The sequence below is a fragment of the Synechococcus sp. BSA11S genome (assembly GCF_014224355.1).
Classification (GTDB): Bacteria; Cyanobacteriota; Cyanobacteriia; order PCC-6307; family Cyanobiaceae; genus Regnicoccus_A.
In genome coordinates this window covers 1-55298 of the sequence record NZ_VNWP01000012.1, presented here as the reverse complement: position 1 = coordinate 55298, position 55298 = coordinate 1, and the positions used below count along the sequence as shown (strand labels likewise).

Here is a 55298-nt window from a genome sequence, read left to right as displayed (position 1 = left end):
GCGTGAGAGCAGGGCCTGAAGGCGTGGATCCAGGGGGGGTGGGGCCGGATCCGTCCGGGCCGTTCCCCCGGCGCTGGAACCCGGAGGGATGGCGAACACCAGCCTGTCGGGGCCGCCCAGGGTCAGGATCCTGCCACCGCCGCTCGGGCGCAGCTGCAGCCCCTCCCGGCTGGAGCTGACCGCAACGCCGAGCGCCTGCAGTTCAGCGCGCTGGTTGGCCGTGCTGCGCAGGCCCAGCAGAACCTGTCCGCCGTCCTGCCGGACCAGGGCCGCCCCATTGAGGTCCAGCACCACCCGGCGATCTGGGCCGGGGGGTGAGGCTCTCACCCGCAGCAGGCCGGGCAGGGGCATCTCCAGGAGCAGGCGGTCTCCGTCCGTCTGGATGCGGACCCCAGCCGCCTGCAGCAAGGGGGCCGCCTCCAGGGCCACCTCATCGTCGAGGCTGCGCTGAGCATTGGTGGGCACCAGCAGCTTCCGCCCGAACCACTCCAGCTCCAGGCTGCCGTCAGTGCGGGTGCTGCTGGCCACGCCCAGCTGGCCCTGCAGCACCTCAAGCGGCAGCCAGACCTGGGCGGGGTTTCCCCCCGCGGATGGGAGCCATTGCCAGTGGGCGCTCTGCTCCCGTCCATTGATCACGATCCGTTGGCCCTCCTGGCGTGGAGGGGCGGGGCTGAGGGCCAGGAGGGCCTGGGCCTGGGCTTCGGCCCTGGCGAGGGCAGTGTCGGCAGCCGGCAGCACGGCCACCAACGCCAGGCCGATCAGGCCGCTTCGAAGGGATCGGCACCGCATCAGGATTGGACCCGCATCCGTTGGTGGTGAACGCTAACGCTGATCGCACTTTCCTAGGATCACAATTCACACCCTTGCGGGAGCCGCCTTGCGTCAGGCTTCTGCGGTTTCCTGACAGGTTGTTGCCGGGCCATGCCTCTTCCTCGCCGCTCTGTTTGGCCCCATTGCGACAGTCCGGCACCTGCGGAGGTTGCGGGCGAGAAAGACGCCTGTGGCGTCGGCTTTCTGGCCCAGCTCAGCGGTGAGCCCAGCCACTGGTTGCTTGAGCAGGCCCTGCGCGGCCTGGGCTGCATGGAGCACCGCGGCGGCTGTGGCGGCGACGGTGATTCCGGCGACGGTGCCGGCGTGCTCTGCGGCATTCCCTGGAGCTACCTGGGCGAGGTCTGGCCCGAATCCTCCCTGGCACCGGCAGAGCGCCGAGGCCTGGCGATGGTCTTCCTGCCCGTGTCGGAGCCGAAACGCCAGGAGGTCAAGCGTTTGTGCGAGCAGGCGGCCGCTCAGGTGGGCCTGCGCAGTCTCGGCTGGCGCGAGGTGCCGGTGGATCCTTCCGTGCTGGGCCCCCTGGCGCTTCAGACCGTTCCACGCATCGAGCAGTGGCTGGTGGAGGGCCCCGAGCCTGGTGATGCGCTCGAATCCCTGCTCTTCCGCTGCCGTCGCCGGGCGGTCGACATGGTGCGGGCCGCCCCGGGGGGTGATCCCAACGACCTCTATTTCGCCTCCTTCAGCGGGCGCACCATCGTCTACAAGGGCATGGTGCGCTCCGAAGTGCTCGCGGGGTTCTACGCCGATCTGCGCGATCCGCGCTTCTCGGTGAGTTTCGCGGTCTATCACCGCCGCTTCAGCACCAACACCCTGCCCCGCTGGCCCCTGGCTCAGCCGATGCGGCTGCTGGGTCACAACGGCGAGATCAACACCCTGCTGGGCAACATCAACTGGGCCCAGGCGGCCGAGTCCCATCTCGATGCGGTCTGGGGCGATGCCGCCTCCGACCTCAAGCCAGTGGTCAACGCCGCCTTCAGTGATTCGGCCAACCTCGACGCCATGCTCGAGCTGATGGTGCGCAGTGGCCGGCCGATCACCGACAGCCTGCTCACGCTGGTGCCGGAAGCGTTTCATCAGCAGCCTGAGCTGGAGTCACGACCCGATGTTCAGGCCTTCTACGAATATTCCGCCTGTCTGCAGGAGCCCTGGGACGGCCCGGCCCTGCTGGTGTTCAGTGATGGCCGCAGCGTCGGCGCCACCCTCGACCGCAACGGACTGCGCCCCGCCCGCTACTGCATCACCAGCGATGGTCTGGTGGTGATGGGTTCGGAAACCGGGGTGGTGGAGATCGAGGAGAGCCGCATCGTCGAGAAGGGCCGCCTCGGCCCCGGCCAGATGCTCGCCGTGGATCTCGAGCAGGGGCGTCTGCTGAAGAACTGGCAGGTGAAGGAGGAAGTGGCCTCCCGCTACCCCTACGCCGCCTGGCTGCAGGAGTACCGCCGCAGCCTGGATCCCCAGCCCTGGCGCACGGAGCAGCAGCTCGGCGATCTCGACCTGCTGCGCCACCAGACCGCCTTCGGGTTCACGTCCGAGGATCTGGATCTGGTGATCGAGGACATGGCCGGCCAGGGCAAGGAACCCACCTACTGCATGGGCGACGACATCCCCCTGGCGGTGCTCTCCAGCAAGCCCCACCTCCTTTACGACTACTTCAAGCAGCGCTTCGCCCAGGTCACGAATCCTCCGATTGACCCGCTCCGCGAGGAGTTGGTGATGAGCCTGGAGATGCACCTGGGACGGCGCGGATCGGCCCTGCGGCCAGAGCCCTCAGCCGCCTCGGTGCTCCACCTCGCCACGCCCGTTCTCAACGAATCCGATCTGGAGGCTCTGCCCCACCAGGGCCTGGTCACCACCACCCTCACCACCCTTTACGGGCTTGATCAGGGACCAGCTGGCCTGGAGGCCGCTGTGCAGCGTCTCTGTCAGGCGGCCGAGCAGGCCGTGAAAAACGGCAGTCAGATCCTGGTGCTCTCCGACCGCACCGCCGAGGGCCTCACGGCCACCACCACCTTCATCCCGGCCCTGCTGGCGGTGGGCGCGGTCCACCAGCACCTGCTCAGGCTGGGGGTGCGCCTGCACTGCTCCCTGGTGATCGACACGGCTCAGTGCTGGAGCACCCACCACCTGGCCTGCCTGATCGGCTTCGGCGCCAGCGCCGTCTGCCCCTGGCTCACCTGGGAAACCACCCGCCACTGGCTGGCCCACCCCAAGACCCGCTCCCTGATGGAGCGGGGCAAGCTGCCGGCGATCGATGCAGCCAAGGCCCAGGCCAACGTGCGCAAGGCCCTGGAGGCCGGTCTGCGCAAGATCCTCTCCAAGATCGGCATCTCGCTGCTTGCCAGTTACCACGGCGCCCAGATCTTCGAGGCGATCGGCATCGGCGCCGATCTGATCGAGCTGGCCTTCCGCGGCACCACCAGCCGGGTGGCGGGCCTCAGCCTCCGTGATCTGGCCAACGAAACCCTGACGTTCCACGCCAAGGCCTTCCCCGAGCTCAACCGCACCAAGCTCGAGTTCATGGGCTTCGTGCAATTCCGCTCCGGCGGCGAGTTCCACCTCAACAGCCCCGAGATGGCCAAGGCCCTGCATGCGGCCGTCGCCGCCGGCCCCGGCTATGACCATTTCGCCACCTACCGCACCCTGCTGGAGCACCGCCCGGTCACGGGCCTGCGCGACCTGCTGGAGCTGCGCCCAGCTCCCACCCCGCTTCCGATCGATCAGGTGGAGAGTGTGGAGAGCATCTGCAGCCGGTTCTGCACCGGTGGCATGAGCCTGGGGGCCCTCTCCCGCGAAGCCCACGAGGTGCTGGCGGTGGCCATGAATCGCCTCGGCGGCAAGAGCAACAGCGGTGAGGGGGGAGAGGATCCTGCCCGTTACCACCCGCTGCCCGACGTCGACGCGGACGGCCGCTCAGCCACCCTGCCCACCCTGAGGGGCCTGGTGCCTGGCGACAGCGCCTGCTCGGCCATCAAGCAGGTGGCCTCGGGGCGTTTCGGCGTGACGCCGGAGTACCTGCGCAGTGGCCAGCAGCTGGAGATCAAGGTGGCCCAGGGGGCCAAGCCCGGTGAAGGAGGCCAGTTGCCAGGCCCCAAGGTGGATGCCTACATCGGCTGGCTGCGCAACAGCAAGCCCGGGGTGGCGCTGATCTCACCCCCGCCCCACCACGACATCTATTCCATTGAGGATCTGGCTCAGCTGATCCACGATCTGCACCAGGTGAATCCCGCCGCCAAGGTGTCCGTGAAGCTGGTGGCCGAGATCGGCATCGGCACCATCGCTGCCGGTGTGGCCAAGGCCAATGCCGATGTGATTCAGATCTCCGGCCACGACGGCGGCACCGGAGCCTCACCCCTGAGCTCGATCAAGCACGCGGGCAGCCCCTGGGAACTGGGCCTCTCCGAGGTCCACCGCAGCCTCCTGGAGAACGGTCTGCGCAGTCGGGTGGTGCTGCGGGCCGATGGCGGCCTCAAAACCGGCTGGGATGTGCTGATGGCGGCCCTGCTCGGCGCCGAGGAATACGGATTCGGCTCGGTGGCCATGATCGCCGAGGGCTGCATCATGGCTCGCGTCTGCCACACCAACAATTGTCCGGTGGGGGTGGCCACCCAGAAGGAGGCCCTGCGCAAGCGCTTCACCGGCCTGCCGGAGCACGTGGTCAATTTCTTCCTCTACGTGGCTGAGGAAGTGCGCCAGTTGCTGAGTGTGCTCGGGGTGGCCCGGCTGGAAGACCTGATCGGTCGGGTGGAGCTTCTTCACCCCCGGCATGTGGCCCTGGCCAAGACCAGCGCCCTTGATCTCACCTGCCTGTTGGCCCCGCTGCCCGGCTCCGACGACCGCAGCTGGCTGCACCATGACAGCCAGGCCCATGGCAATGGAGTGATCCTCGAGGATCAGCTCCTGGCTGATTCCGAGGTGCTCGCGGCCATCGAGCAGCACGGGCAGGTGACCCGCCGACTGCCGATCGTCAACACCGACCGCAGTGTGGGAGCCCGCCTCGCTGGCGAGGTGGCTGCCCGCCATGGCAACAAAGGCTTCAATGGGTGGCTCGATCTCTGCTTCGAGGGTGCCGCCGGCCAGAGTTTCGGCGCCTTCACGCTGCAGGGCATGAACCTGCGCCTTGAGGGGGATGCCAACGACTACGTCGGCAAGGGAATCAACGGCGGCCGCATCACGGTTGTGCCTTCCGCTGACACCCAGGATCCCGGCAACCAGGTCATCATGGGCAACACCTGCCTCTACGGCGCCACCGGTGGCGAGCTGTTCGCCCTCGGCCGTGCCGGTGAGCGCTTTGCTGTGCGCAACAGCGGCGCCCGCACTGTGGTGGAAGGTTGCGGCGACCACGGCTGCGAGTACATGACCGGTGGTGTGGTCGTGGTGCTCGGCAGCACCGGCCGCAACGTGGCCGCCGGCATGACCGGCGGTGTGGCCTTCCTCCTCGATGAGGAGGACGCGCTGGGAGGTCTTCTCAACCCCGAGATCGTGTCGGTCCATCCCCTGCAGACCCCTGAGCAGGAACAGCTGATCAAGCCGCTGCTGGAGGCACATCTGGAGGTCACCGGCAGCCGCAAGGCGGCTGAGATCCTGGCGAACTGGCCCCAGTGGCGCCCACGCTTCAAGGTGCTGGTGCCCCCCAGCGAGTTGGCCACGGTGGGCCTGCTGGAGCGGGAGAAGCTGGCCATGGCCACCTGAGCCAGCCCAGGATTCGATTCAGCTGTGTTGGAGGCCTCGACTCAGCTGCGCTCGAATTCGATCAGGCGAGAGAAATAGAAGGGCGCCTGGTTGAGGCTGCGCCGTTTGGGCCTGAAGCCAGCCTCGGCGGCGGCGGCCACGATCCCTTCCTCCCGCAGGGTGTAGGCCCGGGTGGTCCTGCTCGGACCCGGGAACAACTGCCCGATTGACTTGAGCAGGGCCAGCAGGGGGGTGTAGGGGGCAAAACTGACGATCAGGCGCCGTTCGGCAAGCCCGCCCAGGTGCTGCACCATCTCCTCGGCCGCAGCCTGGGGGTAGTGGATGAACACGTCCAGGCAGATCACCGTGTCGTAGCGACCCTGAAGGCTCTCGAGGTCGGAGGCGGTGAACTCCACCCGCTCGCAGGCGAGCCCGCTGGCCTCCAGACGCCGCCTGGCCTCCTCCACCATGGCTTCGGAGAGATCACTGGCGGCGATGCTGCCCGCCCCGAGCTGGGCCAGGGGCAGGCTGAGGCTGCCCACACCGCAGCCGGCATCACAGAAGCTGCGCTGCGGCAGGTCGCCCTCCTCCTGCAGCCACTCGAGCACCTGATCCACGGTCTTCTGGTGGCCCAGGCGAATGTTGCGCTGCACCTTGTTGACGTCGTCGCTGTCGCTGTAGATCCGCTTCCAGCGCTCGAAGCCCGTGCTGTTGAAGTAGTCGCGCACCTCGGCTTTCTCGGCCAGCTTGGCGCCGGTGTGGGGCGCTGGAGAGGTGGCCATGGTGGCGGTGGTAGGGGTGGGCGGATCTTAAGGAGCCGCTTCGGGCCAACGACGCCAGCGCAGGTCTCCGTCCGCCCCCACAGACCAGCGCAGGGTCTCGGCCAGGGGGCGTCCCCGCAGCAGCTGCGGCAGCGTGCGCCGCTCCCCGAGCACCCGCCGGGGCACCAGGGTGGCCGCTGCGATCGCTCGCCCCGGTTCGCCGCTCCAGCGGGCCAGCCGCGTCACCCCCTCCAGCAGGGGCAGGGTCACGCCCGCCAGGGTGCCGTCCTCCAGCCGGCAACTGCCGTCCTCCACCAGCAGTACCCGCTCATCCCAGCTGTGGCGACCCTCCTTGAGGCCGTAGGGCCCAAGCGCATCGCTCACCAGCAGCACCTGCTCGGGGGCCAGCCGTTGCAGCAGCACCGTCATCGACGGTGCCACATGGACCCCATCGGCGATCAGCCCCAGGGCCACATCACCGCGCAGCACCGCCGCCGCCACCGGACCCGGGGCTCGACGGTGCAGGTCGGCCATGGCATTGAAGGCATGGGTGAGCATGCCGACCCCCTTGGAGAAGGCCCACTCGGCCTGGGCCTCCGTTGCAGCGCTGTGACCCAGGCTCACCACGATTCCCTGTTGCCGCAAGGCGTCGATCACCGCCTCAGCCCCCTCCAGTTCGGGGGCCAGGGTCACCAGGGCGATCTCCGCTTCGAAACCCTTGATTCGCTCGTTCAGGGCCTCGAGGCTGGGGGCCGCCAGGTGGTGGGCTGGATGGGCACCGCGCCGCGCGGCGGCCAGGAACGGGCCCTCCAGGTGGGCACCCAGCAGCTGGCAGCGCCCGGGCCTGTGCTCCAGCCGGGCCTGTTGCAGGACGGCAAGGGCCTGGCGCAGGGGCTCCACGCCGCAGGTCACCAGGGTGGGGCTGATCGCCTCCACACCATCGGCCCAGAGCAGATCAAGCAGCTCCAGCAGCCGTGGCAGGTCGGCAGGCCCCAGCTCAGGAAAGGCCAGCCCCAGACCTCCATTGATCTGCAGGTCCACGCCGGCGGGGCTGAGCCAGTCTCCGCCCCAGTCGTCGCCGGCGGCGCAGCTGCCCCGCTCCAGCGGCAGCACCCGCGTGATCAGGCCCTGCGCGTCCACCCCCAGGCGCCAGCGCCGCCCGGATCCGTGACTGCAGCGCGACGTGTGGGGCAGACGGACGTTGCTGATCCAGCGCACGGGCATCGGCTCCGGGTGCGAACGGGCGAAGAGGATGCCATCCTCGCCGCATGGCCACCGGCGCTCCCTGAATTGACCCGCGAACCCATCCCCCATGCCGTTGCTGACGCCTCCCCGGCTGCGGGACCTCCCGCCGGGGGAGGGCGCGTGGCGGTGGTGATGGGCAGTGATTCCGACCTGCCCACGATGCAGCCCGCGGTGGACGTGCTCGAGGGCTTCGGGGTGAGCGTGGAGGTGCGGGTGCTCTCGGCCCACCGCACTCCCAAGGAAATGGTGGAGTTCGCCGAATCGGCCGCCAGCCGTGGGCTCAAGGTGATCGTGGCGGGGGCTGGCGGTGCCGCCCATCTCCCCGGGATGGTGGCAGCGCTCACCATCCTGCCGGTGATCGGGGTGCCGGTGGTGAGCCGGGCTCTCTCGGGGGTGGATTCACTCCATTCGATCGTGCAGATGCCGGCCGGAATCCCCGTGGCCACGGTGGCGATCGGCAATGGCACCAACGCCGGTCTGCTGGCAGCCCAGATCCTGGCCACGGCGGATCCGGCCCTGGCGGAGCGACTCAGGCAGCATCGCCTGGGGCTTCACGACCAGGTTCGCGCCAAGGATGCCCGCCTCCAGGAACTCGGCAGCGCGGCTTACCTGGACGCCATGGAGGTCTGAAGGATGGTGGAGTCAAGTTCGACAGCGGCGCCGTTGGCGCAAAGACGGCCGCCGGCGGCCCCCTGGATCTGGTGGCTGCTGCTGTTTGTCGCCGGAGCCCTGAGCCGCTGGCTCACCCGCACGGAGCTGGTGCAGGCCTGGGATGCGGGCAATTTCGTGCTGGCCCTCACCGACTTTGACCTCGATCGCCACCAACCCCACCTGCCCGGTTGTTTCTGGTGGTTGATCAGTCTAGGACGGCTGAGCCTGCCGCTCACCGGAGGCAACGGGGTGGCGGCCCTGGAGTTGGTGAACGCGCTGGTGTCGGCCGCGGCGCTGCCCTTCGGCTGGATCCTGGCCCGGCGCTGGGCAGGCCAGCGGGCCGCCTGGTGGATGGTGGTGCTGCTGTTCAGCAGCCCCCTGCTCTGGTTCTATGCCAGCCAACCCCTGAGCTACGGGACCGAACTGGGCTGGGTGATGGCGATCGCCTGCTGCGCCTGGTTCGTGGCTGAGGGCGACCGGCGTTTCGTGCTTCCCCTCGCCTTGCTGATGGCCACCGCTGGAGGCATCCGTCCCAACACCCCCCTGTTCCTCCTGCCTCTGGTGCTGGTGTGCTGCCTCAGGGGCTGGCGACGAGGAGGCCTCGAGGCCTGGAGGTTGCAGCTGGGCGTGGCGCTCGGTCTCGGGGTGCTGGTGTGGTGGGGGCAGGCCTTTCTCGAGGAGGCAGGAGGCCTGGAGCTCTACTGGTCGCAGTTGATGGCCTGGAAGCGGGCCCATACCCAGCAGGCTTCCGACCGCGGGGTGCTGGGCAATGGCTGGCTGCTGATCCGCACCGTGGCGCTCACGGCTCCGGCAGGTCTGGGCCTGGCCCTTGGAACCAGCTGGGCCGGACCGGCCGCGAAGAGCCCCGGGCCGCTCCCCCGGGAGGAGCGGCTCTGGCGGCGCTGGTTCATCGCCCTCTGGGTGCTCCCCTCGGCGTTCTATCTGCTGCTGGTGCATTTCACCCGCATGGGTCATGCCACCACGTTCCTGCCGGCGCTGCTGCTGCTGGTGGCGGCCCGCCTGGCCGAACGGGCCGACGGGAGGGGCGCCCTGCGCTGGCCCAGGCCTCTGCTGCTGGTGATGGTGCTCCAATGCGCCCTTTTCCTGCTGGTGCCAGGCGATCGCTTTCTGGAGAATCTGCGCTCCTACGATCACGACTGGGGCCTGGCCGTCCGGGCCGCGAAACGCTTTGATCCCGCCACCACCCTGGTGGTGGTCACCGGCCGCTCCAACCGCCGTCCCTACCGACTGCCCTCGGTGCACCTCCCCGCCTACGACCATGGCGAGGCTGATCTGGTGCTCGATCAGCACAAGGACAGCATTGAGGTGCGTCCACCCCTGCGGCGCGTGGTGATGATCGATCGTGGCCTCTCGGTGCAACCCGGTGATGTGCCCGGTGGGCGGGTCGAGGCCCTGATCCCGGGGTGGCTGCAGTTGATCGAGGTGCCGGTGCCCGACTCCGGCCTGGAGGTGTTCCGCCGGCAGGTGAAGCCCCTGGACCAAGCAGCCCCGAACCCGGCGGGTGAGGCTCCCTCGCCATGATCCGCCCGGCTCCATTCACCCGCTGGCAGCGGCTTGGCCTGGCCTTGCCCCTGCTGGTGCTCAATTTCTGGGTGCTGCGTCAGCTGCTGTTGCCGCTGGCCCCGTTTCCGGCGCTGTTCCTCAGTGCCGCGCTGATCGCATTTCTGCTCGACCTGCCCAGCCGCTGGCTGACGGGCCGTGGTCTGCCCCGGCCGCTGGCCCTTGCGCTGGTGCTTGGCCTCGGCCTGCTGGTGCTTGTGCTGGTGGCCCTCTGGATCATCCCCCTGCTGGTGGAGCAACTGGCTGATCTGATCACGGCGCTGCCGGGTTGGCTGGTGGAGGCGGAAACCCTGCTCAACCAGGCCCAGACCTGGGCGGTGGAGCATGGCCTGCCGGCGGATTTCGGTGATCTGAGCAGTGCCCTGCTCACCCGCTCCACCCAGTTCGCCTCACAGCTGAGCCAGAAGCTGCTGGGGCTGCTCGGAGCCACGCTCACCCTCACGATCAACACCCTGATCGTGATCGTGCTGGCCATTTTCCTGCTCCTCGGCGGCGAGTCGATCAGCCGGGGGCTGGCCCGCTGGTTGCCGGCGAGCTGGAGGGAGATGGTGCTCGGCACCGTGAACCGCACCTTCAGGGGGTATTTCGGCGGTCAGGTGATCCTGGCGCTGATCCTGAGCGCGGCCCAGATCGTTGTCTTCACCCTGCTGGGGATCCCCTATGGCGTGCTGTTCGCGGTGGCGATCGGGTTCACCACCCTGATTCCCTACGCCAGCGCCATCACGATCGTGCTGGTGAGTCTGCTGCTGGGCCTGGAGGATCTCCGCACCGCCCTGGAGGTGCTGGCGGCGGCGATCACCGTGGGTCAGGTGGTGGACCAGGTGATCCAGCCCCGGCTGATGGGTCAGATCGTGGGCCTCCAGCCCGCCTGGCTGTTGCTCAGCCTGCCTGTCGGAGCCAGGGTTGGCAGTCTGCTGGGGTTCGGTGATCTGCTGGGCCTGCTGCTGGCGGTCCCGGTGGCCAGCTGTCTGAAGGCCTTCCTCGATGAGGTGGCCCGTCGCCTGGGCCTGCCGGATCCGGAACCAGCGCCCCTGCTGGGAGCCAGCGCCCCGGCGCTCATCCCGCAGCGATCAGCCCCTGACCCTCCAGGTGGCTGATCACCTGAGCCACGTTCTCCTCAAGGCTGCCGCCGGTATCCACCCGCAGCTCGGGCGACTCAGGCGCTTCATAGGGGCTGGAGATGCCGGTGAACTCCTTGATCACACCGGCGCGGGCCTTGGCGTAGAGCCCCTTGGGATCCCGCTGCTCACAGACCGCCAGCTCGGCGGCGCAGTGGATCTCGATGAAGTCGCCAGGCTCCACCAGGGCCCGGGCCCGTTCGCGATCGGCCCGGAACGGCGACACGAAGGCCGTGAGAGTGATCACGCCGGCATCAAGGAAGAGCTTGGCCACTTCACCGATGCGCCGGATGTTCTCCTCCCTGTCGGCATCGGAGAAGCCCAGGTCCTTGCAGAGCCCGTGGCGCACGTTGTCGCCGTCGAGAACATAGGTGGCGAGACCGCGCTGGAACAGCTGCTCGTTCACGGCATTGGCCAGGGTGCTCTTCCCCGCGCCGGAGAGCCCCGTGAACCAGAGAATGGCGCTGCGGTGGCCCCGCTGGTGGGCGCGGGAGTCTCGGTTCACCGAGGCCTCATGCCAGACGACGTTGGTGGCTTTGTTCTCGGTGGGGGAGCTGGTCATCGACGGAGCGGACACAGGGATGTTGCTGAGGGGATGTTCTCACCCTCCAGCGGCAGGTGGCCTAACCGCCGGCCTGCTTCGGCCGGAAGCCCTCCGCCGTGAGGGTCTCCAGGCAGGGGGCCACCTGATCGCCCTGGAGCTGGATCACCCCATCTTTCAGGGTGCCGCCGCTGCCGGCGGTGGCCTTGAGGCGCTTGAGCAACGCCCGGCCCTCCGCCTCGCTGAGATCCAGACCGGTGATGGCCGTCACGGTCTTGCCGCCCTTGCCCGCCTTGGTGCGCTGCACCCGCACCCGTTGCTGCGGACGCGGGCTGGCCGCTGCCGCCGGGTCCTGCGGCCGGGCGGTGCTCGCCACGCTGCTGAATTCCTGCCAGCCACCCTTGCCCATGGCGCCCGTTGCCGCTACGCCTCCCATCACAGCGCACCCATGAACCAATGGATCTGCCGCCCCTCCGCTTCGAGATGCTGCGCCTGGACCTGAACCCCCGCCCGGAAGCGCCCGCCTGCATTCCGGTGCCGGGTCCCGACGCCCAGTCCCTCAGTTTCTCGATGGTGGAGGCCCCCCCCTGCCGCGATCCTGCAGCGCGTCCGCGCATCGACGAGCCCCAGGGTTGGCCGCCGCTGCCGGCCCGCTCCGCTGAAGGGGACCTCTGGACCCTGCCGCCGCCGCCGGTGCCGCCGCGGCCCGCTTCCTAGGCTGAGGCACCCCGATCGACCACCGGTGACGAGCACCCTCCCCCCGATCCCGCAGGATTCCGCTGCTCCCCCAGGCGCTGCTGCCCTGGAAAAGGAGGCTCGTCCCAATGCGCTCGGTCGATTCGGGCGCTACGGCGGCCAGTACGTGCCCGAAACCCTGATGCCCGCCCTGGCGGAACTGGAGGCGGCGGCGGCTGAGGCCTGGAAGGATCCTGCCTTCACCAGTCGCCTCGATCACCTGCTCAAAACCTATGTGGGTCGCCCCTCCCCGCTCTACGAGGCGGAGCGGCTGAGCGCCCACTACCGCCGCCCCGAAGGGGGTCCCCGCATCTGGCTGAAGCGCGAGGACCTCAACCACACGGGTGCCCACAAGATCAACAACGCGCTCGGGCAGGCCCTGCTGGCCCTGCGCATGGGCAAGCAGCGGATCATCGCCGAAACCGGCGCCGGCCAGCACGGCGTGGCCACCGCCACAGTCTGTGCCCGCTTCGGTCTGGAGTGCGTGATCTACATGGGCGCCGAGGACATGCGCCGTCAGGCCCTGAATGTGTTCCGCATGCGTCTGCTGGGGGCCACGGTGCAACCGGTCACCGCCGGCACCGCCACCCTCAAGGACGCCACCAGTGAGGCGATCCGCGACTGGGTCACCAACGTGGAGACCACCCATTACATCCTGGGGTCGGTGGCCGGACCCCACCCCTACCCGATGCTGGTGCGGGATTTTCACGCGGTGATCGGCGAGGAAACCAAGGTCCAGTGCCAGGCGGCCTTCAACCGCCTTCCCGATGTGCTGCTGGCCTGCGTGGGTGGGGGCTCCAATGCCATGGGGTTGTTCCACCCCTTTGTGAGCGACACTTCCGTCCGCCTGATCGGTGTCGAGGCCGCCGGCGACGGTGTGGCCACGGGCCGTCACGCGGCCACGATCACCGAGGGCCGCCTCGGGGTGCTGCACGGCGCCATGAGCCTGCTGCTGCAGGACGAACAGGGGCAGGTGCAGGAGGCCCACTCGATCAGCGCCGGTCTCGACTACCCGGGAGTGGGGCCCGAACACAGTTACCTGCAGGAGCTGGGCCGGGCCGAGTATGCCGCCGTCACCGACCAGGAGGCCCTCGAGGCCCTGCAACGGCTCAGCCTGCTCGAAGGGATCATCCCGGCCCTGGAGACGGCCCACGCCTTCGCCTGGCTCGAACAGCTCTGTCCCACCCTGGCGCCGGGCACCGAGCTGGTGATCAACCTCTCGGGCCGCGGCGACAAGGATGTGACCACCGTGGCTGAGCGCCTGGGGGATCAGCTGGCCGGCGGTTGATCGTGGGGGCAATTCAGACCACGGGTTCCCTGGCCTGCTCCCAGGGGAAGCGGGGAAGGCTCTGCATCGCCTGGCGCTGGCTCTCGATCCAGATTCGGTTGATCTCAGAGATTTCGCGGGCACCCCGCTCCAGCCTCTGGTGATGCGACACCGCCATGCTGTCGCGGGGGTAGAGCGCCACCTCGAAGGGCGGGCCCACGGTGAGGTTGGAGCGGCGGGTGATCACCTGCGACACCAGGCAGAGCCGTGCCGCGTCCTCCAGCGACATCCGGCAGTGCCCCACGGAATCGAGCGGTGGCTTGCCGTACTTGCTCTCGCCGATCTGCAGGAAAGGTGTTTCCGGCGTGGCCATGATCGCGTTGCCCTGGGGATAGATCAGGTAGAGGGCATGGGGCTGGCCGAGGATCTGGCCGCCGAGGATGAAGCTGGCCTCGCCGCTGGCACCCACCTGGTGCAGGGCCGAGTGGTTCTCGGTCTGCACCTCCACGCTCAGCCGGCCGATGTAGGCGGCCACCTCGAACAGGTAGCTGGCGCTGAGCAGGTCATGGTGCCTGGGGCCCGGGTCAGGGCTAGGTCTCCCCAGTCCCACCGAGGGTCGACGGGCCCGGTTCAGGTCGCGTTGGATCTGGTTGATCACAGCCTGGGTCGTGGCCAGGTTGCCTGCGGCCAGGAGCATGAACAGCCGGTCGGGAGCCGGCTCGAAGATGTGCAGCTTCCGGTAAGACGAGATGTAGTCGACACCGGCGTTGGTCCGGGAGTCGGACGCCATCACCAGGCCGTCCTGAAGCCAGAACCCGACGCAATAGGTCATGACCCAGGGGCCTCAGCTGAGAAGACGCTGCAGGCTAGAGGCCACCGAGCGCACCGCTGAGAGCGCTGTGGCATAGGCCATGCGCATCGGCCCCAGCAGAGCCACCTGGCCTTCACTCCCGTCTCCGGCGCGGTAGCTGGCCCTGACCACGGCGCAGCGGAGCAGGGCGGGATGGGGATGCTCCGCCCCGATCCAGATCCCCTCCGCCTCCTGCTTCCGCGCGGGGCGGAGCAGGCAGAGCGGCTCCTCCTCCACCAGCTGCAGCAGCGGCCTCAGATCGGAGCTGCGGCTGAATTCGGGCTGGGCCAGCAGCCCGCCCATGCCTACCACAACGGTTCCATCCCCATCCACGCCGCGGGCCTGGCGATGGCTGCGCAGGGCCTGACGCAGGAGGCCGCCACTGGTGCGCAGCTGGGAGGGGAGGCACTCCCAGCGGATCAGTCCACCTGGTGACCGTTCCAGTTCCGACTGCAGCCATCCCTCCAGGGCTGGCAGCTCCAGGCTGGCTCCAGGGGGGAGACGCAGGTTGAGGCTGCTGGCCACCAGGGCGTTCTCCACCAGCAGCACCAGCAGCCGCTCACCGTTGGGCACCAGGCGAACCGCCTGCAGGCGGGACTCGGCCCGCTGGGGTCGGCTGATCAGGCTCATCAGGCCGGTGAGATCGGCCAGTCGACGGGCCAGATGCAGCAGCAGATCATCCAGAGCCGCCCACTGCAGGCTCAGACCCAGCAATTCCCGCTGGAGCTGCAGCGCCCCGGCCCCTGGAGGGGGCAACAGAGCATCCACGTAGAGGCGGTAGCCCTGCTGGCTGGGGATGCGTCCGGCTGAGGTGTGGGGCTGCAGCAACAGGCCCCGCTGCTCAAGCGCCCCCATGGTGGAGCGCACGGTGGCGGGGCTGGCCGGCAAGCCGAAGCGACGGATCAAGGTGCTGCTTCCCACTGGCTCCACGGTGTCGACGTAGTGATGCACCGTGGCCTTCAACACCTGCTGCTGGCGGTGGGGCAGGGCGATCACATGCGGGTGTGCAGTGTGTGGAGCCGATGGTAAGGAAGAACCTCCATCGTTCAGTCGGATTGCTCGGGCTCAGCTTCAGTAGCGGGGAACCGAGGGATCCACCTCCACGCTCCAGGCCTCGATGCCCCCCTGCAGGTTGAGCACGTCGGCGTAGCCCTGGGCCTCCATCAACCAGCAGGCGAACTGCCAGCTGCGAATCCCCGCATGGCAGAGCACCACCACGGTGCGGTCCCGCTCGATCAGCTCATCGAGCCGCCCGACCCATTCGCTGGAGCTGCTCAGGGGCAGATGCAGCACCGGGTGCTGCAGGGAAGCCATGGCCAGTTCGGCCGGTTCCCGCACGTCCACCAGCAGCAGCGGTTCGCCGGCGAGCAGCCGTTGCTGCAGGTCGCCGGCACGGATGGTCTTCGGGGTCGGGGGGGGCATGAGACAGATGCTGAAGGAGTCGGGGCCGTGCCGGGGGCCTGGGGCCCTGGGGCTGTGGGGCTGTCATCCGGCGTGGTCATGGATGAAGATGACAGCAACCCCTGCGTCCGGCGCATGAAGGCTCGCCCCTTCCTGGCGGCTGTGCTGACGGCAGCCCTGCTCCTGCTCTCCCTGGGGGGAGGGTTCTGGTGGCTGGCCCTCCGTCAGAGTCCGCTGCGCCTGCAGCAGCACCCGCTCGAGCTGCCCCTGGCGGCCCGCTTCGTGCCGCGCAACGCGCTGCTCAGTCTGCACCTGCTGGTGGAGCCCGACCAGCTGGTGGCCTATGCCAGAGCTGTAGCTCCTCCGCCCCGGCGCCGGGAGGCGGCTGAACTGGTGGCCAACCTGCGGGATGGCGCCTTCGCCACCGCTGGCCTGGAGTACAGCAGCGAACTGGCCGGCTGGCTGGGCCCCGACACCAGCCTGGCGGTGATCGCTCCTGAGGGGAGCGCAGGGCCCACCGGCTGGTTGCTCGCTCTCCGTTGTCGCGAACCGGAGGGCGCCCGTCGCTTCCTGCAGCGCTTCTGGCAGTCCCGCAGCCTGGCGGGCACGGCCCTGCAGATCAGCAGTTACCGCGGCATGGGGCTGATCAGCGGCCGCGGCGCTCTGGTGGGGGAGCCCAGCCAGGCTCTGGCCACCGCCCTGATCGATGACCAGCTGGTGTTGATCGCCTCCGGCCGTGGGGTGCTCGAGCAGGCGCTCGATGTGTCACAGATCGACGAGCTCAACCAGGCTGGGCAGGACTCGCTTCAGGCTGCCGTCGGCCGGCTGGAGGGGGGGGTGGCGCTGCTCACGGCACGCCCTCAGGCCTTCAGCGACTGGCTCGGCCTGCCTTCCACCCTCGCCTCTGCTGATGGGGTTGGAGACCTGGTGGCGGCCCTGGTGCCCGATGGACGGGGCCTCCAGCTCCAGGCGCTGCTCTCCTCCCGTCTGCCCCTCCCTCGTCTGCAGCTGGATCCGATCCCCGACCTGCTCGGTGAGCTGCGCGGCCCGGTGGCGAGCCTGGCGCTGCTGCAGGATCCCGCCTCCCTGCTGGAGGATTCCGGCGACCCGGCCAGCGCTGATCTCTGGAGCTCCCTGTTGGCTCCACAGCTGCGTCGCACCCTCGCTGATCTGAGAGGACCGCTGCCATCGTTGGTGGCGGCCGCCGACCATGGCCCCTTGCTGGGCCTGCGCCGGAGGCAGGGCTGGATGCTCGCCACCGCCGCGACGGCCCTGGACACGGATGGCTTGCGCCCTGCGCTGAACGCCCAGGGCTACAGCCCGGCGCCCCTGAAGCGTGATGGCCAGACCCTGCAGGTCTGGAGCCGCCTGGAAGCCAGGCCCGGAAAAGGCGATCCCGACCGTCTGCAGGCCACGGTGGCCGGTGTCCGTTTCGATCAAGACCAGACGGCCTGGTGGGGGGATGGCCTGGCCGCCCTTGACGATCAGCTCCAAGGTCGACAGGCCCCGAAGGAGCGGATCCAGCAGCTGCAGACCCTCGGAACCAGGGAGGCTCCCCTGCAGGTGGCTCTGGCCGCCGAACCCGCCCAGGATCTGCTGGCCCCCTGGCCCCCCTGGCAGCTGCTCTCCAACCTGGTGGGCCGTCCCCTGGTGGGCGGTATCGACGGCCTGGCCTTCAGCCTGGCGATCGAATCGCCCCTGCTGGAGGATCCACCCCCCCCCTTGAGTCCGTCCTCGCTGCTCGCCCTGCGGGCGCATCTGCAGCTGGAGTGAGCCATGCCCCCCCTGTCTCTGTTGTTGCTGCGCCATGGCCTGGCCGAGGAGCGCCAGGAGCCTGCGCCGCCTGGCCGTCCGGATCGGGAGCGCCCGCTGACGACGCGGGGCCGCCGCCGCACGGCCGCGGTGGTGCGGCGGCTGCTCGAGCTGAATCTGGGCTGTGATCAGCTGCTGAGCAGCCCTCTGTTGCGGGCGTTCCAGACCGCCCTGATCGCCCGGGAAGAGGGCCTCTGCGGGGCGCTGGCGATCGCGGCTGAACTCTCCCCAGATGCCGACCCCTTGCCCCTGCTCGGGCACTGGCTGGCGGCGGATGGTCCTCTGTCTGGCGGTGGTCGCCTCGGGCTGGTGGGCCATGAACCCGACCTCAGCGTCCTGGCCGCCAGGCTCTGCGGTGCTCCCCCCGGGGCCCTGCGCCTGAAGAAAGCCGGCGTGGCTCTGCTCGAGCTGCCCTCCCCCAGCTCGGCTGGCCTGCAGCCACTGCTGGGAGGGGCCAGCCTGCAGCTGTTGCTCACGCCCCGTTCTCTGCTCACGGGCCACTGAGCGGTTGGAGGGGTGTGCCAGGGGCTGTCGGCAGGGCTACGGCAGGGGCCAGGACCTGGCCCTAGCTTCTGAGCTGCTGAACGGACGACGCCGATGGTGATGGATGCAAACCGGGTTGCCGCCCAGGCAGCGCCCGTCTTCCGTCCTGGGCTCGAGGGTGTTCCAGCGACCCAGTCGGCCATCTGCGACATCGACGGCCTCCAGGGCCTGCTCACCTACCGCGGCTATCCCCTCGAGGAACTGGCGGCCCACAGCACATTCCTCGAAACCACCCACCTGCTGATCTGGGGTGAGTTGCCCACCGTCGAGCGGTTGCAGGCCTTCAAGCACGACGTGCAGATGCACCGGCGGGTGAGCTTCCGCATCCGGGACATGATGAAGTGCTTCCCGGCCGATGGGCACCCGATGGACGCCCTGCAGTCGAGCGCAGCCTCCCTGGGATTGTTCTATTCCCGCCGGGCCCTGGATGATCCCGCTTACATCGAGGCGGCGGTGGTGCGTCTGATCGCCAAGATCCCCACCATGGTGGCTGCCTTCCAGCTGATCCGCCTGGGACAGGATCCGATCCAGCCCCGCGACGACCTGCCCTACTCCGCCAACTTCCTGTACATGCTCACCGAGCGGGAGCCCGATCCCCTGGCGGCACGGATCTTCGATGCCTGCCTGATCCTGCACGCCGAGCACAGCCTCAACGCCAGCACCTTCAGCGCCCGGGTCACCGCCAGCACGTTGACCGACCCCTATGCCGTGGTGGCCTCGGCGGTGGGCACCCTCGCCGGCCCCCTGCACGGTGGCGCCAATGAAGACGTGCTGGCCATGCTCGAGCAGATCGGCACCGAGGACCGGGTGGAGCCCTGGCTGGATCGGGCCATCGCCGAGAAGCAGAAGATCATGGGTTTCGGGCACCGGGAATACAAGGTCAAGGATCCCCGGGCCGTGATTCTCCAGGGTCTGGCCGAGCAGTTGTTCGATCGCTTCGGTTACGACGCCATGTACGACGTGGCCAGGCGAGTGGAGGAGGTGGCCGCCGATCGGCTCGGCCCCAAGGGTATCTACCCCAACGTCGATTTCTACTCCGGGCTCGTGTACCGCAAGCTGGGTATCCCGAGGGATCTGTTCACGCCGATCTTCGCGATTGCCCGGGTGGCGGGCTGGTTGGCCCACTGGAAGGAGCAGCTGGGGGCGAACCGCATCTACCGCCCCACGCAGATCTACACCGGGGAAGGGCGCAGGAGTTGGTTGCCTCAGGATGCCCGCAAGGCCCTGCCAGGCGTTTAGGTTGCCCTCACCTCAGCTCGAGATGGAGTTGTCACGGTGTTGATCGACCCGGCACCAGCCCTTCTGACCACCGCCTGGCCTGGCCTGGCCCTGGTGGGCCCAGGCCTTGATCTTCAGTCCAGTTTCACCAGCACCCTCGAGGAGTTCGGCCTGAGCCAGGCCGCAGCCCATCTGCTCTGGCTGCCCCTGCCCATGCTGCTGGTGCTGGTGGCGGCCGTCGTCGGCGTGCTGGTCAATGTCTGGCTGGAACGCAAGATCTCGGCGGCCGTCCAGCAGCGGATCGGACCGGAGTATGCCGGCGCCCTCGGGGTGCTGCAGCCGATGGCCGACGGTCTCAAGCTGCTGTTCAAGGAAGACGTGATTCCCAAGCGGGCCGATGGCCTGCTCTTCACCCTCGGCCCGGTGCTGGTGCTGGTGCCGGTCATCCTTTCCTGGCTGGTGGTGCCCTTCGGCCAGAACCTGCTGATCAGCGATGTGGGCATCGGCGTGTTCCTCTGGATCGCCCTGAGCAGCATCCAGCCGATCGGCCTGCTGATGAGCGGCTACGCCAGCAACAACAAGTATTCCCTGCTCGGGGGGCTCAGGGCTGCGGCACAGTCGATCAGCTACGAGATTCCTCTGGCTCTGGCGGTGCTGGCGGTGGTGATGATGAGCAACTCGCTGAGCACCGTCGACATCGTCAACCAGCAGAGCGGTGCCGGGATTCTCAGCTGGAACATCTGGCGTCAGCCGGTGGGCTTTCTGATCTTCTGGATCTGTGCCCTGGCCGAATGCGAACGCCTCCCCTTCGACCTTCCGGAGGCTGAAGAGGAGCTGGTGGCCGGTTACCAGACCGAGTACGCCGGCATGAAGTTCGCCCTCTTCTACCTGGGCAGCTACATCAACCTGGTGCTCTCGGCCCTGCTGGTGGCGGTGCTCTATCTCGGCGGCTGGGGCTTCCCCCTGCCGGTGGAATGGCTGGCCGGAGCCCTCGGTCAGTCGGTGGATGCACCCCTGGTGCAGGTGATCACCGGCTCCCTCGGCATCGTGATGACTGTGCTGAAGGCCTACCTGCTGGTGTTCATCGCGATCCTGCTGCGCTGGACCCTGCCCCGGGTGCGGATCGACCAGCTCCTGGATTTTGGTTGGAAGTTCCTGCTGCCGATCGCCCTGGTCAATCTGCTGGTCACCGCCGGCCTCAAACTGGCCTTCCCGTCCTTTTTCGGCGGTTGAGCATTCAGACGGTCATCATGGGCCCAGCCAACAGCTCCAGGCCCTTCCTCCAACTCCTGTTTTCGTTCCGTTCCGACTCCCCACACCATGTTCGGATTCCTGCAAAAGGTCGGTGACTACACCAAGGACGCCGTCGGTGCGGCCAATTACATCACCCAGGGCCTCTCGGTCACCTTCGATCACCTGCGCCGCCGGCCGATCACGGTTCAGTATCCCTACGAGAAGCTGATTCCATCGGAGCGTTACCGCGGCAGAATCCACTACGAATTCGACAAGTGCATCTCCTGTGAGGTCTGCGTCCGGGTTTGCCCCATCAATCTGCCCGTGGTTGATTGGGTGATGAACAAGGAGACCAAAAAGAAAGAGCTCCGCAATTACTCCATTGACTTCGGAGTCTGCATCTTCTGTGGCAACTGTGTGGAGTATTGCCCCACCAACTGCCTCTCGATGACCGAAGAGTATGAGCTGGCGGCCTTTGACCGCCATAGCCTCAACTACGACAACGTGGCCCTTGGCCGCCTTCCCACCAGTGTCACCAGCGATCCTGCCGTGGTGCCCATGCGTGAGCTGGGCTACCTGCCCAAGGGTGAGATCGATCCCCACGGCGTTGACCCCACCAGGCCAAGGGCTGGCCAGCTCCCTGAGCAGCTGCAGGCTGAGCTGGCTGCCGCAGCGTCCCAGCCCGAGGAGAACGCCTGATGACGATCGCCTCTGTCACCCAGCTGATCTGCTTCGTCGCCCTCTCCCTCACCCTGGTGCTGGGGGCCCTGGGTGTGGTGCTTCTGCCCAACATCGTCTATTCAGCCTTCCTGCTGGCTGGTGTGTTTCTCTCAGTGGCTGGTCTTTACCTGCTCCTCAATGCCAGCTTCGTCGCCGCGGCCCAGGTGCTCGTCTACGTCGGCGCCGTGAATGTGTTGATCCTGTTTGCGATCATGCTCGTGAACAAGAAGGAAGCGATGGCCGAGATTCCCGGTCTGCTCCTGCGCCGGGTGCTCTCCGGCGCCGTCTGCCTCGGTTTGTTCCTGCTGCTGCTGCGGGTCGACCTCACCACCCCCTGGGCGGTACCAGGCCCCACCCCCCTCGGCGAGGACGCCACCACGTTGATCGGCATTCACCTCTTCAGCGACTACCTGCTGCCGTTCGAGCTGGCTTCGGTGCTGCTGCTGATGGCCATGATCGGAGCGATTGTGCTGGCCCGCCGTGACGTGTACAGCAGCGATGTGATCACCGGCGAAGCCGCCGATCAAGGGCTGATCGAGAAGGAACGCACACCCCTTCTGCTGGAGAGCCCCCCCCGCGACACCACCCTGCTGGAGAAAGTCTGACCATGCCCGCCTCCTCCATCGACATTCCGCTCGAGGCCTACCTGGTGCTGGCGGCCATTCTGTTCTGCACCGGCGTCTGGGGTCTGATCAACAGCCGCAACGCCGTGAGGGTGCTGATGAGCATCGAGCTGATGCTGAATGCCGTCAACATCAACCTGATGGCCTTTTCCAGTTACATCGATGGTCAGCAGATCCGTGGCCAGGTTTTTGCCATTTTCGTGATCACCGTGGCCGCCGCCGAAGCCGCTGTCGGTCTTGCCATTCTGCTCTCCCTCTACCGCAACCGCGAAACCGTCGATATGGAACGCTTCAACCTGTTGCGCTGGTGATCGGGCCTGCTGCTCCGGCCGTTCGGATGTTGCGCCTGATCTGATGCAGCTGCAACGGGTCTGGTTGATTGTGCGCAGCGGCAGTCAGGCTGCCCAGCGCCAGGCCAGGCGCTGCGCTGAAGATCTGCGTTCGCAGGGGGTCCATGTCACGGTGGCCACCTGTGGAGCCACCTCCAATCCTTTTCCGGGGCTGCTGGCCACCGAGCCCTGTCTTCCCGATCTCACCGTGGTCCTCGGTGGAGATGGCACCGTACTGGGGGCGGCCCGTCACCTCGGCCCCCTGGAAGTGCCGATCCTGAGCTTCAACGTGGGTGGTCATCTCGGTTTTCTCACCCATGAGCGCAAGTTGCTGGTGCTCAGCACCACCTCCTCCGAAGACAACCTCTGGCAGCGGTTGCGCGATGACCGCTTTGCGCTCGAGCGTCGAATGATGCTGGAGGCCTTTGTCGATCGCGGCGACGGGGTGCCCGAAGGGGAGGAGGCGGAGGATCCTGGCGGCTCTGGGCCTGGTTCGCTGCATCGGGCTCTCAATGACTTCTATTTCCGTCCCTGCCTCGATGAGTTCTCCCCCACCTGTGTGCTGGAGCTGGAGATCGACGGGGAAGTGGTGGACCAGTTTCGCGGCGACGGCCTGATCATCGCCACCTCCACGGGCTCCACCGGCTATGCCATGGCGGCAGGAGGCCCGATCCTCCATCCCGGAATCGACGCGATCGTGGTCAACCCGATCTGCCCGATGAGTCTCTCCAGCCGCCCGGTGGTGGTGCCGCCCCGCTCCCAGCTGGCGATCTGGCCCCTCGGTGAACCGAGCCGGCGGGTGAAGCTCTGGAAGGATGGAGCCCATGCCACGGTCATGGAGCCGGGGGATCGCTGCGTGGTGCAGCGCTCGGGCCACTGTGCGCTGATGGTGGTGCTCCAGCAGAGCCCCTCCTACTACCGCACCCTCAGCCACAAGCTGCACTGGGCCGGCGATCTCACGGCGGCTGAACCATCGGCCAACTGAGTGCCCTTGGCGCAGGGGTCAGGATGAACCAGTCCGGGTGAGCAGGTTCAGCGGTGGCTCTGGAGATCGAGCGACGTTTTCTGGTGCGGGGTTCCGGCTGGAGGGATCACATCCTCTGGGGGCAGCGTCTGCGCCAGGGGTATCTGCAGGCCTCAGCCGATGGCGTCACCGTGCGGGTTCGCCTGGAGGACGAGCCCATGGAGGCATCGGCCGGGCCGGGGAGCAGGGCCTGGCTGACGCTCAAGGCCGCCGTCACAAGGATCACCCGTGCGGAGTTTGAGTACGCGATTCCCGCTGACGATGCCAGGCAGCTTCTGGCTCTGACGACCGACAACCTGAGCAAGCAGCGCTACGGCCTGGATCTGCCCGGCGGCGACTGGGTCCTCGACGTGTTCGAGGGGGAGAACGCGCCCCTGGTTCTGGCGGAGGTGGAACTGGAGCGGGAGGACCAGCCGTTGACCGTGCCGCCCTGGTGTTTGAAGGAGATCACGGGACGGGGAGATCTCAGCAACGCCGCCTTGGCACGCTGCGCCTGGAGCCACAGGCCCCTGGCCGAACGGCAGGCCTTGCTGGATGGAGGGCTTTGTAACGACGGCGACATCGACTAGGATTTCGTTAAGGATTTCTCCTTAATTCCGTTCAGCCGCAGTTTTGCTCGTGATCGGTCTCTACGACCACCAAGGCGTGCTTCGCTTCGCAGGGCGCGATGCCGATGATTGTCTTGACTACGCCGACCTCTTCGGGCTTGGTCCAGACCGCTACAGCCTCCAATCCCTCACCACCACGGTGGAGAGGCCCAGTTTCCCGAAGACGGCTTCAGCTGCCACGCCTGCCTGATCCGGCCCAGGGGGCATCGCCGCCTGGGGTCAGCCCTCTGGGCTGGGCAGATTGCAGCAGTTGAAGCCGTCACGGCAGATCTTGCCGTTGTCCATCGCCCAGTTCAGCAGGGCCACCCTGTTCTTGGCGCCGGTCTTGGTGAAGATGTTGCTGACGTGGTTGTCCACGGTGCGCTTGCTGATCATCAGCTCCAGGGCGATTTCCTGATTGGTCAGGCCTGTGGCCACGCGCTCGATGATCTCCAGTTCACGTTCCGAAAGACTGGAGCGCAGCTGGACATGATCGTCTCGATCGGACATCCATACCCCAGGCCTCCACACCCCACTGTAAGCAGTGGCCGTTGGCGCATGATGGGGCCTGAGCGATCCCCCGTCCGTTGCTTCTGCGCCAGGCCCTGGAGACCGGTCAGTTCGCCATCACGGCCGAAGTGACCCCACCGCGGGGAGGGAATCCGCAGCGCACCCTGGCGGTGGCCTCCAAGCTGCGTGGGCTGGTCCATGCCGTCAATGTCACCGATGGAAGCAGGGCCGTGATGCGCATGAGCAGCCTGGCCCTCTGCCGGCTGCTGCTGGAGGCCGGGCTCGAGCCGGTGTTGCAGCTGGCCTGTCGCGACCGCAATCGAATTGCTCTCCAGGCCGATCTGCTCGGGGCCCATGCCCTGGGCATCCGCAATGTGCTCTGCCTGACCGGTGATCCCGTGCGTGCCGGAGATCAACCCAGCGCCCGGGCCGTCAACGAGCTGGAGGCGGTGCGCCTGCTTCAGTTGGTGGGCCAGCTCAATGGAGGCCTTGATCCCGTGGAGGGTCTTCTCCCGGATGGTCCCACAGCCCTGTTCCCCGGGGCAGCGGCTGATCCTCAGTCGGCCAGCTGGAGTGGTCTTCGGGCCAGGGTCCGGCGCAAGCACGCGGCTGGTGCCCGCTTTCTGCAGACCCAGATGGTGATGGACAGCGAGGCCCTGCGCCGCTTCTGCGGCGAGATCAGCGAGCCCCTGGGCCTGCCGGTGCTGGCCGGGGTGTTCCTGCTCAAGTCGGCGCGAAACGCGGCCTTCATCAACCGCGTGGTGCCTGGGGCCTCGATCCCCCAGCCGATCATCGACCGCCTGGCCGCTTCATCAGACCCAGCGGCTGAGGGTGTGGCGATCGCCGCTGAACAGGTGCGTGCCTACAGGGGGATTACCCAGGGGGTTCACCTGATGGCCGTGAAGGCCGAGGAGCGCATTCCCTTGATCCTGGCTGAGGCTGGCGTGTCGGCCACACCACGCAACTGCCAGGCCCAACGTCGGCCGCTGCCCCTGGCGGACCGCTGCTGAAGCGGCGGTCCGCCAGGGGCAGATGATCAGCTGTCGCCCCCGCTCAGGGCCAGATCCGTTCCCAGGAGATCGGCCATGGCCTTCTGCTGGGGGGATGGCTGCGCCACGTCCTGGCGGCGCACATCGGTGATCAGCCAATCCAGAGAGGCTTCCTGCAGGTCGAAGTGATCACCGTTGCGATCGACGCAGTAGCGGCCGAACACCAGCTTCTCGACCAGGCGCACGCCCGCACCGATGCGCGAGTATTCGAAGATGATTGAGTTGTCGATCGTGGCGCCTTCACAGATGTGGCAGCTCGGCCCGATCATGGCCGGGCCCACGATGGTCACGCCCGGATCAATGCGGGTCATTCCTCCCACGTAGATGGGACCCTTAACGGTGATCTTGTCCCAGTCGGCGGCGACGTTCAGGCCAGTGAAGATCCCTGGCCGGACTTCCCGGCCCGGTACCTGCACCTGACGTACGTTGCCTTCCAGCACGCTGCGGATCGCCTGCCAGTAATCAGGCACCTTGCCGATGTCGACCCATTCGAAGTCCATCGGCAGGGCGTAGAAGGGGGCTCCTGCAGCCACAAGCCGCGGGAAGAGGTCGGAGCCGATGTCGAAGGGGATGCCCTCGGGGACGTGATCGAGAACCTCCGGCTCGAAGATGTAGATGCCGGTGTTGATCATGTCGCTGGCGGCCTCTTCCAGGGAAGGCTTCTCCTGGAAGCTCAGCACCCGGCTGTCCTGATCGGTGACCACCACCCCGTAGCTGCTCACCTGGTCCCTGGGCACCCGCTTGGTGACCAGGGAGGCCATCGCCTTTTTCTCCTTGTGGCGCCGGACGGCCTCGGTGAGATCGAGATCGATCAGCGCGTCGCCGCAAAGCACCACGAAGGTGTCGTCAAAAAACGGCTGAAACGTCTGAATCTTCTTGATGCCACCGGCGGAACCCAGGGCGGCGCCGATCAGTTCACCATCTTCGATGCGTCCTTCGAAGCTGTAGGCGATCTCCACGCCGAAGCGCTGGCCGTCTCTGAAGTAGTTCTCAATCTCTTCGGCCAGGTGTGAAACATTCACCATGACCTCGGTGAACCCATGCTGACGGAGCAGCTCAAGCAAAAACTCCATGACGGGTTTCTGCAGGATCGGGATCATCGGCTTGGGGATCGTGTGGGTGATTGGCCTCACCCGTGTCCCCCTGCCGGCCGCGAGAATCATGGCCTTCATGGGCACCTGTCCGCTTCTGATCTGAATCTGGGCAGCTTAATGAAGACCCTCAGGCGGCCCGGACTTCCCGAGCCGGAGAGGGAGCTGGCACCAGTCTGTGAGGCAATGCTGACGGCAGCGTGCCCACGCCCTCCTGGCAGCCTTTGAGGTGCAGGGGCCCGAACAGATCGCCGTCCTGCTGCAGGTCGACCCTGCCCTGGGAGCAAAGGAAGAGCAGGGCCCAGAACACCCCCACCCGATCCCGGTCCAGATCCGGTGGGGCGGCCTCGGCCCAGGCGTCCACCAGCACCTCGAAGTTCACCCAGTCGCTGGCGGCTTGCCACTCCAGCAGGAAGTGGCTGAGGGCCGCGGTGGTCTCCGGCAGTTTCTCGCGGTGGGCGAGGGCGGCCACCTGTTCGATGGCGGCCCGCTCGCTGTAGCGACGTCCCCGGGACTTCGCCCGCCCGCTGCCTTCACCCTGCTCCAGCCGCTCGGCGATGTCCTCCAGCTGGCGGATCAGTTCGCCCAGGGTGACGGGACGCTGCAGGGGAGGTGGAGCCACGGCCCGGCGCAGCAGATGCCGCTCGGGCCTGCGCGGCAGCTGAAAGGAGAGCAGCTCGAAGACTTCCCCCGCGTCATCGTCGCCGGCGAAGCCATCCGGTTCCAGCTCCGGTTCGGGGGGCAGGGTCTGCTGCTCGAGGATCTCCGCCTTGAGGCTCACGAGCACCGATGCGGCCAGGAACGCCTCGCTGGTGGCCGCCAGGTCGCTCTCATAACTGCCTCCGTCGCCGGGCCTGCCCACCAGGCGCGGGGCCCCGATCCGCTGGCGCAGCTGGTCGAGGAAGCCATCGACCACGGCAATCACATCGACGTCCCAGGGGTCGATCTCGCCACGCTCGGCGGCATCCTGCAGCAGGCGGATCGCCAGCCTGGCGCCTGCTTCAGCCACGGTGCTTCCACTACTACCGGAAACGTACCCCGCCTGGCGGGCGACGGCCAGCGAAAGCCGGACTGAGCTTCAGGCCTGCTCGGGCTGAGGCTCAGGGGTGGGGGCTGAGCTCTCACCTGCTGCGGGCAGCAGGCTCAGCTGGGCATCGACGGTGGCCCGGTACCGCTGAACGTCTTCCTCCAGTTCGCGGATCCGCACCTGCTGGGCCTCCAGTTCGGTCTGCTCCTGCAGCTGCTCCACCTTCTTGACGACGCCGGTCCAGACGGCGAACACCCAGGCGGCGGTGGCACCGATGCCACCAACCACCAGCATCATGGCGGCGAGGGGCAGGGTGGCACTCACCCCTGGCAGGAAGCGCACCGTGGTGGGCGTGGTGTTCTCCAGGGTGAACATCACGGTGGCCAGGCCGAAGCTGAAGATCAGCAGGAAGTTCAGCTGACGCATGGTTGAGGGCGCTTGGGGCGAGGCGAGTGGGAGAGGCGGTTGTTTGAAACGCTTGGACGTGAGGGAAGTCCCCTCCAAATCCCGACTGGCTGGGAGCGTAGGCATCCCCTTGTGGTGGGGGAGGGTGACTGCTGCAACCGCAGGGTTTCGTAATCCCTTCGCTCAGGGCAACAGTGGGGCGACCAGCAGGGGCCGCTGTGCTTCCAGTCCGGGGCTGATCCAGGCCAGGGGAGGGTTCTGACGAATCAGGCCCTGGCGCCCGGCTGGAATCATCCGGGCCATCGAGGCTTCCTCACGTTGCACCAGGGCCTCGATCGAGGCCCGGTAGCTGTCGGTCATCAGGCGGGGGTAGAGGCCGATGCCGATGATCGGCACCAGCAGGCAGGAGATCACATAGATCTCCCGGGGCTCGGCATCCACCAGCTTGGTGTGGGAGACCAGCTCGGTGTTCTCCTTGCCGAAGAAGATCTCGCGCAGCATCGACAGCAGATAGATCGGCGTGAGGATCACCCCCACAGCCGCCAGGGCCGCCATCACGATGCGGAAGCTGAGTGAATAGGCCTCGCTGGTGACGAAGCCCACGAACACCATCAGCTCCGACACGAAGCCACTCATGCCCGGCAGGGCGAGGGAGGCCAGTGAGCAGACGGTCCAGAGGGCGAACATCTTGCGCATCTTCTGGCCCACACCGCCCATTTCATCGAGCTGGAGTGTGTGGGTGCGGTCGTAGGTGGCACCGACCAGGAAGAAGAGGCTGGCGCCGATCAGGCCATGGCTGACCATCTGAAGCATGGCTCCGCTGGTGCCCAGGGCGCTGAAGCTGCCGATGCCGATCAGCACGAAGCCCATGTGGCTGATCGAGCTGTAGGCGATCTTGCGCTTGAGGTTGCGCTGGGCGAAGGAGGTGAGCGCGGCGTAGATGATGTTCACCACCCCCAGCACCACCAGCAGCGGCGCGAACTGGGCGTGGGCATCGGGCAGCAGCTGCACGTTGAAGCGCAGCAGGGCGTACCCCCCCATCTTCAGCAGGATGCCGGCGAGCAGCATGTGCACCGGTGCCGTGGCTTCGCCGTGGGCGTCGGGCAGCCAGGTGTGAAGCGGCACGATCGGCAGCTTGACGCCGAAGGCGATCAGCAGGCCGGCGTAGGCCAGCAGCTGGAAGCGGGTGCCGAACTCCTTGGCCGCCAGGGTGGTGTATTCAAAGCTGGGGGTGCCCCCGCCTTGAAACCCCATGGCCAGGGCAGCCAGCAGGATGAACACCGAGCCGCCCGCGGTGTAGAGGATGAACTTGGTGGCGGCGTACTGCCGTTTTTTCGCCCCCCAGATCGCCAGCAACAGATACACCGGCAGCAGCTCCAGCTCCCAGGAGAGGAAGAACAGGAGCATGTCCTGCACTGCGAAGACGGCGATCTGACCACCGTCCATGGCCAGGATCAGGAAATAGAACAGGCGCGGCTTGAAGGTGACCGGCCAGGCCGCGAGCACCGCCAGGGCGGTGATGAAGCTGGTGAGCAGAATCAGAGGCATCGAGAGCCCATCGGCCCCCACCGACCAGGCCAGCCCCAGATCGGGCACCCACTCCACCCGCTCGATCAACTGCAGACCGGCCACTGAGGGGTCGTAGCCGTTGAGGTAGGCGCCGGCGGTGACCAGGAAGGTGATCAGGGCCACTCCCAGGGCGTACCAGCGGATCGTCTTGCCATCGCCCTGATCCGGGATGAACGGAATCAGCAGAGCCGCGGCGATCGGCAGCAGGATCGAAACGCTCAGCCAGGGGAACACGGTGGCGGATCCCATGCTCACGGCACCGAGGGCGCCCGTGGCAACAGCAGGGTCGAGCGGCACGGGGCAGGGAGCAGTTCTGGGCGGAGTGTAGAAATACCTGCCGCCCCAACCGCTCCCAGATAAGGGATGACACACACAGTGGCACCGGCTGAAGCCTGGCTCAGAAGCTGCTGAACAGCACCACCAGGGCGATCACCCCGCCGAACACGATCAGGGCATAGAACTGGGCCCGGCCGGTTTCGAAATACTTGAGGCCCTCTCCGCTGCCCAGGGTCAGGAGGCCGGTGAGGTTCACCACCCCGTCCACCACCTTGGCGTCCACCTCAAGCACCTGACGGGCCAGCTTGCGGCTGCCTTTGACGAAAATCCTGTCGTTGAGGTCGTCGAGGTACCACTTGTTGGCCAGGAAGGCGTTGAGGCTGGGGAAACGCGCAGCCACCGCGGTGGCCAGATCCAGTTTGTGGAGCGCGTAGGCCAGCCCTGCGATGGCGATCCCCGTGATCGAGACGGCCACCGAGGCCCCGGCCAGCGGAAGGAATTCAGACCAGCTGAAGTGCTCCGCCATCACGGCGGCTTCCCGGGGGTCGAGCAGGCCGGCGAAACGGCTGTGCCAGGGGGTGCCCAGCAGGCCGATCAAGGCCGACGGCACCGCCAGAACGGCCAGGGGCAGGGCCATCTGCCAGCTGGATTCATGGGGGTGGGCGGCGTGGTGGCCATGGCCGCCGTCGTGGCCTTCGGCCCCCTGAACCGGCTTGCCCGCTTCCTGCAGCAGCTGGGCCTGGAGGGCGGCATCGTTGCCCCGGAAGTCGCCTTCGAAGGTGAGGAAGTAGAGCCGGAACATGTAGAAGGCGGTCATGCCGGCGGTTAGAAAGCCCACCACCCAGAGCAACGGGTAGGTGTTGAAGGCCTGTCCGAGAATTTCGTCCTTGCTCCAGAAGCCCGCAAGGGGGGGAATGCCGCTGATCGCCACACAACCGACCAGAAAGGTGCTGCTCGTGACCGGCATGAATTGGCGAAGGCCGCCCATCAGGCGCATGTCCTGGGCCAGCACCGGCTCATGGCCCACCACGTCCTCCATGGCGTGGATCACCGAGCCGGATCCCAGGAAGAGCATCGCCTTGAAGAAGGCGTGGGTGACCAGGTGGAACATGCCGGCCACCGGAGCGCCGCAGCCCATGGCCAGCATCATGTAACCCAGCTGGCTCACGGTGCTGTACGCCAGACCCTTCTTGAGATCCATCTGGGTGAGGGCGATCGAGGCCCCGAGGAAGCAGGTGATCGTGCCCACGACGGCGATCACCAGCTGCACCTGAGGGAAGGGGGCATAGACCGGCTGCAGCCGGGCCACCAGAAAAACGCCGGCCGCCACCATCGTCGCGGCATGAATCAGGGCGGAGATCGGTGTGGGGCCCTCCATGGCGTCGGGCAGCCACACATGCAGCGGAAACTGGGCTGACTTGGCCATCGGTCCCATGAAGACCAGCAGGCAGAGCAGCACGGCTGCTGCATTGGAAAGGCTGCCGCCGGCCACGGCCTCGCTGAGCCTGGTGCCGATCTCCTCGAAACCGAAACTTCCGGTGGCCCAGAACAGGCCGAGAATGCCCAGCAGCAGGCCGAAATCGCCCACCCGGTTGACCACAAAAGCCTTCTGGGCCGCGTTGGCGGCGCCGTCTCGGTCGTACCAGAAGCCGACCAGCAGGTAGGAGCACATCCCCACCAGCTCCCAGAAGACGTAGATCTCGAGCAGGTTCGGGCTGATCACCAGGCCCAGCATCGAACTGCTGAACAGGGCCAGGTAGGTGAAAAAGCGTACGTAGCCCTTGTCATGGGCCATGTAGCCATCGGAATACACCATCACCAGCAGGGCGATGGTGGTGACCAGCGAGAGCATCACAGCCCCGAGAGCATCCACCCGGAAGCCCATCTGCAGGTTGAAAGTGCCGGCGCTGGCCCAGTTGAACAGCACTTCGATGGTGGGAGCTCCCGCCAGCTGCTCCGCCAGGATGGCAAAACTCAGCACAGCGGCCGCTCCGACGCAGCTGAGCAGCAGGATCGCCACCGGTTTTCGCAACCGGTTGACGGTTCGATTGAAACTGATCAGGCCGAGACCGGTGATGGCCGCTCCCGCCAGGGGCAGGACGGGGATCAACCAGGCAAGTTCGGCAGCCGACGTCATCCAGCTCGGGGTGCGGGCCAACGGAGTGTAAGCAGCCTCCTCCGCCGGGTTCGGGCTGTGTGTTGGACCGCGATCAGCTGCCCCGGTCCAGCGAATGGCGCACGCTCAGCCCAGCCACCGGCCGAGGGGGCCGGCCAGAAACGTGCGGGCCGCCAGCCCCAGGAAGCGATGGCTCCACCAGAACAGACCGATGGCGACGGCGATGCCCAGCTGGGCCGGCCGCAGGAATTCCCCCCAGACCAGGTGCTGGCGGCCATCAAGCACCGCCCGGAAGGGGATCACAGACGTGCTGGCGCGCAGGTCCTCGAACGCCTCCCCGAAGCGGGCCCGTAGCCGCCGGTCGCCATGCCAGACCGCGAACAGGTGGTGGCCGATCAGGCCCGCACAGGTGACCAGCATGAAACTGCTGCCGATCCAGAGCAGATGGGTGGCGCACCACAGCACCTGGCCCACGGCCTGTGGGTGGCGGCTGATGCGGATGATGCCGGTGGCGTAAAGCCGCACCTGGGGTTTCAGCAGCGCCGGGATCTCCAGCAGGTTGTAGGTGGCTGGGTACAGAAAGAAGAAGCTGATGGCTGTGCCCACCCACACGAGGGGAATCAGCCCGGGGGTGCCCTGCAGGTTCCAGAGTCGTAGCCCCTCGTAGCGGTGGGCGATGAAATAGCCCACCACCACAACGGCTGCCGGGATGCTCACTGAGGCGAACAGCAGCCGCCACACCCTGGCTCCGACGCGCTGCTCAGCCGAGACGCGCAGCGCCGCACCTCCACTGTGCAGCAGCGCGAACCCCAGCAGCAGGGCGAGCATCACCAGGCTGGAGCGGTGCTCCGGCGGGAAGGCGCCAAGGCCGGGGAGGAGGGCGAAGCAGGGCGGTGATGGGGCCAAGAAGCCGCAGCGGAAGAGGCGATTCTGGCGGAGGTGTCATTCCATCCCGGCCCGGGACCGCAGGCCCGGGTGTTCAAGGGTTTCCCCTTTAGAGTTCAACCTTCCAGCCGGAGCCAGGCCCAGAGCCCATCCCATGGCTGACCTGCCCTTCACCCTTGATCAGCTGCGCATCCTGCGCGCCATCGCCAGCGAGGGCAGCTTCAAGAAGGCTGCCGACAGCCTCTACGTCACCCAGCCAGCGGTGAGTCTGCAGATTCAGAACCTGGAGAAGCAGCTGGATGTCTCGCTGTTCGACCGGGGGGGGCGCAAGGCCCAGCTCACCGAAGCCGGCCACCTGCTGCTCAGCTACTGCGACCGGATCCTGAGCCAGTGTCAGGAGGCCTGCCGTGCCCTCGACGATCTCCACAATCTGCGCGGCGGCTCCCTGATCGTGGGGGCCAGCCAGACCACCGGCACCTATCTGATGCCCCGGATGATCGGGTTGTTCCGCCAGAAGTATCCCGACGTCTCGGTGCAGCTCCAGGTGCACAGCACGCGCCGCACCAGCTGGAGTGTGGCCAACGGTCAGATCGATCTGGCGATCATCGGCGGAGAGCTGCCCAGCGAGCTGGCCGATCTGCTCCAGGTGGTGCCCTACGCCAACGATGAACTGGCGCTTGTCCTGCCGGTGAAACACCCGCTGGCGCGCCTGCCTGAGCTGCACAAAGACGACCTCTACCGTCTGGGGTTCGTCTGCCTTGATGCCCAGTCGACCACGCGCAAGATGGTGGATCAGCTTCTGGCCCGCTCCGGTCTCGAGGTCCAGCGTCTCAAGATCGAAATGGAGCTCAATTCCTTCGAGGCGATCAAGAACGCTGTGCAGTCGGGGCTTGGGGCCGCCTTCCTGCCGGTGGTCTCGATCGAGCGCGAACTGGCCAGCGGCAGCCTGCACCGCCCGGTGGTCTCTGATCTGCTGGTGCGCCGCCAGCTCAAGCTGATCACCCACCCAGCCCGCTACTGCTCGCGGGCCTCCGAAGCCTTTCGGCGCGAGGTCCTGCCGGTGTTCGCCAGCCCCGACAGCCCGCTGCGCCAGCCCCTGGCTCGCCCTGCGGTTCCTCCCCAGGAGGTGGTGGCCCAGGCGGCGGCCTCCTGAGGGCCAGACCCGATCAGAACTGGTTGGCTTCGGGGGTGATTCCCACGGAGTCGTCGGCAGCACCGGCGATGCCCCTGGTCTGGAACTTGTTGCCGCTGATGTCGGTCTGGTAAACGCAGCGGACGATGGGTTTGTCGCGAATCGAGCCGATGTAGGCGAACGTGTTCATGCGCTGCTTGCATTGGCGCATCTGCTCGGACGTCACCGCGCCCTCCTTCTGCAGCACGCTCCAGTTCTCCCTTCTGATCACGCAGCCGGGTTGCAGGGTGGGCTGAGTCACGAAGCTGCTGCTGGGGTTCATGGTGGTGTAGAGCTCCACGTCCATCACGAAGGCGCTGGCCCCCCATTGCTTGCAGAACTCGGGATCGGGCACCGCCAGATCCAGCTGCTGGCTGCTGGCGATGTTGCCCTGGTCCCCTGGGGTGTTCGTCGAGAGGGCCGTGCCGATGCCGATGCCAACGACCAGCACACCGGCGAGCACGGCGATCGTGCCCACATTCAGCTGAATCGGACTGCCTCCAGAACCGCCGCCAGGGCTGCTCGCGCCGCCCTTGGGCCTGCCGGCGGCGGTGTAGGGATCGGGGCCACCGCGATCCATCGTTCTCCGTCCCCGGCTGGATCGCTCGTAGCTCTCGTAGGGATCACGGCCCTCAGGAGCAGGCATGCCACGGCCGTTGCCGCCACGGCCATTGCCGCTCGAACCCGCACGGCCGCGCGGGGACTCTCCACGGTCGTAGCGGGAGCGGGTCAAGACGCCTCCGGCGTTTGGGGCAGGCCCATGGAGTAGTTGAGGACCCGGGCCTCGGGGTTGTAGCGCAGCTCGCCGGCCTGGAGCAGCTGGCGGATGAAGCCCTCGAGATCGGACCCGATCCGGCGCAGGTTGTATTCGCTCAGGTCGTGGCCGGCACTGGCGGCGACCAGCTCGCGGAAGCGCTGCTGGACCTTCTCGAGAACTGGCACCTCCCAGAGGAATTCATTGTCGGGATCGAGATCCAGAGTCAGCTGGCTGGGATCAGCGATCAACTGACCGTCCTCCACACGGGCCGTGAACACCCTCACGTGGCGGGTGGTGGACTTGAGCAGGCTGGCATCGACCATGGCTGGGGATCGTGGGCAGACGGGACGCCTCACGGTCGTCGACTTTAGGAACCCTGGCGACCCCTCAGCTGCTCCCGGGGGCTCGTTGCCAGCAGCAGCCCTTTTATGGTTGCCGTTGACTTCTCAAATCCCCATGCGCGTCGCCATCGCCGGAGCAGGCCTTGCCGGTCTCTCCTGCGCCAAATACCTCAGCGATGCGGGACACACGCCCGTGGTCGTGGAGGCGCGCGACGTGCTCGGCGGCAAGGTGGCCGCCTGGCAGGACGAGGACGGTGACTGGTACGAAACCGGTCTGCACATCTTCTTCGGGGCTTATCCGAACATGCTGCAGCTCTTCGCCGAGCTGGGCATCGAAGATCGTCTGCAGTGGAAAGATCACGCGATGATCTTCAATCAGAAGGAGTCGCCAGGGAACTACAGCCGCTTCGATTTTCCCGACCTTCCCGCCCCACTCAATGGTGTGGTGGCGATCCTGGGCAACAACGACATGCTGAGCTGGCCGGAGAAGATCCGCTTCGGCCTTGGGCTTGTGCCGGCGATGCTGCGAGGCCAAGACTACGTCGAGGAGTGCGACAAGTATTCGTGGTCGGAGTGGCTTGAGCTTCATCAGATTCCCAAGCGTGTGAATGATGAAGTGTTCATTGCCATGAGTAAGGCCTTGAACTTCATCAATCCTGATGAAATCTCCAGCACGGTGATCCTCACGGCTTTGAACAGGTTCCTGCAGGAGAAGAACGGCTCCAAGATGGCGTTCCTCGACGGCAATCCACCCCAGCGGCTGTGCGAGCCGATCGTGGCCTGGATCAAGGAGCGTGGTGGTGAGGTGCATCTCAACAGTCCCCTGCGCCAGATCGAGCTGGCTGATGACGGCACCGTCTCCGGTTTCCGTCTGGCCGGCGTCCAGGGCCAGGAGCCCCGCCTTCTGCAGGCCGACGCCTATGTGAGCGCCCTGCCGGTGGATCCGTTCAAGCTGCTGCTGCCCGAGCCCTGGAAGCAGCTGCCCTTCTTCCAGAAACTGGATGGGCTGAGGGGGGTGCCCGTGATCAACATCCACCTCTGGTTCGACCGCAAGCTGACCGCGATCGATCACCTGCTGTTCAGCCGCTCCGATCTGCTCAGCGTCTATGCCGACATGAGCAACACCTGCCGGGAGTACGCCGATCCCGAGCGCTCGATGCTGGAGCTGGTCTTTGCGCCGGCCGCCGAGTGGATCGGGCGCAGCGACGAGGCGATCGTGGAGGCCACCATGGGGGAACTCCAGCGGTTGTTCCCTGAGCACTTCAGCGGCGAGGACCAGGCTCAGCTGCGCAAGGCACGGGTTGTGAAGACACCGCTCTCCGTCTACAAGACGGTGCCAGGCTGCCAGCAACTGCGACCGACGCAGGACACGCCGATCGCCAATTTCTTCATGGCCGGTGACTACACCATGCAGCGCTACCTCGCTTCGATGGAGGGGGCTGTGCTGAGCGGCAAGCTCTGCGCTGAGGCCGTGAGCCACAGCCGGGCCAAGGCTCCCCTGGCGGTGTGACGGTGCTGGCCGCCTCCCCCACGGTGCCCCGACCTTCCCTGCCGACGCTGGAGGAGGCTTACGAGGCCTGCCGCCAGGAAACCGCCCAGTGGGCCAAAACCTTCTATCTCGGCACCCTGCTGATGCCGCCGGCAAAGCGGCGGGCGATCTGGGCCATCTACGTCTGGTGCCGCCGCACCGACGAGCTGATGGACAGTCCCCAGGCCCAGGCCCTGCCGGTCGATCGTCTGGCCGAACGACTCGATCGCTGGGAGGGGCGCACCCGGGCCCTGTTCGGTGGAGAGGTGCGCGACGCACTGGATCTGGTGATGGCCGACACCCTCAGGCGCTACCCCCAGCCCCTGCAGCCCTACCTCGACATGATCGAGGGTCAGCGCATGGACCTGCAGCGGCACCGCTACGCCCGCTTCGAGGATCTGCAGCTCTATTGCTATCGGGTGGCGGGCACGGTGGGCCTGATGACCCAGGAGGTGATGGGGCTGGATCCGGCCTACACCTCAGCCCCCTGGAGCGAGCCTCCGGACACCTCCAGTGCGGCGGTGGCCCTGGGCATCGCCAATCAGCTCACCAACATCCTTCGGGATGTGGGTGAAGACCGCGGCCGCGGGCGGATCTATCTGCCCCAGGAGGATCTCAGGCGCTTCGGTTACTCCGAGGCCGATCTGCTCGCCGGCACTCTCAACGACAACTGGCGCGCCCTGATGGCCTTTCAGCTGCGGCGGGCTCGCCAGTGGTTCGCCCGCTCAGAGGCGGGGGTTCGCTGGCTCTCGGCCGATGCCCGCTGGCCGGTCTGGGCCTCCCTGAGGCTCTACCGGGGAATCCTCGATGTGATTGAGCAGCTCGACTACGACGTGTTCAGTCAACGGGCCTTTGTCCCCCGCCCCCTCAAACTGCTTGATCTCCCCTGTTCCTATGTGATGGCCCAGTCGCGCTGAGCCAGTCGATCAGAATCGGATTCACCAGCTCCGGGGCTTCGTCGTGGGGGCAATGCCCCAGCCCCGGCAGCACCCGCAGCTCACGGATGCAGGCGAACCGGTCGGACCATTGCCGGGCTTCGGCAGGGTTCTCCCAGGGGTCCAGCTCGCCCCAGATCATGCGCACCGGCAGGCTGCCAAGGCGGGGGAGGATGTCCGGTGCCAGGTGATCGTCGAACAGGTTGACGAACCCTCTGAAGCTCTCCGGGGCCCCGGGATCAGTGCTGGGCCGGAAGAGCAGCTCAACCAGGGCGTCATCCACGTTGGCGCCACTGGGGTAGGCCATGGCCAGCACCCGTCGGATGAAGCCGGGCCGGGCCAGGGTGCGGAACAACGGGGCGATCAGCCAGCGCTGGCGCACCAGCTGCTTGATCAGCGGACGGCTGGCGCGCTGGGGCCACGGCAGCAGCGCCAGCCGTTTCTCGTCGAGGGTGCGCTGGGCGCAATCGATCAGGATCACCTGGCGGGGTGCCAGGCCGCGGGCACACAGCAATTCACTGGCCCGCAGGGCCACCACACCACCGATCGAGTTGCCCACCAACTGCAGGCTGGGGGCCGGGGTCGTCGGGTCTGCGCTGGCACTGGCCAGAACCCAGGCCGCGAAGTCGGCCACCTGCTCCGCCCAGAGATCAAAGCCATAGCCGACAGCCCCGCCGGATTCGGCTTCCCCCTTCAACAGGGATCGGGGCTTGTCGCTGCAGCCGAAACCGAGCAGGTCAATGGCGAAGGTGGAGAAGTGCTCCCCGAGGGCCGGCAGGTTGTGCCGCCAATGCGCGCTGGAGGCACCGAAGCCATGGATCAGCAGCACCACTGAACCTGAATTCGAGCCGCCCAGTTCGGGGCCCTGGGCTCTGAAACCGATCGAGCGACCCTGCCAGCACCAGTGCTGGATGCCGCTGGGATCCATGCCGGTGGATTCAGCCACGCACCAGACCAGTGGGGGAGCGGACGGTGAGATCCGGGTCAGCAGGTTCGATCAGACAGCAGCCGTCTGGTTGGCCAGCAGAGACTTGAGCTTGGCCAGTTCGCCGGCCCAGCGGGGGTCGGGAGCGCCTTCGCTGATGGTGTCGCTGTGGACCACCTTGTTGACGGCCTTGCGGGACACGGTGGCGGTGGAGGCACCGGGGCGGCGGTCGGTGGAGGCACCGGCGCGGGAATCGCGACGCTCGGAGCGCTCGATGCGCAGGCTGTTGCCTCCGAAATCACGCCCGTTGAGCTGCTCGATCACCAGATCAGCGAGCTTCTCGTCGTCGACGTTGGCGAAGCCGAAGCCACGGCAGGCGCCGGTTTCCCGGTCCTGAACGGTCTTGAAGCGCACGCCTTCGCCCACGGAGGTGAACAGGGCGGTGAGCTCCTTGTCATCGAAGCTCTGCGGCAGGTTACCGACGTAAAGACGAACGCTCATGAAACGAGGGGAGGAAAGGAAGGTTTTGGACCGATGGCGGTGTGTTGATCGATGAGCAGGTTGGTCTGGAGAGCCAGTGGCTCGGAAATCCCTGGACAAAACCTCTGACGATCAGCCGATGCTTTCGGGCGGGGTCAGGCTGTGGATGGATGCCTTTTCATCTTTAAGTAAATCACGCCATGGTCCTCGTCAGCCAGAGACGTGCCTGACGGAGGGCTTCATCCCGGCCCCGCAGGCGGCCGCAGGCAGCCTCCAGGGTCAGGTGGGCCAGCAGTTCTCCCAGCTGCGGAGACGGACTCAGGCCAAGGCTGACCTGGAGCGTGTGGCCATCGATCGGGGCGCGGGGATGGAACAACGGATCCTGGGGATTGCGCCATCGCGCTAACCATTCAGCCGCCAGGTTGCCGGGAAAAAACAGCAGCAGGGCTGGTAGATCTGTCTCCAGTTGCTGGTGCAGCGTCAACCGCTGGGCTTCACTCAGATTCTCCAGTCCTACGGGGATGTCCCCAGTGCTGCCGAGCAGGCGCAGCAGCCACTGGCGCAGGCGCCCGCAGCGTTGCTGCAACTGGCGGCTGCTGCGCAGCCGCTCCAGAGCTGGCGCATCGAGCAGCCAGGCCAGCCGCGCCAGGGGCAGGGCCCGTGCGGCTTCCGTCGGGCTCAGACCCAGCTCTCGGGCCTGGGGATGGTCAAGGTTCCGGGCCCCGGCACCCGGATTCACCCCTGGTCCCCAGAGCGGCCCAGGGACGATCGGCCGCCACGGATCGAGCAGGCCAAGGGCCAGGGCCTCCTCCAGACCCGCTCCCCCGCCGGGGGCGTCGGCCAGTCGTTCCAGTTCCTGCAGGACACGCTCCGGAGCCACCTGGCTGATGCGGTCGTGGTGACAGGCGATCCAGGCTTGGGTACGTGGTTCCAGCCGAAAGCCGAGCTCGGCGGCCAGGCGCACCCCCCGCAGCATCCGCAGTGGATCGTCGAGCAGATTCGCTTCCCGCACCGCCACCAGCTCCCCCTGTATCAGATCCTCCAGGCCGCCGGTGGGATCGAGCAGCTCAGCCCCTGGCTCGAGCGGCAGGGCCAGGGCATTCAGCCTGAAATCCCGTCGCCACAGATCGCACTCCAGGCTCTCCCCCACCCGGCGGGCCAGGTCAAGGCTCCAGCCGCGGAGCACCAGCCTGGCGATGGAGCGCTCTGCATCCAGGACCACGACAGTGCCACCGTGGCGGCGGCCCAGGACCCGGCAGAGGGCGATCGCGTCCTCGGGCACCACCAGATCCAGGTCCGGCTTTGGACCGAGCCGCCCCAGCAGACCATCGCGCACGGCCCCCCCCACCAGAGCGGTGCCGCTGGGGAAGGCTTTCGGCGGCAAGGGCCAGTCTTCAACAGCCAGGGCCCGGTGCAGCACCCCACTGGCTGCGGCTTTCCGTCCCAGCCTGGAGCAGGCCCACTCCAGAATGGGGGAAGTCGAGGGCTCCGGCGGCATGTGCATCTGCGTCGACTGCCACTGGGTGGAGCGCTGTCAGGCCTATCACGCGGTGGAGCGGCAGCACGGTGTGGAGCACCTCAGCATGGAGCCGGATCTGACCCCCAAGGCCCCCCGCATTCATGTCCAGGTGATCAGCCTCGCGGGTGATCAGGTGGGGGTGGAGTGGGACGTGCGGGCCTGCGCAAGCTTCCAGTCCGACCCCGGCCGCTGGAGTCGCCTGCGCCCGGGGGAGGTGGTGCCGGCATGAGCGTTGCCGCGCCCCTGCTCCTGGCGCTGCACAGTTCCAGCGATGTCCTTGGGCTGGGGCTGGCCTCCCTGGCGACTCCCGATCCCCTCTCGCCCCAGCAGCCCCCCCGCATCACCAGCCATCCCCTGGGCCGCAGGCTCTCCAACGACCTGCTCGGCTGCGTTGAGCAACTGCTGCCGGCCCGCCGCTGGCGGGAGCTGGGGCGCCTGGCCGTGGCCACCGGCCCTGGGGGATTCACCGGCACCCGCCTGACCGTGGTCTTCGCCCGCACCCTGGCGCAGCAGCTGGCGCTGCCCCTGGATGGATTCAGCAGCTTTCTGCTGATGGCCCACCGTCTGAGTCAGCGCGGTGAGGTGGGGGAGGAACCCTTCTGGCTGTTGCAGGAGCTTCCCCGTCGCGGCATCGTGGCGGGTCGCTATGGCATGGACGCGTGGGCACTGGGGGGGATGGCCGAGAGGGAGGCCCCACGCCTGTACGGGCAGCTGGGCGATCTGCCGCCCGGCGGCGATCGGTTGGAAGTCCTGGTGGATCCAGAGGCCGACGTGGCCCAGCTGCTCCGCCTGAGTGGCCTGGCGGCGGCGGCGGGAGCGGCGGCTCCCTGGGCCTCCGTCCTGCCCATCTATCCCACCGGTCCGGTGGCGGCGGGGCCACGCTGATGCGACGGCTGTTGCTGCTCGCACTTCTGGGCGGCGGGCTGCTGCTGGTGGCCCGGGGCCTGCTGGCACCCAGTCTTGTCCGGCCCCAGTTGATCCTTGTCCTGGGGGGCGACATCGACAGGGAGAAGCTGGCCGGTCGGCTCGCCCATCGCGACGGGCTCCCTCTGCTGGTGAGCGGCGGCAGCAATCCGGAATACGCCCAGTGGCTGTTCAGCCAGGAGGGTCTCGACCGCCGCCAGTTCCGTCTGGATTACCGCGCCCGCGACACCCTCGGCAACTTCACCACGGTGGTCGATGACCTCAGGCGCCGCGGCATTCGCCATGTGCTGCTGGTCACCAGCAGCGATCACATGGACCGGGCCCTGCTGGTGGGCCGGATCGTGGCCGGCAGTCGCGGCATCCGGCTCACGCCGGTGCCGGTCTCCTGCGGGGATCGCTGCCTTCCGGAAGGGCGCCGCAAGGTCTGGGGCGATGGCCTGAGGGCCGCCGCCTGGGTGGTCACCGGTCGTGATCTGCGCGCGTGGGCGGCAGAGCAGATGGGGCCTTCCCCGGGGACAGCAGGCCCTGATCGAGGAGCCCGTTGATCTGCTCCTGGCAGGCGGCCGTGGTGGCCTGCAGGTCGATGCGGCGACGGGAGGCGGGCGGCGGGATGATCCGGCCGATGCGGATGTGGATCGGCACCAGCCGCGGCTTGCCCTGGCGCGTGCCCAGCGCCCGGTGGCTGTTGATGATGGCCACGGGCAGGAGGGGAACTCCCGCCCGCGCCGCCAGCAGCGCCGCCCCGGGCTGTGGCTGGTTGACGCGCCCGTCCGCCTGCCGGGTGCCGTCGATGAACACTCCGGTGGCCCAGCCCTCGAGCAGGCGATCGGTGGCGATGCGGATGGCCTCCCGGTCGCTGGCACCACGGGAGACGGGATAGGCGCCGCAGGCCCGGATGATGGGCCCCAGCAGGGGCACACGGAACAGTTCCGCCTTGGCCATGAAGGCCACCGGACGGCCCAGGGCATGCCCCAGCAGGGGCGGATCGAGATGGGAGCCGTGGTTGGCGACCACCACCAGGGCCCCCTCCATGGGCACATGGCCATTGCCGGTGGTGCGTCCCCGGAACAGCAGCCTGAACACCGGAAACACCAGCAGGTAGCTGATCAGCCGGTAGGTGAGGCTCGGCCTTGGGGTGAGCAGGGCCGGGGGCTCGGTGGAGCGCCTGCGACGGCGCAGACCACGGCGACGGGGGGGGATCGGTCCGCTGGCGGGGAGATCCTTGTCGGTATCACTCACAGGCCCAGGTCGGCAGCATCGCTGATCTGGGCGGTGCTCACCCCCGGCAGGCTGCGCTTGATCAGGCCGCTGAGCACGTTGCCCGGACCAATCTCCACCACGGTGTCGATCCCCTGGGCCGTCAGCTGGTCCATGGTTTCGCGCCAGCGCACGCCGCTGACCATCTGGCGGCGCAGCCGCTCCTTGAGTTCGCTCCCGCGGCTGGTGGGGGTCGGATCGGTGTTGCTCAGCACCGGGATGCTGGCGTCGGCGAACGGTACGTCTTCCAGCAGGGCGGCAAAGGCGGCAGCGGCGTCGGCCATGAACGGGGAGTGGAAGGCCCCCGAAACCGCCAGGGGGATGGCCCGCTTGCAGCGGAGCTGACCGGCCACGGCGGCCACCGCCTCCGGCGTCCCCGAGATCACCACCTGGGCCGAGCTGTTGTCGTTGGCGATCACCACACCCGCGTTGGCTTCCACCAGGGCGTCGAGTTCGCCGCGCTCGAAGCCGATCAGCGCGGTCATCGTCCCGCCACCCGCCGCGGCCATCAGTTCGCTGCGCCGGTGCATCAGTTCAAGACCCGTGCTGAAGTCGAAGACATCGGAGGCGTAGAGGGCCACCAGTTCTCCGAGGCTGTGGCCCGCCACCAGATCGGCCTGGCGGCCCTGGGCCTTGAGGCCGTCGACCAGCAGACTCTCGAGCACGAACAGGGCAGGCTGGGTGTTGCGGGTGTCGCCCAGATCAGCAGGCTCCGCCCGGGCCTCGGCCCCTTCGCCGGCACAGATCGCCAGCAGATCGCGCCCCAGCAGCGCGGAGGCTGCGGCGAATCGCTCGCGGGCACCTGGGAGCTCGAGCACACCTGTGGCCATACCGGCTTTCTGCGAGCCCTGACCGGGAAACACCCAGGCAATTCCCATGGCGACATGCACTCCAACCGGCTGGAGATTACGGCGGTGCCGTTCAGCCGGGATTCAAGGGCGTCTGGCCGCCGTCGGGGCCACCCCAGCGCAGCAGGGCGGCCCCCCAGCTGAGGCCTGCTCCGAAGCCGCTGCTGGCGATCAGATCCCCCGGGAGCACCCGTCCATCGCGCACGGCCTCATCGAGCATCAGGGGAATGGTGGCGGCGGAGGTGTTGCCGTAGTGGGCCAGGTTGCTCAGCACCCGTTCATGCGGGATGGCGAAGCGGTCAGCCACCCCATCGAGGATGCGCTGGTTGGCCTGGTGCAGCAGCAGCCAGTCGAGTTGATCAGCCGCCGTGCCGGTGCTCTCCAGCAGCTCCTGCAGCACCGCCGGCACCTCCCGCACGGCGAACTTGTAGACCTCCTGGCCATTCATGTGAATCGTCTCGAAACCGCCCTTCTGGGCCGAGTGGCCCTCCAGCAGGGGCATGTGCTCGTCCCGTTGGCGCAGGGAGAGGCAGTCGGCCCGGCGACCATCGGAATGCATCTTGAAGCCCAGCAGGCCATTGCACGACTCCTCGCAGGCTTCCACAGCCACGGCGGCGGCACCGTCACCGAAGAGCACGCAGGTGCTGCGGTCGTCCCAGTCGATCCAGCGGCTGAGCTGGTCGGCGCCGATCACCAGGGCCCGCCTCACCGTTCCTCCCCGGATGTACTGACCGGCGGTGATCAGCGCGAAGAGAAAACCGCTGCAGGCGGCGGTGAGATCAAAGGCCGCCGCCGCGCTGGCACCGATGGCCCCCTGCACTCTCGGGGCGGTGCCGAACAGATCATCCGGGCTTGAGGTGGCCAGCAGAATCAGGTCGAGGTCTTCGGGGCCCCAGCCGGCATGCTCGAGGGCGGCCTGGGCGGCGGCGGTGGCCAGGCTGGTGAGGGTTTCTCCGGGACCGGCCACCCGGCGGGCCTCGATGCCGGTCCGGCTGCGGATCCAGGCGTCGTTGGTGTCGACCCGACGACTCAGCTGTTCATTGCTGACACTGAACTTGGGAAGGGCGCTGCCGCTACCCACCAGGGCCATCCCTGCGCCCATCCGGCCGAGCGACACCGTGTCAGTCCTCAGTTGGGCTCAGTCAACCACAGGCCGTGACGGTCTCCTCCTGCGCGCTGAGCCGGTGCAGGTCGTCCATCACGCCGTGGCTGGCGGCCAGGTGGGCCAGGCGCAGGGCGCTGACCACCGAGAGCGCCTTGCTGCTGCCGTGGCCGATCACGCAGACGCCGTTCACTCCCAGCAGCAGGGCGCCGCCGTGCTCGGCGTGGTCGAGCCGTTTCTTGATCCGGACCAGGTTGCTGCGCAGGAAGGCCGAGCCGACCTTGCCACGACGACCTCGGGGCAACTCCGCCCGCAACACGTCGAGCAGCACGCTGCCCACCGATTCAAGGAACTTGAGCAGCACGTTGCCGGTGTAGCCATCGCAGACGACCACGTCGAAGGTGCCTGAGAGCACGTCGCGGCCTTCGCAGTTGCCCTTGAAGCGGATCCTGGGTTCAGCCGCCAGCAGTGGGAAGGCCCTGAGGGTGAGTTCATTGCCTTTGCATTCCTCCTCACCGATGTTCAGCAGGCCGACGCTCGGTTCGGACACGCCGAGCACATCGCGGCTGTAGATGCTCCCCAGGAGGGCGAACTGGTGCAGGTAACCCGGCTTGCAATCCATGTTGGCCCCCACGTCCAGCACCAGCACCTGCTGGGACGGATCCTTGGTGGGGAAGAGGGCTCCGATCGCTGGCCTGTCGATGCCCTTGAGGCGCCCCAGGCGAAAGATGGCGGAGGCCATCACCGCCCCGGAGTTGCCGGCTGAATAGATGGCGGTGGCTTCACCCCGCTTCACCAGGTCCATGGCCAGGTTGATGCTGGCATCGCGCTTGCGCCGCACCACCGTGGCCTCGTCGTCCATGCCCACGGAGGGGCCACTGGGCACGAGCTCGATCAGGCCCTGCTGGACGGCCTCCTGCAGCACGTCGCTCAGGCCCAGCTCAGCCAGCACCGACTCCACGGCCGCGGTTTCAGCCACGAAGCGGATGCGCACCGGCAGGATCTGCACCGCCTTGAGGCATCCTTCGAGGATCGGTCCCGGGGCGTGGTCGCCTCCCATTCCGTCAACGGCCACCCAGAGCCGATCTCCCCGCTTGATGGCGGCCAGCTCCTCCCCGCCGCTCTGCTGCAGCCTGCGCAGCGGATCGATCACCAGAGGGTTGAGGACCGACCCGGCCGTGGAGGCCATGCTGCCGGCCACTGATCCGGCGGCGGAGGCCATGCTGCCGGCCACGGACCCGGCCACCGAACCCGCTGCAGAGGCCGCCGAACTGGCCGAGGAGGAGGCCGTGCCCACGATTGTGGTGACCGCCGCGTTGCGGCGGTACCAGATCACCAGCCGCCGGATGGCCCGGCTGGGCCTGGCACGCCTGCCGGGGCGAATCTCGAACTCAGGTTCCTTCGGAGGCAACGGCTTCCACGATGCGCTGGAACAGATATCCCGTGCCGCGGGCCGTGAGGATCAGCTCGGGATTGGCAGGATCATCCTCCAATTTGGAGCGCAACCGGGAGATGTGGACATCCACCACACGGGTGTCCACATGGCGCTCGGGGGTATAGCCCCAGACCTCCTTGAGAATCTCCCCACGGCTGAAGGGCTCACCCGAACGGCTCACCAGCAGCTCCAGCAGGCTGAATTCCATGCCTGTGAGGCGAATGCGCTCCTCACCCCTGTACACCTGGCGCTTGTTGGTGTCGATGCGCAGCTCCCCCACCTGGATGACCCCGGAGTTCGGGATCCCCACGACCTGATCCTTCTCCACCCTCCGAAGCACGCAGCGGATGCGGGCCTCGAGTTCCTTCGGGCTGAAGGGCTTGACGACGTAGTCGTCGGCCCCCAGTTCAAGGCCTGTGATGCGGTCAGCCACATCACCCAGGGCCGTGAGCATCACGATCGGCACGTCCGATTCCTTGCGCAGCTCCTGGCAGACCCCATACCCATCGAGCTTGGGCATCATCACGTCGAGCACCACCAGATCTGGACTGGACTGATGGAACGCCTCGAGGGCCTCGACCCCATCGGCAGCCGTGACCACCTGGTAGCCGATCATCGACAGGCGAGTGTCGAGGATGCGCCTGATGCTGGCTTCGTCGTCGACGACCAGGATGGTCTCCTTCGCTGAGCTGGAAACCGTCATCGCGTCGCCGGCACGGTTGCAAAATCTCCGCCTACTGAAAAGGGGCGAGCACCCGCCAGTTCACCCAAAGCCACCATTCTTCACAAACCTCCTTGGGACGTTCCACCCCTTTCTACGCCTGTCAGAGCTGTGGAGCCCAGTCCCGTCAGTTTTTCGGCCGCTGTCCGGGTTGTGGCAGCTGGAACAGCCTGGTGGAGCAGAGCAACCCCGCGGCTGACGGTCGCCGTCGTCGCGCCGTACCCGTTCCCGCCGTCGGGGATCACTCCGGTCCACGGGCCCGGCGGTCCGAGCCGATCCAGTCCGTTGGCGAGCGCCCGTTGCAGCGGCTCTCCAGCGGCTTCCCTGAGCTGGATCGCGTTCTGGGCGGCGGACTCGTGCCCGGATCGCTCGTGCTTGTGGGGGGAGATCCGGGCATCGGAAAGTCGACACTGCTCCTGCAGAGCGCGCGGGCCCTCGCCGCCGACTGCTCGGTGCTCTACGTGAGTGCGGAGGAATCGGCCCAGCAGGTGAAGCTGCGCTGGCGCCGCCTGCAGCAGCCGGCGGAGGGAGGACCAGGCGAAGAAGGCCTGCAGCTTCTGGCTGAGACCGATCTGGAGCTGGTGTTGCAGGAGCTGGAAGCCCTCCGCCCGGCCGTGGCGATCATCGACAGCATCCAGGCCCTTCACGACGCCGAGCTGAACAGCGCCCCGGGCTCGGTCTCCCAGGTCCGGGAGTGCGCGGCGGCGCTGCAGCGGCTGGCCAAGCGCCAGGACATGGCCCTGCTGCTGGTGGGCCACGTCACCAAGGAGGGAATGCTGGCAGGGCCGAAGGTGCTCGAACACCTGGTGGATGCGGTGCTCACCTTCGAGGGCGATCGTTTCGCCAGCCACCGCCTGCTGCGGGCGGTCAAGAATCGCTTCGGCGCCACCCACGAGCTGGGGGTGTTCGAGATGCGTGATCGGGGCCTGGCGGAGGTGACCAATCCCAGTGAGCTTTTCCTGGGGGGGGAAGGTCCCTGCGCCGGAACCGCCACGATCGTGGCCTGCGAGGGCACCCGCCCTCTTCTGGTCGACCTGCAGGCCCTGGTCAGCACCACCAGCTATGCCAGCCCCCGGCGAACCGCCACCGGGATCGGCATCAACCGCCTCCACCAGATCCTGGCCGTGCTGGAGAAGCACATGGGCCTTCCCCTCTCCCGCTTCGACTGCTACCTGGCCGTGGCCGGTGGGCTGGAGGTGGAGGAGCCCGCCGCCGATCTGGGGGTGGCCGCCGCCGTGGTGGCCAGCTACCGCGACCTGATCCTGCCGGCCGGAACGGTGCTGGTGGGGGAACTGGGGCTGGGGGGGCAGATTCGCTCGGTGGCCCAGCTGGAGTTGCGGTTGCAGGAGGCCGCCCGGCTTGGATTCCGCCGGGCCGTTGTGCCCCGCAGCAGCGGCCTGGCTCCGGTGGCCGCGGCCCTGGGCCTCGAGCTGCTGGAGGCCGGTGGTGTGGCCGAGGCCCTGGTGGCGGCCCTGGGGGTGGATCCCTCCGCCGACTGAGACTCAGGGCCTGATCGGTTCGGGTCCCGCGCTCAGAAGTACACGTCGACAGAACCACGGCCGCTGGTCTTCAGCCAGTTCTGGGCTTCGATGTAATTGTTGGGGGCCATCCGGATCGCCTTGGTCCAGTAGTCGGCCGCCTGATCGAAGCGTCGGTCGGATTCGTCGGTATCGCCCCGCTCCTCAGCCAGGCAACCCAGATGGTGGTGGATCACGGCCATGTTGTTGAGGGCCTGGGGCATCTTGCTGTTGAGCTCCAGCACCTGCTCGTAGGTTTCGATCGCGCGCTGGTGATCACCATTGCTGGTGTACACGAGGGCCATGTTGTAGAGGATGAACGCGCGATCCAGGGGGTCGTCCTCGAGTTTGAGGGCCTCGTCATAGTTCTCGAGCGCCTCGGCGTATTCCCCATCACCCTGGGCGCTCATGCCATCGCGGTAGTAGGCGAAGGCCTCCTTCGCCCGGCGGTTGGTGGGCAGCACCTTCAGGATCAGGTCGGCCATCACCGTGAAACTCTTGTCGATGAAGTTGTCGTTGCGTTGGCTGCGGGGCACGGCGCGGCTGGCGTGATCAGTGCTCCCATCCTGACGGGTCTCCGACAGGCCAGGGACCCGGCGCCACACTCCCTACCCTTGGGGACGGAGCATCCGCCGTGACACTGACGCCTCCCCCTGCAGCGCCCAGCTCATCCGTCGAGCCCCTGCTCCTGGATGTGGAGGGCATGAAGTGCGGCGGCTGCGTGCGCGCGGTGGAGCGGCGACTGCTGGAGCAACCAGGCGTCGATCAGGCGAGCGTCAATCTGGTGACCCGCACGGCCTGGATCGGTCTGGATCCCGCCCGGGTCGGGGCGACGGAGGATCCGGCACCGGCACTGATCGCCAGCCTGCAGGCCCTGGGCTTTGAGGCCCAACGGCGCGATCAGGTGGTCGGCGACCCCAGCCAGGCCGAGCGGGACCGGCAGCGCCGCTGGCGTCAGGAATGGCGCCAGCTGATCGTGGCTCTCTGCCTGATGCTGGTGTCGGTGCTCGGCCACCTGGCCGAAGGGGGCCACCTGCCGGCCGCCCTGATGGCCCTGCCCGGTTTCCACCGGCTGGGGGATCTCGGCTTTCACGCCCTCGTGGCCAGCCTCGCCCTGCTGGGGCCGGGGCGCTCCATCCTGATCCGGGGTGTCCGCGACGCCTGGCTGCGGTCTCCCAGCATGGACACGCTGGTGGGGCTGGGCATGGGCAGCGCCTACCTGGCCAGCCTGGTGGCCTACCTGAGACCCGCTTCAGGCTGGCCCTGCTTCTTCAACGAGCCCGTGATGCTGCTGGGCTTCGTGCTGCTGGGGCGCTTCCTCGAGGAGCGTGCCCGCAACCGCACGGGCCAGGCGCTCGAGCAGCTGGTGCGCCTGCAACCCGACACCGCCCTGCTGCTGCTGGGCGAAGGACCCCCGCGGACTGTGCCCGTTGCTGGCCTGCGTCCCGGCGATCGTGTGCGCCTCCTCCCCGGCGATCGTGTTCCGGTCGATGGCGAGGTAGTGGAGGGACACTCGGCGGTGGATGTGTCCAGTCTCACGGGCGAACCCCTTCCCCTGGAGGCCGGCCCCGGCAGTGAGCTGATGGCCGGGATGCTCAACCTGCAGGCTCCCCTGGCCCTGGAGGTGCGGCGCACGGGCCCTGAATCCACCCTGGCCCGGATCATCGCCCTTGTGGAACAGGCCCAGGCCCGCAAGGCTCCGATCCAGAGCCTCGCCGATCGGGTGGCCGGCCGCTTCACCGTGGCGGTGCTGCTGCTGGCCCTGGCCACATTTCTGTTCTGGTGGCAATGGGGCACCAGGCTCTGGCCCCATGTGCTGATGGGCGTGGCCCAGCAAGCACCCCATGGTGGCCACGGAGTGCTTGGAACGTCGGCCACCAGTCCCTTCTCCCTGGCCCTGCAGCTGGCTATCGCTGTGCTGGTTGTGGCCTGCCCCTGTGCCCTCGGGCTGGCCACGCCCACGGCGATCACGGTGGGATCGGGCCAGGCGGCCCGCTCCGGCCTGTTGTTCCGAGGTGGCGACGCAATCGAGATGGCGGCACGCCTGCACAGCGTGCTCTTCGACAAGACCGGAACCCTCACCCTCGGGCGCCCCCTGGTGGTGGCTGTGCTCCCGGCAGGAGCCGGCGACCCTTCCGGGGCGGCCGGGGATGCCCTGATCCAGCTCGCGGCCAGCCTCGAGCAGCACACGCGTCACCCCCTGGCTCATGCCCTGCTGCAGGAGGCCCAGTGCCGCGGGCTGGCCCTGAAAACAGTGAGTCACAGCCGCACGGAAGTCGGATCCGGTGTGGAAGGCCGGGTCGGCGGCCAGGAGGGACTGGCGCGGGTCGGCCGCCCTGGCTGGTTGAGCCAGCAGGGTCTCGCCCTGGACTCTGATCTTGAGCAACACCTGAGCCAGCTGGAATCCGCAGGCACCACGGTGCTGGCGGTGGCCTCCCCTGGCGCCATCCTCGGGCTGGTGGCGGTGCAGGACCAGCCCCGCAACGATGCCTCCCAGGCCCTGGCGGAGCTTGCTGGCATGGGCTTGCAACTTGGGGTGCTCAGCGGTGATCGCCGCGAGCCCGTCTTGCAGCTGGGCGATCGCCTTGGACTCTCCAGCTCCGGCCTGGCCTGGGAACTGGACCCCCAGCAGAAGCTGGAGCACATCCTGCGCTGGCGTCAGCAGGGGCCTGTGGCGATGGTGGGTGACGGCATCAACGACGCCCCGGCCCTGGCGGCCGCTGATCTGGGGATCGCCGTGGGCACCGGCACCCAGATCGCCCAGGACACTGCCGGTCTGGTGATCCTCGGCGACCGGCTGGAGTCGCTGGTGGAGGCCCTGCGCCTGGCTCGCCGCACCCTGGCCAAGGTCAGGCAGAACCTGTTCTGGGCCTTCGGTTACAACCTGATCGTGCTGCCGGTCGCCGCGGGGGCGCTGCTGCCGGGCTTCGGTGTGCTGCTCTCGCCCCCGCTGGCCGCCCTGCTGATGGCCCTCAGTTCGATCACCGTTGTCGTCAACGCGTTGCTGCTCCATGGCCGTCCCTGAGCGACGAGGCCGCTTTCTGGTGCTGGAGGGCATCGATGGCTCGGGGAAATCGAGTCAGCTGGAACGACTGCGTGCCTGGCTTCCCAGCAGCGGCCTGATGCCGGCGGGCGCCCAGCTGGTGACCACCCGGGAGCCCGGTGGCACCCCCCTCGGTCAGGGCCTCAGGGAGCTGCTGCTGCACCCCCCTGAGGAGGCGGCTCCGGTGGCCACCGCCGAGCTTCTGCTCTACGCCGCCGATCGCGCTCAGCACGTGCAGAGCCTGATCCAGCCGGCCCTGGCGGCCGGACACTGGGTGCTCAGTGATCGCTTTGCCGGCTCAACGGCCGCCTACCAGGGCCATGGCCGGGGTCTGTCCCTGGCGCTGATCGACCAGCTCGAGGCCATCGCCACCGGCGGCCTCACTCCTGATCTCACCCTCTGGCTCGATCTGCCGTTGGCCCTCTCCGCCGAGCGCCGCGGCCACCGCGGTGCCGATCGGATCGAGGCAGCCGGTATGCCGTTTCTGGAGCGGGTCTCGGCCGGTTTTGCCCGTCTGGCCACCGAGCGGGGCTGGACGCGCCTGGAGGCCTCAGCAACTCCAGGTGAGCTGGAGGCGGCCATCCACGCGGTACTGCTGGAGCGCTTCCTTCTCGTGGGGCCCGGCCATCGCGATGGCTGATCTCTTCGCCGACCTGATCGGTCAGCCCACGGCGGTGGCGCTGATGCGTGCCTCGCTGGAGCGCCAGCGGCTGGCGGCCGCCTATCTGCTCACCGGGCCGGAAGGGGTGGGCAGGCGCCTGGGGGGCCTGCGCTTCCTGGAGGGCGTGCTCGCGGGGCCTGCGGGTTCGACCGCCCTGCGCCGACGCCTGATCCAGGGCAACCACCCTGACCTGCTCTGGCTGGAGCCCACTTACTCCCACCAGGGACAGCTCGTGCCGGTGAGCCAAGCGGCAGCGAAGGGGGTGAGCAGACGCGGCCTGCCGCAGATCCGGCTGGAGCAGATCCGCACCGTCGGCCCCTTCCTGGCCAGACGCGCCGTGGCTGGCCCCCGCCCGGTGGTGGTGATCGAGGCGGTGGAGCTGATGGCGGAAGGGGCGGCCAACGGTCTGCTCAAGACCCTGGAGGAGCCAGGATCAGGTCTGTTGCTGTTGCTCAGCGCCGCACCGGAGCGGCTGCTCAGCACGATCCGCTCCCGCTGCCAGCAGATCCCCTTCCGTCCCCTCGACCCCAGCGCCATGGCGCTGGTGCTGGCAGCGCAGGCTGAGCAGTCTGAAGGTGCCGCCGCTGACGACCCTCCGGAGCTGATCGAGCTGGCGGCCGGGTCTCCGGGGGCACTGCTCGAGCACCGCCGCCAGTGGTGGGCCCTGCCCAGCGGCCTGGCTTCACGCCTGGCTGCTCTGGAGGCCGACCCTCTGGAGGCCATGGGGCTGGCCCGTGACCTGAGCGAAGCGCTCGATCTGGATCAGCAGTTGTGGCTGCTGAACTGGTGGCAGCTGCGCCTCTGGCGCCAGAACCCCCAGCTGGCAGCTCAGCAACGGCTGGAGCGGCTGCGGGGCCAGCTGCGTGGATTCGTGCAGCCGCGCCTGGCCTGGGAAGTGGCCCTGCTGGAGCTGAGCGGTGTGATCAGCTGAGCCGGCACCCCGCAAGTCCAGCTGAGCTCAGGCACTCTCCAGGGCGTGGGAGGCTGCGGCCAGTTGCTCCTCCCGCAGGCTGTGGATCAGGGCTTCCTGCTGGGTCAGCTTGACGCCGGTCGGCAGTTCCAGGCAATAGCCGGCTCCATAGACGGTCTTGATGAAACGGGGTTTGCGAGGATCTGGTTCGAGCTTGGTGCGCAGGTGACGCACATGCACCCGGATGGTCTCGATGTCGTCGTCGGGTTCGTAGCCCCAGACCTCCTTGAGGATCAATGAAGGCGCCACGGTCTGGCCATGGCGCTGCAGCAGGCAGTGGAGCAATTCGAATTCCAGGTGGGTGAGGCGCACCGGTTCGTCGAACCAGATCGCCTCGAACCGCTCGGGCACCAGTGTGAGTGGCCCATAGCTGAGGATTTCGCTGTGCTTGGTGGAGAGCGGTGCCCGGTCGCTGCGGCGCAGCAAGGCCTTGACACGCACCATCAGCTCCTCGAGATCGAAAGGCTTGGTGAGGTAGTCGTCGGCGCCGGAGTTGAAGCCGCTCACCTTGTCCTTGGTGCCGCCAAGGGCCGTGATCATCAGGATGGGGATACCGGCGGTGCGCTCATCGCGCCGCAGCCGCTGGCAGAGGGTGAGGCCATCCACCTTCGGCAGCATCAGGTCGAGCAGGATCAGGTCGGGATTGGCCTGCAGGGCCATGGCCTGCCCCTTGATTCCGTCATCAGCCGTCTCCACGGTGAAGCCACCGTGCTCGAGGTGGCCGGCCACCAGCTCGCGCATGTCCCCGTCGTCCTCGATCAGCAAGATGCAGGGCTTCATGGCAGAGGCTGGAGGACACGTGACGGCAAGGCGCAGATGGCCGATACCACAAGAATGTGAGCCTTATTTTCTCCTGATCTCTGGCATTGATGCGAACTGCCTGATCGCTCCCTCGGCTGGCCTGACAACCAGAGAGCAGGCGTGGCCTGGGTTCATCCGCAAGCAGGCGGAGAAGCATCTGAATTGAATCTTCAGATTTTCTTTCGGCTTCGCTCTTGTCGTCGGCGTCCCGTTGTGACGAGTGCCATCAGGCTTGCCCCGGGCTGGGCTCGCCGGAGCAGGTGCCAGAACATTCGACCTCTTCAGGCCGTGATGAATCGTGAAAAACTCCCCGGGCAGGATTCGAACCTGCGACCAATCGGTTAACAGCCGACCGCTCTCCCGCTGAGCTACCGAGGAATGGGATCACGAGACCCTACCCGCCGGCCCTGCCGGCAGGCAAGGGGGGAAGCCGGTTCTCGATGGTCCGCCGCAGGGCTGGCCCCTGCTGCCAGGGGCCGATCAGCCCCCGCTCCATTTCGGCGGCCGCGTCGCAGTGGTCGAGCTCTTCGAGGCGATGGGTGATCCACAACGCGGTGAGAGGCCGATCAGGGCGATGGCAGAGCCGATCGATCAGCTGCAGCACCTCCCCCTGGCTTTCGGGGTCGAGCAAGGCAGTGGGCTCATCGAGCAGGAGAAGGCTCGCGTCACCGGCGAGGGCGCCGGCGATCGCCAGCCGCTGTTTCTGTCCGCCGCTGAGGGTATGAATCGGTCGCCCCTCAAATCCCCCAAGCCCCACCTGGGCCAGGGCCGCGGCCAGGCGACCCTGGCGCTGTTCCGGGGCCAGGTCCTGCGCCAGACCGAGCTGCAGATCCGTTCCGCAGCTGGGCAGCAGCAACTGGTGGTCGGGGTTCTGGAAGACCAGGGCAGGCTTGAGGGTCAACCTGACGCGGCCACTGCTGGGCTCAAGCAGGCCCGCGAGCAGGCGCAGCAGAGTGCTCTTGCCACTGCCGTTGCCGCCCACCAGCATCCAGAGGCCGGATCCTGGCAGGCGCAGGTCACAGTGATTCAGGGCCTGGCTGCCGTTGGCCCAGGTCAGACAGAGACCTTCCGCCACCAGGGCGGGGGACGACCCCGGCGGCGAGGCTCCGCCGGAGGGGCTGCCCAAGGCCATCAACCGTCGACGCTGAATCCGGGCCGCTTGCTGCCGCCGCCGACCGCCGACTTCTCATAGAGCTGAACGGCCAGGAGTTCCCCGCTGAGCAGGCTGACGCGCTTCTCCTCGGCTTTCTCACAGTGGAGCTCGAGCACCCGGGGTTGGCCGCTTTCCATGGCTGCCCTGATCTCGCTGTGGAGCGACTGGGCGTCACTGAGCTCCTTTCGCTGCACCGAGATGGGCATGGGACTGAGCTTGAGGGCGAGCTCGACGACGTACACGTTCTGCGTTTGAAGGCCAGGGCCCACTCTGGCGAACGGTCTGCCGCACCGCCGCCGGCCACCGACAGGGCTGGCTGAGTGCTTTTACTCATTTCGGGGTGTGCTCGTGGGAGAGGGCTCCCGGGGGCTGCCGGTTTTTGTAGGATGTTGGTTGTAAAGGTTCATGAAGTACCTGCATGACGATCGCTTTAGGGCGCGCGCCTGCCGCACGGGGATGGTTCGACGTCCTCGATGACTGGCTGAAGCGTGATCGCTTTGTTTTTGTCGGGTGGTCCGGTCTGCTGCTGTTCCCCACCGCCTAT

The 55298-nt window shown here is 67.5% G+C and carries 56 protein-coding genes, 1 tRNA gene and 1 pseudogene (1 of these 58 running past the window's edge); 28 read left to right on the top strand and 30 right to left on the bottom strand.

The genetic code is table 11. The features are described 5' to 3' along the window. Window positions 1-789: the beginning of a phosphodiester glycosidase family protein gene (locus FPZ61_RS11315; RefSeq protein WP_185466685.1), read on the bottom strand. 1017 nt of this gene lie to the left of the window's left edge; only the first 789 of its 1806 coding nucleotides appear in the window; its start codon is at window positions 787-789; the stop codon falls past the left edge of the window. 132 nt (window positions 790-921) lie between these two features. On the opposite strand from FPZ61_RS11315, the gene gltB reads away from it, so the two are divergent. Then, window positions 922-5520, top strand: coding sequence for a glutamate synthase large subunit (gene gltB / locus FPZ61_RS11310; protein ID WP_185466684.1), 4599 nt, complete (start codon window positions 922-924; stop codon window positions 5518-5520). Between the two features lie 41 nt (window positions 5521-5561). Here gltB and bchM read toward each other — a convergent pair whose 3' ends face one another. Beyond that, the gene (gene bchM, locus FPZ61_RS11305) at window positions 5562-6281 is read right to left on the bottom strand and encodes a magnesium protoporphyrin IX methyltransferase (RefSeq protein WP_185466683.1); all 720 of its coding nucleotides are present in this window, start codon (window positions 6279-6281) and stop codon (window positions 5562-5564) included. Between the two features lie 27 nt (window positions 6282-6308). Then, window positions 6309-7484, bottom strand: a complete 1176-nt coding sequence (locus FPZ61_RS11300) for an N-acetylglucosamine-6-phosphate deacetylase (protein ID WP_185466682.1) — start codon at window positions 7482-7484, stop codon at window positions 6309-6311. Window positions 7485-7637: 153 nt separating this feature from the next. On the opposite strand from FPZ61_RS11300, the gene purE reads away from it, so the two are divergent. Genes purE through FPZ61_RS11285 form a run of 3 tightly spaced genes read left to right on the top strand, consistent with a single transcriptional unit; the run spans window position 7638 to window position 10834 of the window. Continuing rightward, window positions 7638-8135 (top strand): 5-(carboxyamino)imidazole ribonucleotide mutase, encoded by a 498-nt coding sequence (gene purE / locus FPZ61_RS11295; RefSeq protein WP_185466721.1) that lies wholly within the window; start codon window positions 7638-7640, stop codon window positions 8133-8135. Between the two features lie 33 nt (window positions 8136-8168). After that, window positions 8169-9698 carry a hypothetical protein gene (locus FPZ61_RS11290; protein WP_185466681.1) on the top strand — a complete coding sequence of 510 codons (1530 nt, stop codon included), beginning with the start codon at window positions 8169-8171 and terminating at the stop codon, window positions 9696-9698. Then, the gene (locus tag FPZ61_RS11285; RefSeq protein WP_255441553.1) at window positions 9695-10834 is read left to right on the top strand and encodes an AI-2E family transporter; all 1140 of its coding nucleotides are present in this window, start codon (window positions 9695-9697) and stop codon (window positions 10832-10834) included. The genes FPZ61_RS11290 and FPZ61_RS11285 overlap by 4 nt, the downstream gene beginning before the upstream one ends. Here the strand turns inward: FPZ61_RS11285 and cysC are convergent. Further along, on the bottom strand, window positions 10794-11417 hold the full coding sequence (gene cysC, locus FPZ61_RS11280) for an adenylyl-sulfate kinase (RefSeq protein ID WP_185466680.1): 624 nt from the start codon (window positions 11415-11417) through the stop codon (window positions 10794-10796). The genes FPZ61_RS11285 and cysC overlap by 41 nt on opposite strands. 61 nt (window positions 11418-11478) lie before the next feature. Next, the gene (locus FPZ61_RS11275; protein WP_185466720.1) at window positions 11479-11805 is read right to left on the bottom strand and encodes a translation initiation factor; all 327 of its coding nucleotides are present in this window, start codon (window positions 11803-11805) and stop codon (window positions 11479-11481) included. Between the two features lie 47 nt (window positions 11806-11852). On the opposite strand from FPZ61_RS11275, the gene FPZ61_RS11270 reads away from it, so the two are divergent. After that, the gene (locus FPZ61_RS11270; protein WP_185474829.1) at window positions 11853-12113 is read left to right on the top strand and encodes a hypothetical protein; all 261 of its coding nucleotides are present in this window, start codon (window positions 11853-11855) and stop codon (window positions 12111-12113) included. Between the two features lie 25 nt (window positions 12114-12138). Beyond that, window positions 12139-13419, top strand: coding sequence for a tryptophan synthase subunit beta (gene trpB, locus FPZ61_RS11265; protein ID WP_185466678.1), 1281 nt, complete (start codon window positions 12139-12141; stop codon window positions 13417-13419). 13 nt (window positions 13420-13432) lie between these two features. Here trpB and FPZ61_RS11260 read toward each other — a convergent pair whose 3' ends face one another. The 3 genes from FPZ61_RS11260 to FPZ61_RS11250 all read right to left on the bottom strand — a co-directional run bounded on the left by FPZ61_RS11260 (window position 13433) and on the right by FPZ61_RS11250 (window position 15670). Further along, window positions 13433-14230 (bottom strand): 20S proteasome subunit A/B, encoded by a 798-nt coding sequence (locus FPZ61_RS11260; protein ID WP_185466677.1) that lies wholly within the window; start codon window positions 14228-14230, stop codon window positions 13433-13435. A gap of 12 nt (window positions 14231-14242) precedes the next feature. Further along, window positions 14243-15244 carry an HrcA family transcriptional regulator gene (locus FPZ61_RS11255; RefSeq protein ID WP_185466676.1) on the bottom strand — a complete coding sequence of 334 codons (1002 nt, stop codon included), beginning with the start codon at window positions 15242-15244 and terminating at the stop codon, window positions 14243-14245. A 75-nt stretch (window positions 15245-15319) separates the two neighbouring features. Further along, the gene (locus FPZ61_RS11250) at window positions 15320-15670 is read right to left on the bottom strand and encodes a rhodanese-like domain-containing protein (RefSeq protein WP_185466675.1); all 351 of its coding nucleotides are present in this window, start codon (window positions 15668-15670) and stop codon (window positions 15320-15322) included. Between the two features lie 114 nt (window positions 15671-15784). On the opposite strand from FPZ61_RS11250, the gene FPZ61_RS11245 reads away from it, so the two are divergent. From FPZ61_RS11245 to FPZ61_RS11200, 10 genes are all read left to right on the top strand, one after another. Continuing rightward, window positions 15785-17422 carry a DUF3352 domain-containing protein gene (locus tag FPZ61_RS11245; RefSeq protein WP_185466674.1) on the top strand — a complete coding sequence of 546 codons (1638 nt, stop codon included), beginning with the start codon at window positions 15785-15787 and terminating at the stop codon, window positions 17420-17422. 3 nt (window positions 17423-17425) lie between these two features. Beyond that, entirely contained in the window at window positions 17426-17965 is a 540-nt protein-coding gene (locus tag FPZ61_RS11240) for a histidine phosphatase family protein (RefSeq protein WP_185466673.1), read from the top strand. Between the two features lie 93 nt (window positions 17966-18058). Beyond that, the gene (locus tag FPZ61_RS11235; RefSeq protein ID WP_185466672.1) at window positions 18059-19243 is read left to right on the top strand and encodes a citrate synthase; all 1185 of its coding nucleotides are present in this window, start codon (window positions 18059-18061) and stop codon (window positions 19241-19243) included. 93 nt (window positions 19244-19336) lie between these two features. Next, entirely contained in the window at window positions 19337-20455 is a 1119-nt protein-coding gene (gene nuoH / locus FPZ61_RS11230) for an NADH-quinone oxidoreductase subunit NuoH (RefSeq protein WP_185466719.1), read from the top strand. A gap of 87 nt (window positions 20456-20542) precedes the next feature. Continuing rightward, window positions 20543-21154 carry an NAD(P)H-quinone oxidoreductase subunit I gene (ndhI, locus tag FPZ61_RS11225; protein WP_185466671.1) on the top strand — a complete coding sequence of 204 codons (612 nt, stop codon included), beginning with the start codon at window positions 20543-20545 and terminating at the stop codon, window positions 21152-21154. Beyond that, window positions 21154-21780 carry an NADH-quinone oxidoreductase subunit J gene (locus FPZ61_RS11220; protein WP_185466670.1) on the top strand — a complete coding sequence of 209 codons (627 nt, stop codon included), beginning with the start codon at window positions 21154-21156 and terminating at the stop codon, window positions 21778-21780. The genes ndhI and FPZ61_RS11220 overlap by 1 nt, the downstream gene beginning before the upstream one ends. Before the next feature lie 2 nt (window positions 21781-21782). Continuing rightward, window positions 21783-22109, top strand: coding sequence for an NADH-quinone oxidoreductase subunit NuoK (gene nuoK, locus FPZ61_RS11215; RefSeq protein WP_185466669.1), 327 nt, complete (start codon window positions 21783-21785; stop codon window positions 22107-22109). A gap of 43 nt (window positions 22110-22152) precedes the next feature. Further along, entirely contained in the window at window positions 22153-23112 is a 960-nt protein-coding gene (locus tag FPZ61_RS11210; RefSeq protein WP_185466668.1) for an NAD(+) kinase, read from the top strand. 53 nt (window positions 23113-23165) lie between these two features. After that, window positions 23166-23720, top strand: coding sequence for a CYTH domain-containing protein (locus FPZ61_RS11205; RefSeq protein WP_185466667.1), 555 nt, complete (start codon window positions 23166-23168; stop codon window positions 23718-23720). Window positions 23721-23769: 49 nt separating this feature from the next. Continuing rightward, window positions 23770-23949: a hypothetical protein gene (locus tag FPZ61_RS11200; RefSeq protein WP_185466718.1), complete on the top strand. Its 180-nt coding sequence runs from the start codon at window positions 23770-23772 to the stop codon at window positions 23947-23949. Window positions 23950-23978: 29 nt separating this feature from the next. Here the strand turns inward: FPZ61_RS11200 and FPZ61_RS11195 are convergent, their stop codons facing one another. Beyond that, window positions 23979-24248: a LuxR C-terminal-related transcriptional regulator gene (locus FPZ61_RS11195; protein WP_185466666.1), complete on the bottom strand. Its 270-nt coding sequence runs from the start codon at window positions 24246-24248 to the stop codon at window positions 23979-23981. Between the two features lie 77 nt (window positions 24249-24325). Between FPZ61_RS11195 and FPZ61_RS11190 the strand changes: the two genes are divergently transcribed. Beyond that, window positions 24326-25258: a methylenetetrahydrofolate reductase gene (locus FPZ61_RS11190; protein ID WP_185466665.1), complete on the top strand. Its 933-nt coding sequence runs from the start codon at window positions 24326-24328 to the stop codon at window positions 25256-25258. 26 nt (window positions 25259-25284) lie between these two features. Here the strand turns inward: FPZ61_RS11190 and FPZ61_RS11185 are convergent, their stop codons facing one another. The 6 genes from FPZ61_RS11185 to FPZ61_RS11160 form a co-directional block, all read right to left on the bottom strand. Continuing rightward, window positions 25285-26469: an NDP-sugar synthase gene (locus FPZ61_RS11185; protein ID WP_185466664.1), complete on the bottom strand. Its 1185-nt coding sequence runs from the start codon at window positions 26467-26469 to the stop codon at window positions 25285-25287. A gap of 49 nt (window positions 26470-26518) precedes the next feature. Next, the gene (locus FPZ61_RS11180; protein ID WP_185466663.1) at window positions 26519-27397 is read right to left on the bottom strand and encodes a segregation/condensation protein A; all 879 of its coding nucleotides are present in this window, start codon (window positions 27395-27397) and stop codon (window positions 26519-26521) included. Between the two features lie 69 nt (window positions 27398-27466). Continuing rightward, window positions 27467-27841 carry a LapA family protein gene (locus FPZ61_RS11175; RefSeq protein WP_185466662.1) on the bottom strand — a complete coding sequence of 125 codons (375 nt, stop codon included), beginning with the start codon at window positions 27839-27841 and terminating at the stop codon, window positions 27467-27469. Window positions 27842-28003: 162 nt separating this feature from the next. Continuing rightward, complete coding sequence (locus tag FPZ61_RS11170) at window positions 28004-29638, bottom strand: NAD(P)H-quinone oxidoreductase subunit 4 (protein ID WP_185466717.1); 1635 nt, start codon at window positions 29636-29638, stop codon at window positions 28004-28006. A 148-nt stretch (window positions 29639-29786) separates the two neighbouring features. Continuing rightward, window positions 29787-31802 (bottom strand): NAD(P)H-quinone oxidoreductase subunit 5, encoded by a 2016-nt coding sequence (locus FPZ61_RS11165; protein ID WP_185466661.1) that lies wholly within the window; start codon window positions 31800-31802, stop codon window positions 29787-29789. Between the two features lie 105 nt (window positions 31803-31907). Beyond that, window positions 31908-32609, bottom strand: coding sequence for an NnrU family protein (locus tag FPZ61_RS11160; RefSeq protein WP_185466716.1), 702 nt, complete (start codon window positions 32607-32609; stop codon window positions 31908-31910). A gap of 211 nt (window positions 32610-32820) precedes the next feature. Here FPZ61_RS11160 and FPZ61_RS11155 point away from each other — a divergent pair, with 211 nt between their 5' ends. Then, on the top strand, window positions 32821-33819 hold the full coding sequence (locus FPZ61_RS11155) for a LysR family transcriptional regulator (protein ID WP_185466660.1): 999 nt from the start codon (window positions 32821-32823) through the stop codon (window positions 33817-33819). Window positions 33820-33832: 13 nt separating this feature from the next. Here the strand turns inward: FPZ61_RS11155 and FPZ61_RS11150 are convergent, their stop codons facing one another. Further along, window positions 33833-34570, bottom strand: coding sequence for a DUF3172 domain-containing protein (locus FPZ61_RS11150; protein WP_255441552.1), 738 nt, complete (start codon window positions 34568-34570; stop codon window positions 33833-33835). Beyond that, the gene (locus FPZ61_RS11145; protein WP_185466659.1) at window positions 34567-34917 is read right to left on the bottom strand and encodes an NAD(P)H-quinone oxidoreductase subunit M; all 351 of its coding nucleotides are present in this window, start codon (window positions 34915-34917) and stop codon (window positions 34567-34569) included. Before FPZ61_RS11145 ends, FPZ61_RS11150 begins: the two co-directional genes overlap by 4 nt. A gap of 133 nt (window positions 34918-35050) precedes the next feature. Here FPZ61_RS11145 and pds point away from each other — a divergent pair, with 133 nt between their 5' ends. Further along, a complete protein-coding gene (pds, locus tag FPZ61_RS11140; protein ID WP_185466658.1) occupies window positions 35051-36445 on the top strand; it encodes a 15-cis-phytoene desaturase in 1395 nt (464 codons plus the stop codon). Continuing rightward, window positions 36442-37380 (top strand): phytoene synthase, encoded by a 939-nt coding sequence (locus FPZ61_RS11135; protein WP_259739041.1) that lies wholly within the window; start codon window positions 36442-36444, stop codon window positions 37378-37380. Before pds ends, FPZ61_RS11135 begins: the two co-directional genes overlap by 4 nt. On the opposite strand, the gene FPZ61_RS11130 is transcribed toward FPZ61_RS11135, so the two are convergent. The 3 genes from FPZ61_RS11130 to FPZ61_RS11120 all read right to left on the bottom strand — a co-directional run bounded on the left by FPZ61_RS11130 (window position 37331) and on the right by FPZ61_RS11120 (window position 40301). Further along, window positions 37331-38326, bottom strand: coding sequence for an alpha/beta fold hydrolase (locus FPZ61_RS11130; RefSeq protein WP_185466714.1), 996 nt, complete (start codon window positions 38324-38326; stop codon window positions 37331-37333). The genes FPZ61_RS11135 and FPZ61_RS11130 overlap by 50 nt on opposite strands. 69 nt (window positions 38327-38395) lie before the next feature. Beyond that, window positions 38396-38824 carry an RNA-binding protein gene (locus FPZ61_RS11125; RefSeq protein WP_185466656.1) on the bottom strand — a complete coding sequence of 143 codons (429 nt, stop codon included), beginning with the start codon at window positions 38822-38824 and terminating at the stop codon, window positions 38396-38398. A gap of 172 nt (window positions 38825-38996) precedes the next feature. Then, complete coding sequence (locus FPZ61_RS11120) at window positions 38997-40301, bottom strand: CCA tRNA nucleotidyltransferase (protein ID WP_185466655.1); 1305 nt, start codon at window positions 40299-40301, stop codon at window positions 38997-38999. Here FPZ61_RS11120 and FPZ61_RS11115 point away from each other — a divergent pair. Genes FPZ61_RS11115 through FPZ61_RS11105 form a run of 3 tightly spaced genes read left to right on the top strand, consistent with a single transcriptional unit; the run spans window position 40300 to window position 41791 of the window. Further along, complete coding sequence (locus FPZ61_RS11115) at window positions 40300-40551, top strand: Ycf34 family protein (RefSeq protein ID WP_185466713.1); 252 nt, start codon at window positions 40300-40302, stop codon at window positions 40549-40551. The two genes, FPZ61_RS11120 and FPZ61_RS11115, sit on opposite strands and share 2 nt — an antisense overlap. Beyond that, window positions 40548-41207: a tRNA (adenosine(37)-N6)-threonylcarbamoyltransferase complex dimerization subunit type 1 TsaB gene (gene tsaB, locus FPZ61_RS11110; protein WP_185466654.1), complete on the top strand. Its 660-nt coding sequence runs from the start codon at window positions 40548-40550 to the stop codon at window positions 41205-41207. Before FPZ61_RS11115 ends, tsaB begins: the two co-directional genes overlap by 4 nt. Continuing rightward, on the top strand, window positions 41207-41791 hold the full coding sequence (locus FPZ61_RS11105; RefSeq protein ID WP_185466653.1) for a YdcF family protein: 585 nt from the start codon (window positions 41207-41209) through the stop codon (window positions 41789-41791). The genes tsaB and FPZ61_RS11105 overlap by 1 nt, the downstream gene beginning before the upstream one ends. Here the strand turns inward: FPZ61_RS11105 and FPZ61_RS11100 are convergent. Genes FPZ61_RS11100 through rpaB form a run of 5 tightly spaced genes read right to left on the bottom strand, consistent with a single transcriptional unit; the run spans window position 41706 to window position 46591 of the window. Beyond that, window positions 41706-42425, bottom strand: a complete 720-nt coding sequence (locus FPZ61_RS11100; RefSeq protein ID WP_185466712.1) for a 1-acyl-sn-glycerol-3-phosphate acyltransferase — start codon at window positions 42423-42425, stop codon at window positions 41706-41708. The genes FPZ61_RS11105 and FPZ61_RS11100 overlap by 86 nt on opposite strands. A 56-nt stretch (window positions 42426-42481) precedes the next feature. Next, window positions 42482-43381, bottom strand: a complete 900-nt coding sequence (gene fabD / locus FPZ61_RS11095) for an ACP S-malonyltransferase (protein ID WP_185466652.1) — start codon at window positions 43379-43381, stop codon at window positions 42482-42484. A gap of 43 nt (window positions 43382-43424) precedes the next feature. Then, a complete protein-coding gene (locus tag FPZ61_RS11090) occupies window positions 43425-44441 on the bottom strand; it encodes a beta-ketoacyl-ACP synthase III (RefSeq protein WP_185466711.1) in 1017 nt (338 codons plus the stop codon). Window positions 44442-44493: 52 nt separating this feature from the next. Then, entirely contained in the window at window positions 44494-45864 is a 1371-nt protein-coding gene (gene plsX, locus FPZ61_RS11085) for a phosphate acyltransferase PlsX (RefSeq protein WP_185466651.1), read from the bottom strand. Then, window positions 45845-46591, bottom strand: a complete 747-nt coding sequence (rpaB, locus tag FPZ61_RS11080) for a response regulator transcription factor RpaB (protein ID WP_185466650.1) — start codon at window positions 46589-46591, stop codon at window positions 45845-45847. Before rpaB ends, plsX begins: the two co-directional genes overlap by 20 nt. 92 nt (window positions 46592-46683) lie before the next feature. Between rpaB and radA the strand changes: the two genes are divergently transcribed. Continuing rightward, entirely contained in the window at window positions 46684-48108 is a 1425-nt protein-coding gene (radA, locus tag FPZ61_RS11075) for a DNA repair protein RadA (protein ID WP_185466649.1), read from the top strand. Between the two features lie 32 nt (window positions 48109-48140). Here radA and FPZ61_RS11070 read toward each other — a convergent pair whose 3' ends face one another. Next, window positions 48141-48662, bottom strand: a complete 522-nt coding sequence (locus FPZ61_RS11070; protein WP_185466648.1) for a photosystem I assembly protein Ycf3 — start codon at window positions 48660-48662, stop codon at window positions 48141-48143. Between the two features lie 98 nt (window positions 48663-48760). Here FPZ61_RS11070 and FPZ61_RS11065 point away from each other — a divergent pair, with 98 nt between their 5' ends. From FPZ61_RS11065 to FPZ61_RS11055, 3 genes are read left to right on the top strand one after another with little or no spacing between them, the layout of a single operon-like run. Further along, a complete protein-coding gene (locus FPZ61_RS11065; RefSeq protein WP_259739035.1) occupies window positions 48761-51151 on the top strand; it encodes a cation-translocating P-type ATPase in 2391 nt (796 codons plus the stop codon). Further along, on the top strand, window positions 51138-51809 hold the full coding sequence (gene tmk, locus FPZ61_RS11060) for a dTMP kinase (protein ID WP_185466647.1): 672 nt from the start codon (window positions 51138-51140) through the stop codon (window positions 51807-51809). The genes FPZ61_RS11065 and tmk overlap by 14 nt, the downstream gene beginning before the upstream one ends. Then, entirely contained in the window at window positions 51802-52761 is a 960-nt protein-coding gene (locus FPZ61_RS11055; RefSeq protein ID WP_185466646.1) for a DNA polymerase III subunit delta', read from the top strand. Before tmk ends, FPZ61_RS11055 begins: the two co-directional genes overlap by 8 nt. A 27-nt stretch (window positions 52762-52788) precedes the next feature. Here FPZ61_RS11055 and FPZ61_RS11050 read toward each other — a convergent pair whose 3' ends face one another. The 4 genes from FPZ61_RS11050 to FPZ61_RS11035 all read right to left on the bottom strand — a co-directional run bounded on the left by FPZ61_RS11050 (window position 52789) and on the right by FPZ61_RS11035 (window position 54996). Then, window positions 52789-53580, bottom strand: coding sequence for a response regulator transcription factor (locus tag FPZ61_RS11050; RefSeq protein WP_185466645.1), 792 nt, complete (start codon window positions 53578-53580; stop codon window positions 52789-52791). A gap of 327 nt (window positions 53581-53907) precedes the next feature. Next, window positions 53908-53979 (bottom strand) — tRNA-Asn (locus tag FPZ61_RS11045). 16 nt (window positions 53980-53995) lie between these two features. Beyond that, on the bottom strand, window positions 53996-54733 hold the full coding sequence (locus FPZ61_RS11040) for an ABC transporter ATP-binding protein (protein WP_185466644.1): 738 nt from the start codon (window positions 54731-54733) through the stop codon (window positions 53996-53998). After that, window positions 54733-54996, bottom strand: coding sequence for a hypothetical protein (locus tag FPZ61_RS11035; protein WP_185466643.1), 264 nt, complete (start codon window positions 54994-54996; stop codon window positions 54733-54735). Before FPZ61_RS11035 ends, FPZ61_RS11040 begins: the two co-directional genes overlap by 1 nt. 176 nt (window positions 54997-55172) lie before the next feature. Here FPZ61_RS11035 and FPZ61_RS11030 point away from each other — a divergent pair. Continuing rightward, window positions 55173-55298: pseudogene (locus tag FPZ61_RS11030) on the top strand (photosystem II D2 protein (photosystem q(a) protein)); the annotation flags it as partial.

Coding starts and splice junctions, on each gene's coding strand:
- gltB (WP_185466684.1), top strand. CDS start 922: ATGCCTCTTCCTCGCCGCTCTGTTTGGCCCCATTGCGACAGTCCGGCA.
- bchM (WP_185466683.1), bottom strand. CDS start 6,281: ATGGCCACCTCTCCAGCGCCCCACACCGGCGCCAAGCTGGCCGAGAAA.
- FPZ61_RS11300 (WP_185466682.1), bottom strand. CDS start 7,484: ATGCCCGTGCGCTGGATCAGCAACGTCCGTCTGCCCCACACGTCGCGC.
- purE (WP_185466721.1), top strand. CDS start 7,638: ATGGGCAGTGATTCCGACCTGCCCACGATGCAGCCCGCGGTGGACGTG.
- FPZ61_RS11285 (WP_255441553.1), top strand. CDS start 9,695: ATGATCCGCCCGGCTCCATTCACCCGCTGGCAGCGGCTTGGCCTGGCC.
- cysC (WP_185466680.1), bottom strand. CDS start 11,417: ATGACCAGCTCCCCCACCGAGAACAAAGCCACCAACGTCGTCTGGCAT.
- FPZ61_RS11275 (WP_185466720.1), bottom strand. CDS start 11,805: ATGGGCAAGGGTGGCTGGCAGGAATTCAGCAGCGTGGCGAGCACCGCC.
- FPZ61_RS11270 (WP_185474829.1), top strand. CDS start 11,853: ATGGATCTGCCGCCCCTCCGCTTCGAGATGCTGCGCCTGGACCTGAAC.
- FPZ61_RS11260 (WP_185466677.1), bottom strand. CDS start 14,230: ATGACCTATTGCGTCGGGTTCTGGCTTCAGGACGGCCTGGTGATGGCG.
- FPZ61_RS11250 (WP_185466675.1), bottom strand. CDS start 15,670: ATGCCCCCCCCGACCCCGAAGACCATCCGTGCCGGCGACCTGCAGCAA.
- FPZ61_RS11245 (WP_185466674.1), top strand. CDS start 15,785: ATGAAGGCTCGCCCCTTCCTGGCGGCTGTGCTGACGGCAGCCCTGCTC.
- FPZ61_RS11240 (WP_185466673.1), top strand. CDS start 17,426: ATGCCCCCCCTGTCTCTGTTGTTGCTGCGCCATGGCCTGGCCGAGGAG.
- FPZ61_RS11235 (WP_185466672.1), top strand. CDS start 18,059: ATGGTGATGGATGCAAACCGGGTTGCCGCCCAGGCAGCGCCCGTCTTC.
- ndhI (WP_185466671.1), top strand. CDS start 20,543: ATGTTCGGATTCCTGCAAAAGGTCGGTGACTACACCAAGGACGCCGTC.
- FPZ61_RS11220 (WP_185466670.1), top strand. CDS start 21,154: ATGACGATCGCCTCTGTCACCCAGCTGATCTGCTTCGTCGCCCTCTCC.
- nuoK (WP_185466669.1), top strand. CDS start 21,783: ATGCCCGCCTCCTCCATCGACATTCCGCTCGAGGCCTACCTGGTGCTG.
- FPZ61_RS11210 (WP_185466668.1), top strand. CDS start 22,153: ATGCAGCTGCAACGGGTCTGGTTGATTGTGCGCAGCGGCAGTCAGGCT.
- FPZ61_RS11195 (WP_185466666.1), bottom strand. CDS start 24,248: ATGTCCGATCGAGACGATCATGTCCAGCTGCGCTCCAGTCTTTCGGAA.
- FPZ61_RS11185 (WP_185466664.1), bottom strand. CDS start 26,469: ATGAAGGCCATGATTCTCGCGGCCGGCAGGGGGACACGGGTGAGGCCA.
- FPZ61_RS11175 (WP_185466662.1), bottom strand. CDS start 27,841: ATGCGTCAGCTGAACTTCCTGCTGATCTTCAGCTTCGGCCTGGCCACC.
- FPZ61_RS11170 (WP_185466717.1), bottom strand. CDS start 29,638: ATGGGATCCGCCACCGTGTTCCCCTGGCTGAGCGTTTCGATCCTGCTG.
- FPZ61_RS11165 (WP_185466661.1), bottom strand. CDS start 31,802: ATGACGTCGGCTGCCGAACTTGCCTGGTTGATCCCCGTCCTGCCCCTG.
- FPZ61_RS11160 (WP_185466716.1), bottom strand. CDS start 32,609: ATGCTCGCCCTGCTGCTGGGGTTCGCGCTGCTGCACAGTGGAGGTGCG.
- FPZ61_RS11155 (WP_185466660.1), top strand. CDS start 32,821: ATGGCTGACCTGCCCTTCACCCTTGATCAGCTGCGCATCCTGCGCGCC.
- FPZ61_RS11145 (WP_185466659.1), bottom strand. CDS start 34,917: ATGGTCGATGCCAGCCTGCTCAAGTCCACCACCCGCCACGTGAGGGTG.
- pds (WP_185466658.1), top strand. CDS start 35,051: ATGCGCGTCGCCATCGCCGGAGCAGGCCTTGCCGGTCTCTCCTGCGCC.
- FPZ61_RS11130 (WP_185466714.1), bottom strand. CDS start 38,326: ATGGATCCCAGCGGCATCCAGCACTGGTGCTGGCAGGGTCGCTCGATC.
- FPZ61_RS11125 (WP_185466656.1), bottom strand. CDS start 38,824: ATGAGCGTTCGTCTTTACGTCGGTAACCTGCCGCAGAGCTTCGATGAC.
- FPZ61_RS11115 (WP_185466713.1), top strand. CDS start 40,300: ATGTGCATCTGCGTCGACTGCCACTGGGTGGAGCGCTGTCAGGCCTAT.
- FPZ61_RS11120 (WP_185466655.1), bottom strand. CDS start 40,301: ATGCCGCCGGAGCCCTCGACTTCCCCCATTCTGGAGTGGGCCTGCTCC.
- tsaB (WP_185466654.1), top strand. CDS start 40,548: ATGAGCGTTGCCGCGCCCCTGCTCCTGGCGCTGCACAGTTCCAGCGAT.
- FPZ61_RS11105 (WP_185466653.1), top strand. CDS start 41,207: ATGCGACGGCTGTTGCTGCTCGCACTTCTGGGCGGCGGGCTGCTGCTG.
- fabD (WP_185466652.1), bottom strand. CDS start 43,381: ATGGGAATTGCCTGGGTGTTTCCCGGTCAGGGCTCGCAGAAAGCCGGT.
- FPZ61_RS11090 (WP_185466711.1), bottom strand. CDS start 44,441: ATGGCCCTGGTGGGTAGCGGCAGCGCCCTTCCCAAGTTCAGTGTCAGC.
- rpaB (WP_185466650.1), bottom strand. CDS start 46,591: ATGACGGTTTCCAGCTCAGCGAAGGAGACCATCCTGGTCGTCGACGAC.
- tmk (WP_185466647.1), top strand. CDS start 51,138: ATGGCCGTCCCTGAGCGACGAGGCCGCTTTCTGGTGCTGGAGGGCATC.
- FPZ61_RS11055 (WP_185466646.1), top strand. CDS start 51,802: ATGGCTGATCTCTTCGCCGACCTGATCGGTCAGCCCACGGCGGTGGCG.
- FPZ61_RS11050 (WP_185466645.1), bottom strand. CDS start 53,580: ATGAAGCCCTGCATCTTGCTGATCGAGGACGACGGGGACATGCGCGAG.
- FPZ61_RS11040 (WP_185466644.1), bottom strand. CDS start 54,733: ATGGCCTTGGGCAGCCCCTCCGGCGGAGCCTCGCCGCCGGGGTCGTCC.